Source organism: Moritella sp. 28, from assembly GCF_018219435.1.
Lineage (GTDB): Bacteria > Pseudomonadota > Gammaproteobacteria > Enterobacterales > Moritellaceae > Moritella.
The window spans coordinates 2,767,232-2,824,902 of the sequence record NZ_CP056121.1 but is presented as its reverse complement, the minus strand read 5'-3'; the positions used below and the strand labels follow the sequence as shown (position 1 = coordinate 2,824,902).

At 40.2% G+C, this 57,671-nt stretch carries 35 protein-coding genes (1 of these 35 cut by a window edge); 29 read left to right on the top strand and 6 right to left on the bottom strand.

Annotated features, from left to right (window positions below):
- Positions 1-37: 37 nt before the first annotated feature.
- From HWV02_RS12465 to asnB, 3 genes are all read right to left on the bottom strand, one after another.
- Positions 38-1,072: a M48 family metallopeptidase gene (locus tag HWV02_RS12465; protein WP_211688005.1), complete on the bottom strand. Its 1,035-nt coding sequence runs from the start codon at positions 1,070-1,072 to the stop codon at positions 38-40.
- Complete coding sequence (locus HWV02_RS12460) at positions 1,069-2,193, bottom strand: YjgN family protein (protein WP_211688003.1); 1,125 nt, start codon at positions 2,191-2,193, stop codon at positions 1,069-1,071. Before HWV02_RS12460 ends, HWV02_RS12465 begins: the two co-directional genes overlap by 4 nt.
- Before the next feature lie 250 nt (positions 2,194-2,443).
- Positions 2,444-4,111, bottom strand: a complete 1,668-nt coding sequence (gene asnB, locus HWV02_RS12455) for an asparagine synthase B (protein ID WP_211676132.1) — start codon at positions 4,109-4,111, stop codon at positions 2,444-2,446.
- A gap of 554 nt (positions 4,112-4,665) precedes the next feature.
- Here asnB and lpxM point away from each other — a divergent pair.
- The 10 genes from lpxM to HWV02_RS12405 all read left to right on the top strand — a co-directional run bounded on the left by lpxM (position 4,666) and on the right by HWV02_RS12405 (position 31,193).
- Positions 4,666-5,607 (top strand): lauroyl-Kdo(2)-lipid IV(A) myristoyltransferase, encoded by a 942-nt coding sequence (gene lpxM / locus HWV02_RS12450; RefSeq protein ID WP_211676131.1) that lies wholly within the window; start codon positions 4,666-4,668, stop codon positions 5,605-5,607.
- 404 nt (positions 5,608-6,011) lie between these two features.
- Positions 6,012-7,424 (top strand): pyruvate kinase PykF, encoded by a 1,413-nt coding sequence (gene pykF, locus HWV02_RS12445; RefSeq protein ID WP_211676130.1) that lies wholly within the window; start codon positions 6,012-6,014, stop codon positions 7,422-7,424.
- Positions 7,425-7,527: 103 nt separating this feature from the next.
- Positions 7,528-8,364, top strand: coding sequence for a patatin-like phospholipase family protein (locus HWV02_RS12440; RefSeq protein ID WP_211676129.1), 837 nt, complete (start codon positions 7,528-7,530; stop codon positions 8,362-8,364).
- 65 nt (positions 8,365-8,429) lie between these two features.
- The gene (locus HWV02_RS12435) at positions 8,430-8,648 is read left to right on the top strand and encodes a VF530 family DNA-binding protein (protein WP_211671773.1); all 219 of its coding nucleotides are present in this window, start codon (positions 8,430-8,432) and stop codon (positions 8,646-8,648) included.
- Positions 8,649-8,910: 262 nt separating this feature from the next.
- A complete protein-coding gene (locus tag HWV02_RS12430) occupies positions 8,911-9,312 on the top strand; it encodes a thioesterase family protein (protein ID WP_211676128.1) in 402 nt (133 codons plus the stop codon).
- A 781-nt stretch (positions 9,313-10,093) separates the two neighbouring features.
- Positions 10,094-18,319, top strand: coding sequence for a type I polyketide synthase (locus HWV02_RS12425; protein WP_211688001.1), 8,226 nt, complete (start codon positions 10,094-10,096; stop codon positions 18,317-18,319).
- A gap of 164 nt (positions 18,320-18,483) precedes the next feature.
- The gene (locus HWV02_RS12420; RefSeq protein ID WP_211687999.1) at positions 18,484-21,054 is read left to right on the top strand and encodes a PfaB family protein; all 2,571 of its coding nucleotides are present in this window, start codon (positions 18,484-18,486) and stop codon (positions 21,052-21,054) included.
- A 112-nt stretch (positions 21,055-21,166) separates the two neighbouring features.
- Positions 21,167-27,052, top strand: a complete 5,886-nt coding sequence (locus HWV02_RS12415; protein ID WP_211687998.1) for a beta-ketoacyl synthase N-terminal-like domain-containing protein — start codon at positions 21,167-21,169, stop codon at positions 27,050-27,052.
- A 185-nt stretch (positions 27,053-27,237) separates the two neighbouring features.
- Positions 27,238-28,878: a PfaD family polyunsaturated fatty acid/polyketide biosynthesis protein gene (locus HWV02_RS12410; protein WP_211676124.1), complete on the top strand. Its 1,641-nt coding sequence runs from the start codon at positions 27,238-27,240 to the stop codon at positions 28,876-28,878.
- Positions 28,879-29,123: 245 nt separating this feature from the next.
- Entirely contained in the window at positions 29,124-31,193 is a 2,070-nt protein-coding gene (locus HWV02_RS12405) for an alpha-amylase (RefSeq protein WP_211687997.1), read from the top strand.
- On the opposite strand, the gene HWV02_RS12400 is transcribed toward HWV02_RS12405, so the two are convergent.
- Positions 31,190-31,990 carry a PEP-CTERM sorting domain-containing protein gene (locus HWV02_RS12400; RefSeq protein WP_211687995.1) on the bottom strand — a complete coding sequence of 267 codons (801 nt, stop codon included), beginning with the start codon at positions 31,988-31,990 and terminating at the stop codon, positions 31,190-31,192. The genes HWV02_RS12405 and HWV02_RS12400 overlap by 4 nt on opposite strands.
- Before the next feature lie 368 nt (positions 31,991-32,358).
- Here HWV02_RS12400 and HWV02_RS12395 point away from each other — a divergent pair, with 368 nt between their 5' ends.
- The 5 genes from HWV02_RS12395 (at position 32,359) to HWV02_RS12375 (ending at position 36,704) form a co-directional block, all read left to right on the top strand.
- Positions 32,359-32,811 (top strand): hypothetical protein, encoded by a 453-nt coding sequence (locus tag HWV02_RS12395; protein ID WP_211687993.1) that lies wholly within the window; start codon positions 32,359-32,361, stop codon positions 32,809-32,811.
- A 226-nt stretch (positions 32,812-33,037) separates the two neighbouring features.
- The gene (locus HWV02_RS12390; protein WP_211687991.1) at positions 33,038-33,919 is read left to right on the top strand and encodes an MbnP family copper-binding protein; all 882 of its coding nucleotides are present in this window, start codon (positions 33,038-33,040) and stop codon (positions 33,917-33,919) included.
- Positions 33,920-33,924: 5 nt separating this feature from the next.
- Positions 33,925-35,088: a methanobactin export MATE transporter MbnM gene (locus HWV02_RS12385; RefSeq protein WP_255550310.1), complete on the top strand. Its 1,164-nt coding sequence runs from the start codon at positions 33,925-33,927 to the stop codon at positions 35,086-35,088.
- A complete protein-coding gene (locus HWV02_RS12380) occupies positions 35,085-36,230 on the top strand; it encodes a hypothetical protein (protein WP_211687989.1) in 1,146 nt (381 codons plus the stop codon). The genes HWV02_RS12385 and HWV02_RS12380 overlap by 4 nt, the downstream gene beginning before the upstream one ends.
- A gap of 36 nt (positions 36,231-36,266) precedes the next feature.
- The gene (locus HWV02_RS12375; protein WP_211676118.1) at positions 36,267-36,704 is read left to right on the top strand and encodes a copper chaperone PCu(A)C; all 438 of its coding nucleotides are present in this window, start codon (positions 36,267-36,269) and stop codon (positions 36,702-36,704) included.
- Positions 36,705-37,201: 497 nt separating this feature from the next.
- On the opposite strand, the gene HWV02_RS12370 is transcribed toward HWV02_RS12375, so the two are convergent.
- Positions 37,202-37,912, bottom strand: coding sequence for an SDR family oxidoreductase (locus HWV02_RS12370; RefSeq protein WP_211687987.1), 711 nt, complete (start codon positions 37,910-37,912; stop codon positions 37,202-37,204).
- A gap of 477 nt (positions 37,913-38,389) precedes the next feature.
- On the opposite strand from HWV02_RS12370, the gene HWV02_RS12365 reads away from it, so the two are divergent.
- A complete protein-coding gene (locus HWV02_RS12365) occupies positions 38,390-38,905 on the top strand; it encodes a hypothetical protein (protein WP_211676116.1) in 516 nt (171 codons plus the stop codon).
- Positions 38,906-39,053: 148 nt separating this feature from the next.
- Here the strand turns inward: HWV02_RS12365 and HWV02_RS12360 are convergent, their stop codons facing one another.
- The gene (locus HWV02_RS12360; protein WP_211676115.1) at positions 39,054-40,988 is read right to left on the bottom strand and encodes a serine/threonine-protein kinase; all 1,935 of its coding nucleotides are present in this window, start codon (positions 40,986-40,988) and stop codon (positions 39,054-39,056) included.
- A 619-nt stretch (positions 40,989-41,607) separates the two neighbouring features.
- Here HWV02_RS12360 and tagH point away from each other — a divergent pair.
- The 13 genes from tagH to tssE form a co-directional block, all read left to right on the top strand.
- Entirely contained in the window at positions 41,608-42,861 is a 1,254-nt protein-coding gene (gene tagH / locus HWV02_RS12355; RefSeq protein ID WP_211687985.1) for a type VI secretion system-associated FHA domain protein TagH, read from the top strand.
- A 56-nt stretch (positions 42,862-42,917) separates the two neighbouring features.
- Complete coding sequence (gene tssJ, locus HWV02_RS12350) at positions 42,918-43,409, top strand: type VI secretion system lipoprotein TssJ (protein ID WP_255550309.1); 492 nt, start codon at positions 42,918-42,920, stop codon at positions 43,407-43,409.
- Between the two features lie 89 nt (positions 43,410-43,498).
- Entirely contained in the window at positions 43,499-44,794 is a 1,296-nt protein-coding gene (gene tssK, locus HWV02_RS12345; protein WP_211676113.1) for a type VI secretion system baseplate subunit TssK, read from the top strand.
- Positions 44,795-44,862: 68 nt separating this feature from the next.
- Entirely contained in the window at positions 44,863-46,215 is a 1,353-nt protein-coding gene (tssL, locus tag HWV02_RS12340) for a type VI secretion system protein TssL, long form (protein ID WP_211676112.1), read from the top strand.
- Positions 46,216-46,221: 6 nt separating this feature from the next.
- Complete coding sequence (gene tssM, locus HWV02_RS12335) at positions 46,222-49,770, top strand: type VI secretion system membrane subunit TssM (protein ID WP_211687980.1); 3,549 nt, start codon at positions 46,222-46,224, stop codon at positions 49,768-49,770.
- Positions 49,752-50,507 (top strand): type VI secretion system-associated protein TagF, encoded by a 756-nt coding sequence (gene tagF / locus HWV02_RS12330; RefSeq protein ID WP_211676110.1) that lies wholly within the window; start codon positions 49,752-49,754, stop codon positions 50,505-50,507. Before tssM ends, tagF begins: the two co-directional genes overlap by 19 nt.
- Before the next feature lie 15 nt (positions 50,508-50,522).
- The gene (locus HWV02_RS12325) at positions 50,523-51,308 is read left to right on the top strand and encodes a Stp1/IreP family PP2C-type Ser/Thr phosphatase (protein ID WP_211676109.1); all 786 of its coding nucleotides are present in this window, start codon (positions 50,523-50,525) and stop codon (positions 51,306-51,308) included.
- Positions 51,309-51,344: 36 nt separating this feature from the next.
- Positions 51,345-52,535 (top strand): type VI secretion system protein TssA, encoded by a 1,191-nt coding sequence (gene tssA, locus HWV02_RS12320; protein ID WP_211676108.1) that lies wholly within the window; start codon positions 51,345-51,347, stop codon positions 52,533-52,535.
- Positions 52,536-52,607: 72 nt separating this feature from the next.
- Positions 52,608-53,114, top strand: a complete 507-nt coding sequence (gene tssB / locus HWV02_RS12315; protein WP_211676107.1) for a type VI secretion system contractile sheath small subunit — start codon at positions 52,608-52,610, stop codon at positions 53,112-53,114.
- Entirely contained in the window at positions 53,114-54,601 is a 1,488-nt protein-coding gene (gene tssC, locus HWV02_RS12310) for a type VI secretion system contractile sheath large subunit (RefSeq protein ID WP_211676106.1), read from the top strand. The genes tssB and tssC (HWV02_RS12310) overlap by 1 nt, the downstream gene beginning before the upstream one ends.
- Before the next feature lie 77 nt (positions 54,602-54,678).
- The gene (gene tssC, locus HWV02_RS12305) at positions 54,679-56,304 is read left to right on the top strand and encodes a type VI secretion system contractile sheath large subunit (RefSeq protein ID WP_211687978.1); all 1,626 of its coding nucleotides are present in this window, start codon (positions 54,679-54,681) and stop codon (positions 56,302-56,304) included.
- Positions 56,305-56,358: 54 nt separating this feature from the next.
- Positions 56,359-57,198, top strand: a complete 840-nt coding sequence (locus tag HWV02_RS12300; protein ID WP_211687976.1) for a type VI secretion system accessory protein TagJ — start codon at positions 56,359-56,361, stop codon at positions 57,196-57,198.
- Positions 57,198-57,671 carry the 5' portion of a type VI secretion system baseplate subunit TssE gene (gene tssE / locus HWV02_RS12295; RefSeq protein WP_211687974.1) on the top strand. Its footprint extends 18 nt past the window's final position, so only the first 474 of its 492 coding nucleotides appear in the window; it begins with the start codon at positions 57,198-57,200; the stop codon falls past the right edge of the window. Before HWV02_RS12300 ends, tssE begins: the two co-directional genes overlap by 1 nt.

Genomic DNA, 57,671 nt, shown 5'->3' with positions numbered 1-57,671 from the left:
GTGATCCAGCACTTATTAAGGGCCGGATCTTAGGGGGTTACAAAGGATCAATAAGGTTTATCGCATTAATACGTTCACCTATGCCTGGATGCGAACGTAACCAAGTTGGAGAGGTTAAGGCTTCACTTTCTAGCCGTATCAATATATCTTCTAGCGCCTGCACAGAACCATATTCGGACAGCAATACTTTTGCTGCGAATTTATCTGCTTCAAGTTCATCCTGCTGAGAATAGTCTAGTGATAGTAATAACACACTGGCACTAGCCAAAGTATCGCCGATACCCGTCGCATCACCCACAATATAATTTGCCAGTACAGATAGTATCGATAATTCAACAAGTCGTTTTAAAAGATGATTATGATACTGATGTCCTATCTCATGCAATAATACAGCGCTTAATTCTCGATCATCTTGTGCAAGCATAACGAGTTCATCCGTTAGAATAATCGTGCCATCAGTTAACGTAAACGCATTGGCGGTGTCAGCTAAGGAGCGAAATAATAACTTGGGTTTTTGGTTATCAGTTATCGTTGTTGAACTGATACTACTTAATAGGCTAGTCAGTTCATCTTGTCTTTTTATCGATAGCTTAGATGGAGTGAAGTCGTGTTCGTCTAAATATTCTAGACTATAGTCGGCTAGATGTTTTCCCACTACAGGAGGGATCGACTGTGCGATCACGCCACTGATAGCGGGGATCCCTGAGTTAATCACATACCAAGCAGATAAACTACTTAGTAATATACTGGTAATAATGGTGATGCTATTTTTTTCCAGTCTATGTAACCAGGACTGTTTATTCTGTTGACGTAGCCAGATGTCAATTTTCGCATTATCATCGGCAGTAAATGTCCAACCGTTAACGAATGTAAAGCTACGAGGAATAGCGCCTAAAGCACGAGATATAGTTATGTTACCTATATCAGTTTTTAATGCCGAATCTGCAGCGGTTAAAATGTTAGCCTCAACACTGCTGAGCACACACTCAATACCGCCATCGGAATTAAGTATTAGCTCAGCGGCTATCGTAATGGCTGATGCGGGTGCAACAGCCTTACCTTTAATTATCATATAGCGTTAATGTTTAGATCGAACGCTTGGGATAATTCATCTGCAATAGCACCTGATTCATTTGTAATTTGGTCTGTTGCACTAGTGAGGGAAAGGTCACCGTCAACCTGAGTCACGGATGCGATATAATTTGCATGTCGAATCATTGTAAATGGTCGAGCTAAACCAAGGGTACAAACGATCAGTAATAGGTTTGTTAATAGTAGTAAGCTATAAGACATAACCGTCATTGTCGATTTTGGTTGTAACTGATTATCAAGTTTAGTCGCAGACAGTATATAGTTACGAATTCGGACATGGAAATAGACCTGAGTAAATATCATACCGAGTATCATACCAATGTACGCAATCACAAAGACTGCCATTTTACTTGAGTCTCCGGTTAAATTACTGACGTCATTTGTGCTGACACCAGCAATAATTAGAAATGCTGCAAAGACCGCAATGATAAGTACCATCAGTAACATGAACTTAGCGAGTACCTTAAATATATAAGTAGTTTGTAACGTCGCAGCGAAAGTGAGATTACCATAACGTGTATTATTGATAATGAACTGATTCATGGCGGCTATAACCCAAGAGAATAACAAGGGTAGGATAAGTAAGCATGTTACGGCCATAATAATGATGCCAAGTATTTTCGATGCAGGCATAATATAAGTGAGGGTGATGGCTATGGATATACCAATTGCGATATAAGCGGCTAACGGTTTTACGAGCATGACTTTATATGCATTTTTGTAAGAGCCGATAAAGTTGAAACGTACATTTCTAAATTGTGTCATTTTCATATCGAAGCGGAGATTACGCACGACTAAAACTGGATAGATAAGTACGAATATTAACATAACAAGTACAGCTAATTGTGGTGAAAATGCATTTAAAGCAGCCCATATACTAACGGCAATAACGGCAATAATTCGACCAATCAAGATCTGTTTAGGTTGCGCTAGGTAATCAAATCGATTTCCGCTAAGCTCAGTATTACCATAGAAGTATTTGTTGGTACGAACTTTAGCCCATGCTGAGTAGATCCCTAGCGTTATAATACTTAATAGAATATTTACGATCCAAATACCAAAATATTCCTTTCCTTTACCATGAAATTTAAACTGGTGCATTTCTGTTCCTTTGAAATGATGTAAATGAGAATTATTGTCATTATAGTATCATGCTAAGTGTGTACTCAAAATGGGATATGTAATATTAAGAAGAAAATGAGGAACTAATCACGATATTTTTGTCGTAGTTTATACTGGCATCACTTAAGCGCAATATAATACAGTGGCATCGGTGAGCCTGCTTGTAAGGAAACAAAAAACAGCACCGAAGTGCTGTTTAAATAGAGGTTTAACGAAAAATCAAACTAGATTAATCTTCGTATGCTTCGTTATGTACGCCGGCTGCACGACCCGATGGATCTGCATTGTTTTGAAAACTTTCATCCCAAGCTAGCGCTTCTACTGTTGAACATGCCACAGATTTACCAAATGGTACGCATTTAGCCGCTGAGTCACCAGGGAAGTGATCTTCAAAGATGGCGCGATAGTAGTAACCTTCTTTGGTATCAGGTGTGTTAATCGGAAATTTAAATGCAGCGCTTGCTAACATTTGGTCCGATACAGCTTCTTCAACGTGAACTTTTAGCTGGTCAATCCAAGAATAACCTACACCATCAGAGAATTGCTCTTTTTGACGCCATACAATTTCTTCTGGCAATAAATCTTCAAATGCTTCACGAATGATGTTTTTCTCAATTCTGTCACCAGTGATCATTTTTAATTCAGGGTTTAGTCGCATTGACGCATCTACAAACTCTTTATCTAAGAATGGTACACGTGCTTCGATGCCCCAAGCTGCCATAGATTTATTGGCACGTAAACAATCGAACATGTGAAGTTTTGATACTTTACGTACTGTTTCTTCATGGAACTCTTTTGCATTTGGTGCTTTATGGAAATACAGGTAACCACCGAACAGCTCATCGGCGCCTTCACCAGAAAGTACCATTTTGATACCCATGGCTTTAATTTTACGCGCCATCAAATACATAGGTGTTGATGCTCGAATAGTCGTTACATCGTATGTTTCAATGTGATATATAACGTCACGTAATGCGTCGATACCTTCTTGTACGGTAAATTCAATCGAGTGATGGATAGTGCCTAAGTGATCAGCCACTTTTTGTGCCGCAGCTAAATCTGGAGAACCGTTTAAGCCTACAGAGAAAGAATGCAATTGTGGCCACCATGCTTCTGTTTTGCCATCGTCTTCGATACGACGTTTTGAATACTGTTGAGTGATCGCAGAGATAACAGAAGAATCTAAACCACCTGACAGTAATACACCATAAGGTACATCACACATTAGTTGACGTTTAACGGCGTTTTCTAAACCTTGCTTAACAACTTCTTTATCACCGCCATTTTGTGCTACCGCATCAAACTCTGTCCAGTCACGTTGATAATACGGTGTTACTTTACCGTCTTTACTCCACAAGTAATGACCGGCTGGGAATTCTTCAATTTGTGTACAAACAGGTACTAACGCTTTCATTTCAGATGCAACATAAAAGTTACCGTGTTCATCATAGCCTGTGTATAGCGGAATAATACCGATATGATCTCGACCGATAAGGTAAGCGTCTTCGTCTTCATCATATAAAGCAAAAGCAAAGATACCATTCAGGTCATCTAAAAACTGCGTTCCTTTCTCTTTGTATAGAGCAAGGATAACTTCACAATCAGACTCTGTTTGAAATTCAAAATCTACATTTAATGTTTTTTGTAAATCTTTATGGTTATAAATTTCACCATTAACAGCAAGTACGTGAGTCTTTTCTTCATTGTATAAAGGTTGTGCACCATTATTAACATCAACAATTGCAAGGCGTTCATGAACTAAAATAGCATTATCATTAGTATAGATACCTGACCAATCTGGGCCTCGGTGACGCAGTAACTTTGATAACTCTAATGCTTGTGCACGAAGAGGTTTAATGTCTGACTTGATGTCTAGAATTCCGAATATTGAGCACATAACTAATTCCTTCTAATGCTGCGTATGCAGCTAACTTTCTAAATAGTGAGTCTAATTTGCCACATTGTAGATTTAATGCAAATAAAAATGATAAAACAATTACAAAAAATGCATTTCAATGTGGAACCGATAATTTTAAGGTGTTAAAAGTAACAATTCAACAATATTGGTGGCGAGGTAATAGACTAATATGGATCTTAATGAATAAGTAAGCATGATTGAATCCATTCAACGCAACGTGGTACTAAGTAAATAATTTAAATACAATAATGATCTACTTGCGTTAAATTTATCATGATAATTAACTATAGCTCAATGGCAATTTGGCATAACTATAAAATATATTTTAAATTAATGGGTTAGTAGAGTATTTAAACTTTAAATGGGTACTTTCTGGCGTTATTGGTTTATTGGTATTGAGCCATAGCGCGTTAAAGCGATTAAAATAGTACCGTAAATATAAAAAATAGTTGGTTTTGGCGAGATAACTGAATAAACTGATTGACTTGTTATCTCGTAATATTTTGTAATTTAAACAGGTTCGATAAAATTATATGTCTGATAAATATAAACCGTATGACCTTTCTTTCAAAAAAACATTTTTGCTACCTAAGTTTTGGCCAGTGTGGTTCGGCGTCTTTGTATTATACTTATTAGCTTTTGTGCCAGTGAAACCGCGCGATAAGTTTGCGCGTTTCATCGCGACTAAATTATTTAATTTAAAAGCGATGAAAAAACGCAAGAAGGTTGCAAAAATTAACTTATCTATGTGTTTTCCTGAAATGGATGAGGCAGAAAAAGATCGAATTATCATGGGTAACTTAGTTACTTTTTGCCAAACGATTTTAAGTTATGCTGAACCAAGTGCACGAAGCCTAGCTTACAATCGAAATCGTATGATTGTTCATGGTGGTGAGAACCTTTTTCCATTATTAGAGGAAGGGAAGGCATGCATCTTACTAGTACCACATAGTTTTGCCGTTGATTTTTCAGGTTTACATGTTGCGTCTTACGGTGCACCATTTTGTACCATGTTTAATGATTCTGGAAACGAACTTTTTGATTGGTTGATGACTCGCCAGCGTGCTAAATTTGGAAATACGATTTATCACCGTAAAGCCGGATTAGGTGCACTTGTACATTCTCTTAAAAAAGGTGAAAGTTGTTACTATTTACCTGATGAGGATCATGGTCCTAAACGTAGTGTATTTGCGCCGTTATTTTCGACACAAAAAGCAACTTTACCTGTATTAGGGAAGTTAGCAGAAAAAACAGGCGCATCAGTTGTTCCTATCTATGCTGCATATAATGAAAAACGAGGTAAATTCGAAACATTTATCCGACCAGCGATGCAAAACTTTCCGTCCGAAAGTCCTGAGCAAGATGCGGTGATGATGAATCAAGAGATCGAAGCGTTGATTGAGTGTGGTATTGATCAGTATATGTGGACGTTAAGATTATTAAGAACACGTCCAGATGGTAAAAAAATCTATTAGTTGTCGCCATCCCTTTATTCAAGCGCTATATATTTAACTTAGATATAGCGCTTCCTTTAACGTAAAATCCCGCCTGACGAACCACTCTTAGATGCTCTTTCAATTATATTTAATGACAATTTGGCTTGTTCTTGCTTTGTTTTTAGCCTAATGAGTGAAACAAACTTGATCTAGGTATCTATTCTGTCTTTCTTTATGCTTATCACTCTATGCTTTTAAACTTATACTTGTTACAATTGGTTTCATATGAAAGGGATGTGGTTTCAATAAAAGCTATTTCGGTTTCAATAAAAATTTTGGTTTATAGTCGCATTCAGAGTAAATCGAACAACTTTCTCATCTAGACTATGAATAAGAAAACAAGATCTAAAAGAATATAAAATATCCCATACGGAGCTATAAGAATGAAAAAGACTAAAATTGTTTGTACAATTGGTCCAAAAACTGAATCAGTAGAGAAACTAACAGAGCTTGTTAATGCAGGCATGAATGTTATGCGTTTAAACTTCTCTCATGGTAACTTTGCTGAGCATTCAGGTCGAATTCAAAATATCCGTCAAGTAAGTGAAAACCTGAATAAAAAAATCGCAGTATTATTGGATACGAAAGGTCCAGAAATCCGTACCATTAAATTAGAGAATGGTGAAGATGTTACATTGACAGTAGGTCAGTCATTCACATTTACAACAGATATTAATGTTGTAGGCAACAAAGAGTGTGTTGCTGTCACGTATGCTGGTTTTGCTAAAGACCTAAGCCCTGGCGCAATCATTCTTGTTGATGATGGCTTGATTGAAATGGAAGTGACTGAAACAACAGATACTGAAGTTAAGTGTAAAGTATTAAACACCGGTGCACTTGGTGAAAATAAAGGCGTTAACTTACCAAATATCAGTGTCGGTTTACCTGCATTATCTGATAAAGATAAAGCTGACCTTGCGTTTGGCTGTGAACAAGAAGTTGATTTCGTTGCTGCATCCTTTATCCGTAAAGCTGATGATGTAAGAGAAATTCGCGAAGTGTTATTTAATAACGGTGGCGAAAACATTCAGATTATCTCTAAAATTGAAAACCAAGAGGGTGTTGATAATTTTGATGAGATCCTAGCTGAATCTGACGGTATCATGGTTGCTCGTGGTGATCTGGGTGTTGAAATCCCTGTTGAAGAAGTGATCATGGCTCAGAAAATGATGATCAAGAAGTGTAACAAAGCAGGTAAAGTTGTCATTACAGCAACACAAATGCTCGATTCTATGATCAGTAACCCTCGTCCAACTCGTGCTGAAGCGGGAGACGTAGCCAATGCTGTTCTTGACGGTACTGATGCGGTAATGTTATCTGGCGAAACTGCGAAAGGTAAATATCCAGTTGAAGCTGTTTCAATTATGGCGAATATTTGTGAGCGTACTGATAACTCTATGTCTTCGGACCTAGGTGCTAATATTGTAGCTAAAAGCATGCGTATTACAGAAGCGGTATGTAAAGGTGCGGTAGAAACAACTGAAAAATTATGTGCACCACTGATAGTTGTTGCTACTCGTGGCGGCAAATCGGCGAAGTCTGTACGTAAGTATTTTCCGAAAGCTAACATTCTTGCGATTACAACGAACGAGAAAACTGCGCAACAATTATGTCTGACTAAAGGTGTTAAATCTTGTATTGTTAAACAGATTGATAGCACTGATGAATTTTACCGTAAAGGTAAAGAGCTAGCGATTTCAAGTGGACTAGCTAAAGAAGGTGATATTATTGTTATGGTTTCAGGTGCGCTTGTACCATCAGGTACAACAAACACCGCATCAGTTCACCAACTTTAAGTTGTTAAATTGATATTGTAGAAAAGAGAGCGCATGCTCTCTTTTTTTATACCTATATTTAATATACAGTTAGTAAAAAGTTAATTGGGGATTAATCAAAGAGATGGGTAGCACTAAACACAATATTGGCTTGGTACTTTCTGGTGGCGGAGCGAAGGGGATTGCTCACCTTGGCGTATTAAAATACCTGTTAGAGCAGGGGGTAAGACCGAGTTTAATTGCGGGCACGAGTGCCGGTTCTATGGTTGGTGCACTTTACTGTTCTGGATTAGAGATCGATGAAATACTGCAGTTTTTTATAGATGTGAAACCATTTTCTTGGAAATTTACTCGAGCGACTGCGGGTTTTATTGATCCTGCTAAATTGTATCCTGAGTTTTTAAAGTATATCCCGGAAGATAATTTTAAACATCTTGATCCTGAGTTGCGTATTATTGCTACCAACATGCTACTTGGAAAAGAGCATATTTTTAAAGACGGTTCCGTTATCAATGCCTTGTTAGCATCGGCAAGTTATCCTTTAGTATTCTCGCCTATGATCATTGATGGCCAAGTTTACTCTGACGGTGGTATCGTTAATCACTTTCCACTGAGTGTTATCGAAGCTGATTGTGATAAAATAATCGGTGTGTATGTATCGCCAATACGTCAAGTTGAACCTGAGGAATTGTCGAGTATCAAAGACGTTGTATTACGCGCATTTACGTTGCAGGGAAGTGGCGCTGAATTAGAGAAACTATCTCAATGTGATGTGCGCATTTATCCCGAAGCATTAGTCAATTACAATACATTTACAACCGACGAAAAATCATTACGAGAAATCTTTAAGATTGGCTACGAAGCAGCAAAAGAGCAATGTGATAGTATTATTGAATTAAAGGAAAGTTTAGTTACCAGTAGCCCGAATAAGAATCCCTTTACAAGGTGGTTCGGTCATTAATACTGTTAGTAACTCTTGTGTTATACTCATCAGCAATTAATCTTAAATAATTTATCACGGTAAACATGACTCAAATAAATAACCCGCTTCACGGGATGACACTTGAAAAAGTAATTAACAGCCTTGTTGATAAATATGGTTGGGATGGCCTTGGTTACTACGTTAACATTCGCTGTTTTACCCATGATCCAAGTGTTAAGTCTAGTCTTAAGTTTTTACGAAAAACACCTTGGGCGCGTGATAAAGTTGAAGCGTTATACGTAAAAATGGTCACTGAAGACTAAATTTTATTACGGCACGTTGGTCCTTGTTTACTATTGATTATGCATCATTAACAATGATAAATAAGGACCTGTGAATTGAAAGACGGTATTAACTTTGATTATCGATCTCATTCCTCAGTTATAACGATAAGCAAACCCGTGCTTATTCTAAGTGTTACTACCTTTAATGCGTGACATCTTCTCCAATATTACACTGTCATTTCTCAAATTTATCTATATGCTATGTAATATAAATACGTGATCAAATAGGTTAATTTCAGTAATGACGAAGATATACCATCACCCAGTACAAATTTATTATGAAGATACCGACCACTCAGGTGTTGTTTACCATCCTAATTTTTTGAAGTATTTTGAACGTGCACGCGAACATGTTATCAATAGCGATTTATTAGCGACATTGTGGAACGAACGCGGGTTAGGTTTTGCGGTTTATAAAGCCAATTTAACGTTTCTGGATGGCGTCGAGTTTGCTGAAGTTTGTGATATCCGTACCTCTTTTACACTCGATGGTAAATATAAAACGATCTGGCGTCAGGAAGTGTGGCGTCCTAATGCGAGTAAGGCTGCCGTCATCGGCGATATTGAAATGGTGTGCTTAGATAAAGAAAAACGCTTACAGCCCTTTCCTGATGATGTATTAACCGCAATGGTAAATGCATAATATATGGTGTTAGCCAATTTGAGTACGAAAAAACCACAATGAAATAATGAGGTATCTAATGCCTCACTTTACGTTTATATGACTTCCCGTCACGATTAAAACATCGCTAATAGCGACGTTTTCACATGTACTTACTCGTTATATCAGGATTAAATATGGCCATTGGTGCATCAAAGATGCTGAGCATTTAGTCTATTAATCATTATTTATGATTGAATTCTGACTGCGTCGCAGCGGTTATGTAATTTAATGTAAGCTTCTGCTTATTTATTACGGCGTTTATTCTAAAAATACATGCTAATAATGAGAGGTTACGCAGATTTAAAATTAATTATTTGCCACCGGTGTATTTTAGAAAAATAGGTTTTTAGCTTAAAAGAGATGTTTATTACTGAATATCTAGTTAAAATTGGGTAAATGTGAATAAAGATGCATTATTTTATAATGCTAAATCTGCTATTTTCAGTTATCCCCTGATCTGATGAGTCTGACTTAAGTGAAATCGAGTATATTTGAGTTGGTTTTTAATCCTGTGTATATTATTGCAGATGTAAATAATACTATGCTGGCGTTGGACGATTAAGTTCAGTGCTGACTATTGGGATAAAATTTAAAACAATTAACTCTACCGAATTTATTTTATGTGAAATGAAATGACGGTAGATTTTTTTCGCACTTTAAGAGTACACTTGTACGCTCAAGTGGTTAGCTTAGTGTCCAAATGGACGTTTAATGAGCATTGTTTTTAGTGCAGGAAGATCCTTACAGGAGCAATAACACAATGGCTAAAAAGAACACCACATCGGTTAAGCACGGCAAGGATGTGTTAAATAGTGACGAGCAACAGTTAAATTCACGTTTGCAAGAATGCCCAATTGCAATCATCGGTATGGCATCGGTTTTTGCTGACGCTAAAAATCTGGACCAATTCTGGGATAATATCGTTGATTCCGTTGATGCCATTATCGATGTGCCTAGCGACCGCTGGAATATTGACGACCATTATTCGGCAGATAAAAAAGCAGCAGACAAGACATACTGCAAACGCGGTGGTTTTATTCCTGAATTAGATTTTGATCCGATGGAGTTTGGCCTGCCGCCAAATATCTTAGAGCTAACTGATATCGCTCAACTGCTGTCGTTAATCGTTGCACGCGATGTATTAAGTGATGCTGGCATTGGTAGTGATTATGACCATGATAAAATTGGTATCACTTTAGGTGTTGGTGGTGGTCAGAAACAAATTTCACCGTTAACCGCTCGCCTGCAAGGCCCAGTGTTAGAAAAAGTATTAAAAGCCTCAGGTATTGATAAAGATGATCGCGAAATGATCATCGAAAAATTCAAAAAAGCTTACATCGGTTGGGAAGAGAATTCATTCCCTGGTATGTTAGGTAACGTTATTGCTGGTCGAATTGCTAATCGCTTCGACTTTGGCGGTACTAACTGTGTGGTAGATGCGGCGTGTGCTGGCTCCCTCGCAGCAATTAAAATGGCGATTTCAGACCTACTGGAATACCGTTCAGAAGTGATGATCTCGGGTGGTGTATGTTGTGATAACTCACCATTCATGTATATGTCATTCTCAAAAACACCTGCGTTTACCACCAATGATGATATTCGTCCGTTTGATGACGATTCGAAAGGTATGCTGCTGGGTGAAGGTATTGGCATGCTGGCGTTTAAACGTCTGGAAGATGCTGAACGAGATGGCGATAGAATCTATTCTGTATTGAAAGGTATCGGTACGTCTTCTGATGGCCGTTTCAAATCGATTTACGCACCGCGCCCTGATGGTCAAGCTAAAGCGCTTAAACGTGCTTATGAAGATGCGGGTTTCGCACCTGAAACATGCGGTCTTATTGAAGGTCACGGTACGGGGACGAAAGCTGGCGATGTGGCGGAGTTTAGTGGTCTAACTAAACACTTTGGTGCAGCGAGTGATAAGAAACAGCACATTGCATTAGGTTCGGTTAAATCGCAAATTGGCCATACTAAATCTGCGGCTGGTTCTGCAGGTATGATCAAAGCAGCATTAGCACTGCATCATAAAATTTTACCCCCTACTATTCATATCGATAAACCAAGTGAAGCCTTGGATATCAAAAATAGCCCGATGTATTTAAACAGTGAGACGCGTCCTTGGATGCCACGTGAAGATGGTATCCCACGCCGTGCGGGTATTAGCTCATTCGGTTTTGGTGGTACTAATTTCCATATTATTTTAGAAGAGTATCGTCCGAGTCATGATAGCGCATATCGCTTAAACTCAGTCTCGCAAACAATACTTATCTCTGCGACTAACCAACAAGGTATTATCGCAGAATTAAATAATTGGCGTACTAAACTGGCGGTAGAGGCTGACCTTCAGGCATTTGCGTTTAACGATTTAGTGATTACCTGGCCGTTGAATACGCCATCAGTAGATCAAGCGCGTTTAGGTTTTGTTGCACGTAATGCAAACGAAGCCATTGCTATGATTAATGCGGCGTTGAAACAATTCAGCGAGAATGGAGATAAAGCAACATGGTCAGTACCAACGGGGATCTATTATCGCCAAGCGGGTATTGATGCCAATGGTAAAGTTGTCGCGTTATTCTCCGGACAAGGTTCGCAATATGTGAACATGGGCCGTGAGTTAACTTGTAACTTCCCAAGCATGATGCACAGTACAGCTGCAATGGATAAAGAATTCAGTACTGCTGGTTTAGGTCAGTTGTCTGCAATCACTTATCCGATACCAGTGTACACTGACGCTGAACGTAAGTTACAAGAAGCGCAATTGCGTTTAACTCAACATGCACAACCTGCGATTGGTTGTTTGAGCGTTGGTCTGTTTAAAACGTTCCAACAGGCAGGTTTTAAAGCTGACTTTACCGCTGGTCATAGTTTCGGTGAATTAACGGCATTATGGGCTGCTGACGTATTGAGCGATAGTGATTACTTGATGTTGGCACGCAGTCGTGGTCAAGCAATGGCGGCGCCAGAGCAACAAGATTTTGATGCTGGCAAGATGGCGGCTGTCGTGGGTGACCCACTGCAAGTTGCGGAGATCATCGACGCGATTGATGATGTGTCTATTGCTAACCACAACTCTAATAATCAAGTGGTCATTGCTGGGCCGAGTGAGCAGGTGGTTGTTGCTATTACAGCGCTCGGTAATACTGGTTTCAAGGTTGTTCCACTGCCTGTATCAGCTGCGTTTCATACTCCATTAGTCGGTCACGCTCAAAAGCCATTTGCCAACGCGGTTGATAGCACTAAGTTTAAAGCGCCGACAATTCCAGTTTTTGCTAACGGCACAGGTTTAGTTCATTCAAGTAAACCGAACGAAATTAAAAAAAGCCTGAAAAAACATATGTTGGAACCTGTCCATTTCAATCAAGAAATTGACAATATATATGCAGACGGTGGCCGTATATTTATCGAGTTTGGTCCGAAGAATGTGTTAACCAAATTGGTTGATAATATTCTTAATGATAAATCTGATGCTGTAGCTATCGCTGTAAATGCTAATCCAAAACAACCTGCCGATGTGCAAATGCGTCAAGCTGCCCTGCAGATGGCCGTTCTTGGTGTTGCGTTAGAAAATCTTGACCCGTACGATGCGGTTAAGCGTCCATCAACTGCGCCTAAAGTGTCACCTATGTTGATGAAACTGTCTGGTGCATCGTATGTGAGTCCGAAAACTAAAAAAGCATTTACTGATTCGTTAACTGATGGCTGGACGGTGAAACAAGCAAAGGCTACTCCTGTTGCTGTTCCACAGCCTAAAGTGATTGAAAAGATCGTTGAAGTCGAGAAAATAGTAGAAAGAATCGTTGAAGTCGAGAAGATTGTCTACGTTAATGCTGATGGTTCACTTGCATCTAAAAATAATAGCAACGGTGTTAACGATCATGTTAACAGCGCTGTTATTAACAATACTGATGCCGATCTTGTTGCTTCTATCGAGCGCAGTGTTGGCCAGTTTGTTGAACACCAGCAGCAATTATTAAATGTGCATGAGCAGTTTATGCAGGGACCACAGGACTATGCTAAAACAGTTCAATCGGTACTTGCAGCGCAAACTAGCAACGAATTACCGGAAAGTCTAGACCGTACACTGGCTATGTATAATGAGTTCCAATCTGAAACTCTGCGTGTGCATGAAACTTATCTGAACAATCAGACGAGCCATATGAATACCATGCTCACTGGTTCTGAATCTAGCGTTATAGCAACGTCTGTTACTCCTGCATTGAATACGCCACAACAGCCAGTACAAACTGCATCGCTAATAACTCCGGTTGTTCATGACAAAGTGGCAAGTCCTGTTGCTGTAAATACAGTGACAAATGTTGCATCTAATGTTGCATCGAATGCAGCAAATAGTGCAGCCGTTGCAGTGCAAACTGTGGCATTAACGCCTGATCCTGTGAGTTCTCCTGCGGTTGCTGCTACACCTGCACCTGTATTGGTTGCTGTCGTGGCTGAATCAGTTCTTATACCTGAGGTTGTCGTTCAATCGAGTATCGATGTAGCAACGATTAACAAGGTGATGTTAGACGTTGTGGCTGATAAGACTGGTTATCCAACAGACATGCTTGAACTAAGCATGGATATGGAAGCTGACTTAGGTATTGATTCAATCAAACGTGTAGAAATCTTAGGTGCAGTACAGGAAATTATCACTGATTTACCTGAGCTAAATCCTGAAGACCTAGCTGAATTACGCACCTTAGGTGAAATCGTTATTTATATGCAGAGCAAGGCTCCTGTAGCTGAAAGTGTAGCTGCGGCAACGATAGAATCTATAGACGCTGTAGCTCCAAGTTCAACATCAGCTATCGATTTAAACCACATCCAAACAGTAATGCTGGATGTTGTGGCTGATAAGACTGGTTATCCAACAGACATGCTTGAACTAAGCATGGATATGGAAGCTGACTTAGGTATTGATTCAATCAAACGTGTAGAAATCTTAGGTGCAGTACAGGAAATTATCACTGATTTACCTGAGCTAAACCCTGAAGATCTAGCTGAATTACGCACCTTAGGTGAAATCGTTACTTATATGCAGAGCAAGGCTCCTGTAGCAGAAAGTGTAGCTGCGGCAACGATAGAATCTATAGACGCTGTAGCTCCAAGTTCAACGTCAGCTATCGATTTAAACCACATCCAAACAGTAATGCTGGATGTTGTGGCTGATAAGACTGGTTATCCAACAGACATGCTTGAACTAAGCATGGATATGGAAGCTGACTTAGGTATTGATTCAATCAAACGTGTAGAAATCTTAGGTGCAGTACAGGAAATTATCACTGATTTACCTGAGCTAAACCCTGAAGATCTAGCTGAATTACGCACCTTAGGTGAAATCGTTACTTATATGCAGAGCAAGGCTCCTGTAGCAGAAAGTGTAGCTGCGGCAACGATAGAATCTATAGACGCTGTAGCTCCAAGTTCAACGTCAGCTATCGATTTAAACCACATCCAAACAGTAATGCTGGATGTTGTGGCTGATAAGACTGGTTATCCAACAGACATGCTTGAACTAAGCATGGATATGGAAGCTGACTTAGGTATTGATTCAATCAAACGTGTAGAAATCTTAGGTGCAGTACAGGAAATTATCACTGATTTACCTGAGCTAAACCCTGAAGATCTAGCTGAATTACGCACCTTAGGTGAAATCGTTACTTATATGCAGAGCAAGGCTCCTGTAGCAGAAAGTGTACCTGCAGTAACGACAGAACCTGCAGACGCTGTCGTGACAAGTGCTACACCAACTATCGACTTAAATCATATCCAAACGGTAATGATGGAAGTGGTTGCAGACAAGACAGGTTATCCGGTAGACATGCTTGAATTAGGTATGGACATGGAAGCGGACCTTGGCATTGACTCAATTAAACGCGTTGAAATTTTAGGTGCAGTACAGGAGATCATTACTGATTTACCTGAGCTAAACCCTGAAGACCTAGCTGAATTACGCACCTTAGGTGAAATCGTTACCTATATGCAGAGTAAAGTGGAGTCCCCGGTTGTCGCTGACATTACTAATACAACGGCTAATACTGTAATGACTGCCGAGATTGATTTAGACCGTATTCAAAACGTGATGATGGACGTTGTTGCGGATAAGACGGGTTACCCTGCCAACATGCTAGAGCTTGCAATGGACATGGAAGCGGACCTTGGCATTGACTCAATTAAACGCGTTGAAATTTTAGGTGCAGTACAAGAAATCATTACTGATTTACCTGAACTAAATCCAGAAGATTTAGCAGAGCTGCGCACACTAGAAGAAATTGTTCTTTATATGCAGAGTAAAGCCATGCAAAGCAAGGTGACTGGCAGTATCGATTCTGAAAATGCTGTTTCGGATGCATTTATGCATGACAGTGTTGCAACGATTACTGCAGCGTTAGAGCCGAAAGCTGAATTTCAACCAGCACCGAGTGCTACGGTTGCGATTACACGATTAAGCTCAGTCACTAAAATCAGTCATGATACTAAAGGTGCTAACGCCCTAATCGTCGCTGACGGTAGTGATAATGCGGTGCAATTAGCGGATGAATTAATTAAATCTGGCTGGAATGTAACTGCATTGCAACCGAGTTGGATCACAACTGACAGCACAAAAACGTTTGCTAAGTCAGTGAGTGTGGTTACGTTAAACGCCGTTGATGAAACTGAAATTGACAATATCATTACTGAAAATGCGCAACTTGATGCGGTTATCTACCTGCATGCAAGCACTGAGATAAGCCACATCGAATACCCGCAAGCATCTAAGCAAGGCTTAATGTTAGCGTTCTTATTAGCTAAATTGAGCAAAGTAACTCAAGCAGCTAAAGTACGCGGCGCTTTCATGGTTGTTACTCAGCAAGGTGGTTCATTAGGCTTTAGTGATAAACCTGAGCGAATAAAAAGTGACTTAGTGCAAAGTGGTTTAAACGGCTTAGTTAAAACACTATCACACGAATGGGATCACGTATTCTGTCGTGCGGTAGATATGCCTACGTCATTAACTGCAAAGCAAGTGGCAAAAATTGTTAGTGATGAACTGCTTGATGCTGACACCACTTTAATTGAAGTTGGTTATCAGCCTGCAGAGAAAAATGGCGTTGAACGTGTCACTTTAACTGACGTTGTTACTGATAGTTACGGATTAACCGCAGGTAATAACATTGATGCTAATTCGGTATTCTTGGTTAGTGGTGGTGCTAAAGGTGTGACTGCACATTGTGTTGTTCGTATTGCTAAAGAATATCAAGCTAAGTTCATCTTATTGGGACGTTCGAAGTTCTCAACTGATGAGCCTAATTGGGCACAGGGTATTAGCGATGAAGCTGCGTTAAAGAAAGCCGCGATGCAGTCTTTGATTGCTGCTGGTGATAAACCAACACCGGTGAAGATCGTGCAACTGATCAAACCTATCCAAGCTAATCGTGAAATAGCACAAACTTTAACAGCCATTACCGCAGCAGGTGGTCAAGTTGAGTATGTTTCTGCTGACGTAACCAATGCAGTAAACGTACAGACCGCTGTGAAACCAGTTATTGCTAAATTTGGTGATGTTACAGGTATTATTCATGGCGCAGGCGTTTTAGCCGACCAATTTATTGAGCAAAAAACACTGAGCGATTTTGAGTCTGTTTACAGCACCAAAATTGACGGTTTGTTATCACTGTTATCTGTGACTGAAGCAAGTAACATCAAGCAATTGGTATTGTTCTCGTCAGCCGCGGGTTTCTACGGTAACCCAGGTCAGTCTGATTACGCAATGGCCAATGAGATCTTAAATAAAACTGCCTATCGTTTTAAATCATTGCACCCACAAGCGCAGGTTCTGAGCTTTAACTGGGGACCTTGGGATGGCGGCATGGTCACGCCAGAGGTGAAACGTATGTTTGATCAACGTGGTGTATATATTATTCCACTTGATGCAGGCGCGCAGTTGTTACTGAGTGAGTTAGCAGCGAATGATAATCGTTGTCCACAAATTCTAGTGGGTAATGATTTATCAAAAAATGTTGATAATGATGTTGAGAGTAATGCTGTAAAAAAGCCACGAGTTAGTTGTTTATCAGATGCTTTCGTCATTAAAAGCATCAAAGCAACTAACAGTGATTTTCAGGTAAATAGCTATAATTTTGAGGTGAACGATAATCACTTTTTAGCTGACCACATGATCAAAGGAAATCAGGTATTACCTACGGTTTGCGCGATTGCCTGGATGAGTGATGCGGCACTGGCGACTTATAGTAAACGAGACTGTACATTAAAATATGTCGGTTTCGAAGACTATAAATTGTTTAAAGGGGTGGTTTTTGATGGCTGTGAGGCGGCGGAACACCACATCCAATTGTCGCCTGTGACGACTGGTTCCGAGCTGGAAGGTGTAGTCCGTATTGCGGCAAAAACCTTTAGCCTGAAAAGCGATGGTAAACCTGTTTTTCACTATGCTGCGACGATATTATTAGCGACTCAACCGCTAGAAGCAGTGAGGGTTAATCTGCTGTCATTAGCGACGGATGTTGATAACAATGCTGTTAGTAACAAGTCGGTTGATGAAGCACACGCATTATATAGCAATGGCACTTTGTTTCATGGCGACAGTCTGCAGGGTATTAAGCAGATATTACGTTGTGATGAGCAAGGACTATTACTGGCGTGTCAGGTCACGGACGTTGCAGCTGCGAAGCAGGGGGCATTCCCCTTGGCAGCTAACAACATTTTTGCTAATGACTTGGTTTATCAGGCTATGTTGGTATGGGTGCGTAAGCAATTTAACTTAGGTAGCTTACCTTCTGTAACCGCAGCTTGGACAGTGTATCGTGAAGTGGCTGTTGATGAGCTGTTTTATTTGCAACTTAAGGTTGTCGAGCATGATCTGTTGACATCTCGAGGCAGTAAAGCCTGTTGTGATATTCAATTAATCAGTGCCGATATGCAATTACTTGCAGAAATTAAATCTGCACAAGTCAGTGTGAGTGACATTTTGAATGATATGTCTTGAGCCTGTAAATAAATAATCATAATTGTAGGCGTCATAGTCATCATGGCGTCTACTTTTATTAATTAGTTTCATTATTAAATATTAATAGCTAAAAGCGGTTGGCTTAAATTCCAGTTTCCAGCGTTTTTAGCTATTACTATTCGAAATAGGGTATTACAAAGAATATGACGGAATTAGCTGTTATTGGTATGGATGCTAAATTTAGCGGACAAGATAATATTGATCGTGTTGAACGTGCTTTCTATTTAGGCGCTAGTATCGGCAATAACGCCAGTATTAGCACCAGCGGCATTAGCGATGCTGATAAGAAAAATAGCACTTCGGCGACAGTGTTAACGTCTGTGGCGTTATTAGCAGAAACTAATCAGTTGCAGATGGCTAATATAGCGGTATTGCTTATTGCGGATACCAACAGTTGTGTTCACGAGCTGATTGTTGAACAAGTCGCGCAGCAGTGCGCGAGCTGTGTTGTTATTACCGAACTAGGCCAAGCACTGAAGCAAGCAACTGATTTAGTCAATAACCAAGACTGCGCCGTCGCTGTGATCGGTATTAATAATGCCACTGCTGTTGGTCATGGCTGTGTCAGAATTGATACTGCAGAAGCTCCCGTGGCGACAATCAGTTTTGATGAAACATTTAGTGGTTATGCCAGTGTTACAGGGGTCGCCAGTTTACTTATCTCCTCAACAGATTTCGCTCGTGTTAATCAATGTTATGTTTATACCAACATTAAAGGCTTCGCTCAGTTGGCTGTAAACAGTGAAGTAAATGTTCCAAACATTGCTAATACCGCACGCCTCGCATTACAGAAAGCTCAAATCAAAGCAGAGCAGGTTGGCCTATTAGAAGTCACAGCAGACTCTAAATCTGAATTGGCGTTATTTGAAAGCCAGGGCTTAATGTCTGCTTATAGTAATACGCAAAGTTTACATACTGCATTAAGCTGTGCGCGCAGTGTGACTGGTGAAAACAGCTATTTCTCACAGGTTGCGGGTTTATTAAAAGCAGTTATTAGTTTACATCAGCGTTATATACCAGCTATTAAAGACTGGCAACAACCTATCCAAACACAAATGTCACAGTGGCAGCGTTCGCCATTCTATATACCAGTTGATGCTAGACCTTGGTTTCCACATGAGGATGGTAGCGCTCATGTCGCCGCTTATAGTTGCGTTGCTCACTCCTTATCAAAACAGGGCTACTGTCACGTAATTCTACAAGAAAACAAGGTCAAGATTGCAGGCCAAGACCATCCGGTTAGCGATGTGCGCAGTAATGGTTTTTTTGCCGCCAGTGACTTAGCTTTGGTTATTATTCAAGGTGATGACGAAGCGCAATTACACAGTGAATTAGAGCGTGTTGCCGGTCAATCAATGACGACCGGTATTAAGAAAATAGCGACGGATTGTTATGTTCGTAGTGATAGCAACAAAGTTTATAGCGCAGTGCTCATTGCTGAGACAGCCGAAGAGTTGAGTAAAGAGATCACGCTTGCGTTCGCTGGCATTAGCAGTGTATTTAATGATGCGAATGTCAGTGAATGGAAAACCCCTAAGGGCAGTTATTTTACTGGGCAGCCAGCTAACCGCGGAACAGACCACTGTACACAAGGTGGTATTGCATTTTTATACCCTGGGATTGGCGCTACTTATGTTGGTTTAGGCCGTGATCTATTTCATTTATTCCCACAAATTTTTCAGCCCGTTGCGGCCTTAGCGGATGACATAGGTTCGAGTCTTAAAGATACCTTACTTAATCCACGTAGCATTAGTCGCCATAATTTCAAACAGCTTAAACAGCTGGATCTAGATCTACGCGGCAACCTAGCCAATATTGCCGAAGCAGGTGTTGGTTTTGCTTGTGTGTTTACCAAGGTGTTTGAAGAAGTATTTGCGGTTAAAGCAGATTTTGCCACGGGTTACAGCATGGGTGAAGTGAGTATGTATGCAGCATTAGGATGCTGGCAACAACCGGGGCTGATGAGCGCACGTCTTGCACAGTCAAATACCTTTAATCATCAGCTTTGTGGTGAATTAAGAACCCTACGCCAGCATTGGTGTATGGATGATGTTCCAGACGGTACTTTTGAACAGATCTGGGAAACGTATACCATCAAGGCGACTATTGAACAGGTAGAGATTGCAGCTGCAGATGAAGATCGTGTGTACTGTACCATAATCAATACGCCAGATAGTTTATTACTGGCTGGTTATCCAGAAGCTTGCCAGCGGGTGATCAAAAAATTAGGCAAACGGGCGATGGCATTAAATATGGCCAACGCGATCCACTGTGCCCCAGCTTATGCCGAATATGACCATATGGTTGAGTTATATCATATGGATGTCACTGAACGTATTAAAACCAAAATGTATTCAAGCTCATGTTATTTACCTATTCCACAACGCAGCAAAGCGATCTCACACAGTATTGCTAAATGCTTGTGTGATGTGGTGGATTTTCCGCGCTTAGTGAATACCTTACATGATAAAGGCGCGCGGGTATTTATTGAGATGGGGCCTGGACGCTCGTTATGCTGCTGGGTAGATAAGATCCTAACCCATGAGAAAGATGATAGTCGCCATGTATCCGTCCCTGTGAATGCTAAGGGCACCAGTGATGAACTGACTTATATTCGCGCGATTGCTAAATTAGTTAGCCATGGCGTGAATTTGGATTTAGATAGTTTGTTTAACGGGTCAATCCTTGTTAAAGCTGGCCGCCTCGATTGTTAATACATGACGCTTTGCTAGTGCGGGCAGATAATTAAAAAATCAGTAAAACAAGGTAGACAGTCCAGGCGGGGTGTTCTCCGTCAGTTGAAATATGGATTTAAAGAGAGTAATTATGGAAAATATTGCAGTAGTAGGTATTGCTAATTTGTTTCCGGGCTCACAAGCTCCGGATCAATTTTGGCAGCAATTGCTTGAACAACAAGATTGCCGCAGTAAAGCGACAGCTGTTCAGATGGGCGTTGACCCTGCTAAATACACCGCTAACAAAGGTGATACAGATAAGTTCTACTGTGTTCACGGTGGTTATATCAGTGATTTTAATTTTGATGCATCTGGTTATCAACTCGATAGCCGCTATTTAACGGCATTAGATGATCTAAATCAGTGGGGGCTTTATGTTACTAAACAGGCGCTTGCAGATGCAGGTTACTGGGGTAGTGATGCGTTGGCAAATTGCGGGGTTATTTTAGGCAATCTGTCATTCCCAACCAAGTCATCGAATCAGCTGTTCATGCCGTTATATCATCAAGTTGTTGATAATGCGTTAAAGTCAGTATTACATCCAGATTTTCAATTAACCCATTATACGGCACCGAAACAAACACATGCAGATAATGCCTTAGTCGCTGGTTATCCAGCGGCTTTGATCGCCCAAGCTGCGGGTTTAGGTGGTTCACACTTTGCACTGGATGCGGCTTGTGCGTCATCTTGTTATAGCGTTAAATTAGCTTGTGATTACCTGCATACCGGTAAAGCTGACATGATGCTAGCTGGTGCGGTATCAGCAGCAGATCCTATGTTTGTGAATATGGGATTCTCGATTTTCCAAGCTTATCCAGGCAATAACGTTCACGCCCCGTTTGATAAAAATTCACAAGGTTTATTTGCCGGTGAAGGCGCGGGCATGATGGTATTAAAACGCCACAGTGATGCAGTACGCGATGGTGATAATATTTACGCCATTATTAAAGGCGGCGCATTATCGAATGATGGTAAAGGTGAATTTGTATTAAGCCCAAACACCAAGGGTCAGGTATTAGTTTATGAACGCGCTTATGCGGATGCCGGTGTTGACCCAGCGGCTGTTGATTATATCGAGTGCCACGCTACCGGTACCCCGAAAGGTGATAATGTTGAATTACGCTCGATGGAAACCTTCTTTAGTCGGGTAAATAACAAACCGCTGTTGGGCTCGGTTAAATCAAACCTTGGTCATTTGTTAACGGCAGCTGGTATGCCGGGCATGACCAAAGCTATGTTAGCACTGGGTAAAGGCCTTATTCCAGCCACGATTAATCTGAAAGAACCACTGCAGTCTAAAAATGGTTACTTTACTGGCGAGCAGATGCCGACGAGTACTGTGCCTTGGCCTACTTCTCACGGGTCAAAAACGACTGGCCCACGAACAGCTGGTGTCAGTGTCTTTGGTTTTGGTGGCAGTAACGCCCATTTGGTATTACAACAACCAACACAAGCGCTTGAATCTGACTTTGGGGTTGCTAAGCCCCGTGAGCCACTGGCTATTATTGGTATGGACAGCCATTTTGGCAGTGCGAGTAACTTAGCGAAGTTCAAAACCTTATTAGATAATAACCAAAGCACCTTCCGTGAGTTACCTGAGCAACGCTGGAAAGGGATGGAAAGTAACGCTAACGTTATGCAGTCGTTACAGTTAACCAAAGCGCCTAAAGGTGGCTATGTTGAACAGCTAGATATTGATTTCTTGCGCTTCAAAGTGCCACCAAATGAAAAAGACTGCTTGATCCCACAACAATTAATGATGATGCAAGTTGCTGACAATGCTGCGAAAGATGCAGGACTCGTTGAAAGTAGTAACGTTGCCGTGTTAGTTGCTATGGGTATGGAACTGGAATTACACCAGTATCGTGGTCGTGTTAATTTAACAACACAAATTGAAGACAGTTTATTACAACAAGGCATTAACTTAACGGTTGAGCAACGTGAAGAACTGACTAATATTGCCAAAGATGGTCTCGCCTCTGCCGCGCAGCTAAATCAGTACACCAGTTTTATTGGCAATATCATGGCGTCACGTATTTCGGCGTTATGGGATTTCTCTGGCCCTGCTATTACTGTATCGGCTGAAGAAAACTCGGTATATCGTTGCGTCGAATTAGCTGAAAACCTATTTCAAACCAGTGATGTTGACGCGGTTATTATTGCTGCCGTTGATTTGGCCGGGTCAATTGAAAACATTACTTTACGTCAGCACTATGGACCTGTAAGTGAAAATGGGCCTAATAGTAAAGATGTAACCAGCAACAACATACTTGATGAGCAGCAATGGCTGGTGGGTGAGGGTGCTGCTGCTATTGTAGTGAAACCTGTATCTCAAGTTGCATCACAACAAGTTTATGCCAGCATTGATGCGGTTAGTTTTGCATCAGGCTGCGATGCTCAAGCCATTGCGAGTGCAGCGGATAAGGCCTTAACGTTAGCAGGTATCAGTGCTGCGGATGTGGTGTGTGTAGAAGCACACGCCAGTGGTTTCAGTGCCGAAAACAGTGCTGAGAAAGCCGCGTTTTCTCAATTATATCCAAATGTTAATATTAGTTCGGTAAAATCTAATATTGGGCATACGTTTAATGCATCCGGTATTGCTAGTATTATTAAAAGTGCTTTACTGTTAGACCAACAAAGTAGTCAAGAGCAAGCAAGTACCAAACAACAGCAAGCGGTACAACATATTGCGATTAACGGTCTTGGTCGTGATTACAGCTGTGCACATCTTATTTTGTCGACTTCGGAGCACGTTCATCAAGCTGCGCCAGCGCCAATCGGTAAACGACGCCCGCAACTGGTTAAAACTATCAAGCTTGGTGGTCAGTTAATTGCCGAAGCAATCGTGAATAGTGCCAGTTCATCGTTGAATGTGATCAAGGCGCAGTTTGCGGGCAAAGTCTTAACTAAGGTTAACCAGCCTGTAATTATGGATAATGTGATACCACAAGGTATTCGTCCTAATTCAATCAGATCCTCAATCCTTTCCCAACATCAACATACAGCGCAGCCAGTATTGGCTCAGAGCGTTGTTGGAGTGACAGTGAAAAGTAAAGCCAGTACAGAAATTTATCAGCAAGCGTCTACGCATCAGGCATTCTTACAAAGCCGCTTAGCTGCACAGAAAAATCTTTCTCAACTTATCGAACTACAAGCGAAAATATCAGCTGGTTTGCCAGTGCAAGATAGCGTTGAAAGCGCAGCCTCAGAAATAGTGACGCCATTAACGGTAGTACCAACTGTTGTTTCTGAGAAGCCTGTAGTCGCTGCTAATCTGACAAGTGTGGAAGCACAGGTTCAAGCCGAAGCGATACAAGCTGGTTTCCAGATCAAAGGGCCAGTTGGTTACAACTATCCACCATTGCAATTAATTGAACGTTATAATCAACCAGAAAATGTTATTTATGATCAAGCTGATCTGGTTGAGTTCGCTGAAGGTGACATTGGTAAAGTATTTGGTGCAGAGTACAACATCATTGATGGTTATTCACGTCGTGTACGTTTGCCAACCTCGGATTATTTGTTAGTAACACGCGTTACCGAGCTTGATGCTAAGATTAACGAATATAAAAAATCATACATGTGTACGGAATATGATATCCCGGTCGATGCACCGTTTCTTATTGATGGTCAGATCCCTTGGTCAGTAGCGGTGGAATCTGGTCAGTGTGACTTGATGCTGATTTCCTACATAGGTATCGATTTCCAAGCTAAAGGAGAGCGTGTTTACCGATTACTTGATTGTGAATTAACTTTCCTTGAAGAGATGGCTTTCGGCGGCGATACATTGCGCTACGAGATCCACATTGATTCTTATGCACGTAATGGTGAACAGCTATTATTCTTCTTCCATTATGATTGTTATGTGGGTGATAAGAAAGTACTTATCATGCGTAATGGTTGTGCTGGTTTCTTTACTGATGAGGAACTTTCTGATGGTAAAGGTGTGATTCAAAACGATAAAGATAAAGCTGAATTTTCAAATGCAGTTAAATCATCATTTACACCGTTATTGCAGCATGGCCGTTGTCAATATGACTACAGTGATATGATGAAGTTGGTTAATGGTGATGTGGCTGGTTGTTTTGGTCCGCAATATGATCTTGATGGACGTAATCCATCGTTGAAATTCTCATCAGAGAAGTTCTTGATGATTGAGCGTATTACCAAGATCGACCCAACAGGTGGTCATTGGGGATTAGGGCTATTAGAAGGCCAAAAAGACTTAGATCCTGAGCATTGGTATTTCCCTTGTCACTTTAAAGGTGATCAAGTGATGGCGGGTTCTTTGATGTCGGAAGGTTGTGGTCAGATGGCTATGTTCTTTATGTTGTCACTCGGCATGCATACTAACGTTAATAATGCTCGTTTCCAGCCCCTGCCAGGTGAATCGCAAACGGTTCGTTGTCGTGGTCAGGTATTACCACAGCACAACACGCTGACTTATCGCATGGAAGTGACTGCTATGGGTATGGAACCGTACCCATATATGAAAGCCAATATTGATATTATTCTTGATGGCAAAGTGGTTGTTGATTTTAAAAACCTTTGCGTGATTATCAGTGATCAAGATGAAAACTCAGACTATCCAGTAACGCTGCCTAATAATGTGAAGCTGAAAACTCGCACGTCTCCGGCCGTTGTAACTGCTTTAGCGCCAGTGGCTGTAACAGCTAACAGTGCGGTTCTGGACGAACGTGGTATTGAACCATTTAAGTTCCCTGAACGTCCATTAATGCACGTAGAGTCAGATTTGTCAGCACCCAAAATGAAAGGTGTAACGCCGATCAAACATTTCGAAGCGCCAGCGGTTGCAGGACACCATAGAGTGCCTAATCAAGCACCATTCACGCCTTGGCATATGTTTGAATTCGCAACTGGAAACATTTCTAACTGTTTTGGTCCTGACTTTGATGTCTATGAAGGTCGTATTCCACCACGTACGCCTTGTGGTGATCTACAAGTCGTTACTCAGGTTGTTGAAGTGCAGGGGGATCGTCTTGACCTGAAGAATCCGTCAAGCTGTGTAGCCGAATATTATGTACCGGAAGATGCTTGGTACTTCACGAAAAACAGCCATGAAAACTGGATGCCATATTCATTGATTATGGAAATTGCGCTGCAACCGAATGGCTTTATTTCTGGTTACATGGGGACTACCTTGAAATACCCAGAAAAAGACCTGTTTTTCCGAAACCTTGATGGCAGTGGAACATTACTGAAACAGATAGATTTACGCGGTAAAACTATCGTTAACAAATCGGTATTAGTCAGCACGGCAATTGCTGGTGGCGCGATCATTCAAAGTTTTACATTTGATATGTCGGTTGATGGCGAGCTGTTTTATACTGGTAAAGCGGTATTTGGTTACTTTAGTAGCGAGTCTCTGACTAACCAATTGGGTATTGATAATGGTAAAACCACCAATGCTTGGTTTGTTGATAACAATACACCGACAGATAATATTGATGTGTTTGATTTAACTAATCAGTCATTGGCTCTGTATAAAGCACCTGCGGATAAACCCCATTATAAATTGGCGGGCGGTCAGATGAACTTTATCGATACCGTGTCAGTAGTTGAAGGTGGTGGTAAGGCCAGTGTTGCTTATGTTTATGGTGAACGTACGATTGATGCTGATGATTGGTTCTTCCGTTATCACTTCCACCAAGATCCGGTTATGCCTGGTTCATTAGGTGTTGAAGCTATCATCGAGTTAATGCAAACTTATGCGCTGAAAAATGATTTAGGCGCACAGTTCAGTAATCCACGTTTCATTGCGCCAATGACGAAAGTTGATTGGAAATACCGTGGTCAAATTACGCCGCTGAATAAGAAAATGTCTCTGGATGTACATATTACCGAGATCATTACTGAAGCAGGTGAAATACGTATCGTCGGTGATGCTAATCTATCTAAGGATGGTCTGCGCATTTATGAAGTGAAGAATATTGTATTAAGTATTGTTGAGGCGTAGCGTCTGCTCAATGTCGCATTGGTTAAAGACGCTTAGTAGGCTTACTTTAATCAATATGACCGAGGTGATCCAATTAGGAACACTGTGAACTTATTAGATAATAAACGGAATAGTTCGGCTGTTGAATTCACTATTATTTAAAATGTGAATAAAGTGTTCAGCAGCTGCAAAAATAGGAATGAAGTATGTCGAGTTTAGGTTTTAACAATAGCAACACGATCAATTGGGCTTGGAAAGTCGATCCGGCGTCAGTGCATACGCAAGATGTAGAAATTAAGGCCGCCTTGATGGATCTGGCTAAGCCGCTTTATGTGGCGAATAGTGTTGCAAGTAGTGTCGCTAATAATTCGGGTGTTATGGGTATTACTAACCATACTTCAGTACCTGGTGCAATCAGCAACAATGTTGACGTTGATGTACTGGCATTTGCACAAAAACTTACCCCAGAAGATCTGGGCGATGCAGCTTATAAAAATCAACACGGGGTTAAATATGCCTACCATGGCGGCGCGATGGCTAACGGTATTGCGTCTGTTGAGCTTGTTGTCGCGTTAGGTAAAGCGGGACTGTTATGTTCTTTCGGTGCCGCGGGTTTAGTTCCTGATGCCGTTGAAGATGCAATTCGTCGTATCCAAGCGGAATTACCAAATGGTCCATACGCGGTCAACTTGATCCATGCACCAGCAGAAGAAGCACTAGAGCGTGGCGCGGTTGAACGTTTCCTTAAACTGGGTGTTAAAACAGTAGAGGCTTCAGCTTACTTAGGGTTAACAGAGCATATTGTTTGGTACCGTGCTGCAGGCTTATCTAAAAATAGTGATGGCACTGTTAATATTGGTAACAAGGTTATTGCTAAAGTATCGCGTACTGAAGTTGGCCGTCGCTTTATGGAACCTGCACCGCAAAAGTTACTGGATAAATTATTAGCACAAGGCAAGATCACACCACAGCAAGCGGCATTAGCACTGTTAGTGCCAATGGCTGATGATATTACTGCGGAAGCGGATTCTGGTGGTCATACTGACAACAGACCATTTTTAACGTTGTTACCGACTATTATTGGCCTGCGTGACGAAGTGCAAGCTAAGTATAACTTTTCTCCTGCATTACGTGTGGGTGCTGGTGGTGGTATCGGAACACCGGAAGCTGCACTCGCTGCATTTAACATGGGCGCAGCTTACATAGTGTTGGGCTCTGTTAATCAGGCTTGTGTCGAAGCTGGTGCATCTGAATATACCCGTAAACTATTATCTACCGTTGAAATGGCCGATGTGACAATGGCACCTGCGGCTGATATGTTTGAAATGGGCGTTAAACTACAAGTATTAAAACGTGGTTCTATGTTCGCTATGCGTGCGAAGAAACTCTATGACTTGTATGTCGCTTATGACTCGATTGAAGATATTCCTGCAGCGGAACGTGAGAAGATTGAAAAACAGATTTTCCGTTCAAACCTTGACGAGATCTGGGCTGGCACGATAGCGTTCTTTGCTGAGCGTGATCCTGAAATGTTAGCGCGTGCGAAAAGTAGCCCTAAGCGTAAAATGGCATTAATTTTCCGTTGGTATTTAGGTCTGTCTTCACGCTGGTCAAATACAGGTGAGAAGGGCCGTGAAATGGATTACCAGATCTGGGCAGGTCCAAGTCTAGGTGCATTTAACAGTTGGGTGAAAGGATCTTATCTTGAAGATTATACCCGCCGTGGTGCTGTTGACGTAGCCTTGCATATGCTAAAAGGTGCCGCGTATTTACAACGTGTAAACCAGTTAAAATTACAAGGTGTGAGCTTAAGCACTGAATTGGCGAGCTATCGCACTAGCGATTAATATCGGTTACTGAAATTAAAATATAAAAAGCCCCCTTTCTTTAGGGGCTTTAATAGAGCCGGACTTTTTGAATTTAGTTTGGCGTTAACTTACAGAATGAACTTTGTTCTTTCGCAGATTCTACTCCCTGTTTAACTAAAACTGTGAGTTGACTAACTATTTGGGGCGTAGTTTAGCAGGATGATGTCTGACCAATGGTTCCGTTTTATTATTATATTAATTAATGGAATAACTTAGGTTTGAAGATGAAATTAAATAAAATAAGTCTTGTACTCATGCTTGTCAGCCCAAGCTTGTTTGCCTCACCCAATCTAACCATCTCAACCAGTACCACTAGTCGAGACTTCTTGCTCACTAGTGAATCTCCGCTGGTGGTGCCACTTACTAAAGCAAGCTATACCTTAAATGTTACTGGAATTGAAGGAAGCTGCATTAAGCCAAAAGAGCAAAAGGTAAGGTTTAGTCAACCACTGGCTTTGAATTGTAATTCACCGACTGAACTGCTTATTAAAATCAGGTTTAATGGTGATTATGCATTCATATTTGATGCCGAGAATAAAACACTATTGATAAAACGTCAGCCCAAAAAATCCACTGACAAAGCATTCAAACGTCCTCTACCACAAGTGCAATGTGACATCTATAAAGGTGGGGAGGTTACTATTAACCTTGCCGATACCTATAAAAATGGCACTCAGTTAAAAGATAAACTAAGCGGGCAAGTTGTCACTGTTATTCAACAGCAAGTAACCATTACACCTGCAATTAATAGTGGGGGATTAATATTATTAGAGCCACTAAAAGGTCAACTCAAAGAAGCTAAATTTAACTGGCGCAACGCAAATATTTATTTTGTTATGATTGATCGTTTTAATAATCAAGATACAAGCAATGATAATAGTTATGGTCGCCGTAAAGATGGAAAAGATGAGGTTGGAACCTTTCATGGTGGCGATTTAAAAGGGGTTATTGAGAAACTTGATTATATTAAGAGCTTAGGAACAAGTGCTATTTGGCTTTCACCTATTGTAGAACAAGTTCGGGGATTTGTCGGTGGTGGTAACGCTGGTTCGTTTCCGTTTTATAGTTATCACGGCTATTGGGCTCGTGATTTTACTAAAATAGATGCGAATTTTGGCAATGAAAATGATCTCAAGCGTTTGGTTGAAGAAGCGCATAAGCGGGGCATGAAAGTTTTACTCGATGTTGTCATAAATCATCCTGGATATGCCACTTTAACAGATTTACAGCGTGATCAAATTCCTGTTGTAAACCCTGCTCAAAGCTGGCCTGTACAATGGCGTGATTGGCAACCAAATACGGGCCAAAATTGGCATAGTTTCAATGACAATATTGATTATGATAATGTTGCATGGAGTCAGTGGTGGGGAGGTGATTGGGTCCGTGCCAGTTTACCTAACTATCCAAAACCAGGCTCGAATGACCTAACACTTTCACTTGCAGGCCTGCCAGACTTTATAACAGAATCCACCAAGTCTGTTACCCCCCCACAATGGCTATTAAATAACCCCGGAACACGAGTCATTAGCCGTGATAACTATACTGTAGCGGATTACTTGATCGAGTGGCAAACAGACTGGGTGAAGCGTTTTGGTATTGATGGTTATCGTATCGATACTGTAAAACATGTGTCTGGCGATGTATGGATGCGCTTAAAAGAAGCTGCAACAAAAAGTTTAAATGATTGGCGCGAAGCGAATGATGAAACAGGACAACCATTTTGGATGATGGGAGAGGTATGGGGGCATAGCGCTTACCGTAGCCCTTACTATGATGACGGTTTTGATGCTCTGCTCAATTTTGATATGCAGAAAAAAATGGATGAAGGGGCTCTCTGTTTTAGCAAGATGGCCGATACTTACCAACATTACGCAGATACACTCAAAGAAAAACCCGACTTTAATCCTGTTAGTTATATGTCATCTCATGATACAGAGCTTTTCTTTGGGCGATTTAAATCATTTGAAATGCAGCGGAATGCAGCCAGTGCACTGTTGCTAAGTCCTGGTGCTATTCAAGTTTATTACGGTGATGAAGTAGCAAGAGATATAGGCGCTTATGCAGATGATTTCCATCAAGGAACTCGTTCTGATATGAATTGGTTATTGGATGCTAACCGCCAGAAATTACTCAAACACTGGCAAACACTCGGGCAATTTAGGCAGGCTCATCCAGCTATTGGTGCTGGGACCCATAAGGAGATTAAGCAACAAAATGGCTATGCATTTTCTCGTACGTTAGGTGGTGATAAGGTCGTTGTTGCATTTGTAGGTAAATCAACTGAGCCTTATTAATTTCGATAGTGTTTGTTATATTTTCGTGAGAATAACCCCATTATAGCGAACGCGAAAATGACAAGTGTTGATGGTTCTGGGACTTGTTCCACAGAGAAATTTGGATTAATAACATAACCTAAATCTGCGAACGAATTTATAGTTGTTAAACTAATCGTGGTATTAGGATCTAACCAACCAGTCATTAATTCACTGAGCCCGCCTCCATAAGGCTCATTCCAATGGTAGCCCGCAGTTCCTGGGCCGCCATCTTGTTCTACAGGGACAAATGTCGCTTCTGGATTACTAAGTTGATATGCTTCTAATCCATATTGGCCTATATAATTACCAGCGCTATCTAATAAATCATTTAATGTCGGTCCCCATAAAATACCAAAACCAATGGCATGTGCCATTTCATGCATGACAACATGAAATAGATTTCCAGCTGTTTCTATAGAAAGCAGATCTGCACTATCAATTTGTATCGTCCCCTCTGTGGCATAAACATAGCTAGGAATAAATAAACCATAAGTAATTCCTGTTTTTCCAAGAGTGCCTCCAACACCATCTATATTCTGGCCAGAAGCACTAATATCTAAACCTGAGCCTGGGAACTCATCTCGGTATCCTACGATGAATAACTCCCAAAGATTTTCTGCATCAGAAAAAACAGTTTGTTGTGAGTTAGTTAGGCCACTGTCAAAATTGACTCTTATATCAAAGTCATAGATGGTTCCCGCATTAGCTAAGTTAATAAAGTAGCTAGCAGACAAAGTAATCCCGGCTAGAGCAGCATATATAGACTTTAAATACATTTATATTCCTTTTGAAGCCCCTATGGAAAATAAGGCTGTGATTAGGAAATATTGTTTTGGTATTAATTAAAGATATGCAACAAACGGCAACAAATCAATTTATCATTCACCACGTTAAAGTGCTTGGCTTAACGAGCACTGGATTACCGTGAACAGAAATAATATATGCTAGGAAATTATTTATACTACAATGTTTATTGGTACCTGTAATGTGTAATAAGTTACTGTAAATAACGGAGTTAGAGCGAAAAAACAACAATTCCTTACTTTATTATTAACATTGCTACCAAAGTGTGAATTAATTACTACAATTATAAATCTTGTTTGTTATTGTTCTGACCGACTAATTTTTACGGTATATTAATTTTATGCATAGAATAAGAAATAATAATGTATCTCAACAGATAATGGCATTTTTTGTTATTATCTCTTTGCTATTTCAAATTTATATCGCCGCTACAATCGCTTTAAATCCAAGTGAAGTACTGAACAAAAATTGGTTGAGCAAATTACAAGGTGAAAAAATCTTGTTGTGTACGCCGTTAGGCTTTAGGTGGGCTAATGTAAACGAACTTATTACTCAAAATAGTGAAGGTTCTCATTCTGCCGAGGAAGAGCACCAATCGTTACAATTCAGCTGCCCACTTCTTAAAGCATTTCAACATTCTATTTTTTTTGCCGTTCTATTAATATGTTTACTGTCTGTATGGCTTAATCGCTCGACTCCTCGTGCCCCGCAATATAACTATACGAGTTGCCAACAAAAAGTATATTTATCACTCGCGCCTAAACAATCACCGCCTTTTACCTTTTATGCATGATTTATGGCTACAGGGTTAAGTTAACGTTCAAGTGTAACTCGGTCTAGTTATTCCATTATCACGCATTTCCATCACTAAACATTTATTTTCACTTGCTCCAACCTTGTGATGATTTTACGCACCTTATATAAACGGTATTTTGCGTCTCATCACCATTGGCCTTGTGATCTTTTGGCTGCCTGTTAGCAGTCTATATTTTGGAAAAAGAGTTAAAAGGAAGTTAAATATGTGGATGAATAAATTATTGGCAGTGGCAATTGTTGGCGCTTTATCTGGTTGTGGTAGTAGCAGTTCTGAAGATACGACGCAACAATCTCCAACGCCAAGTGTGACTACCACACAGAACGTCGAAATAAAATTTGCTGCTCGTGTCGGCAACGAAGATATATCATGCGATCCAATGTTGAGCCTTGTCGGCCTTAGCAACCTGAACCCTGAATTTAAAGATGCACGTATCTATATCTCGGAAGTTGCGTTGGTAAATGATGCTGATGAGCTGGTTAGCGTAATGCTAGATCAAGATAAGAAGTGGCAGTACAAAAATGTCGCTCTTCTCGATTTCGAAACCGGAACAGGTAGTTGCAGCAACGGTAATACCGCGCTTAATCATGTGATTAAAGGTACTGTCCCAAGTGGTAACTATGATGGTATTCAATTTACTTTAGGTGTTCCCACAGAGTTGAATAACTATGGCATTGACGGTGATGACGCTGTATCTCCGTTAGATGTTATGGGGATGAATTGGAGTTGGCAGATGGGTCATAAACATCTGAGAATGGATATTAAAGGCTTGATGATTCACCTTGGTACTACCGGGTGTGAAGTTGTAGATGCGGATACCGAGACCGTGGATTGCAGCAGTTCTAGACCAAATCGCCCGAAATATCAATTTGATAGTTTCAATCCAGCGAGCAACAGTATTGTCTTTGACTACCAAAAGTTGGTGGCTGGGAATGACATAGATGATATGGCGCCGTCAATGTGTATGTCATCGAGTTCAGATAGTGTTTGCCAGCATATTTTTGGTCGCTTAGGTCTAGATCTAACGTCAGGGCAATGCATAGACGGTGACTGTAGTGCTGTACAAACCTGGATAGCAGTGGAGTAATAATCATGTCAGCAAACTATATGCTTTGTTTGCTGACATTACTCGCCATGGTAATCATGGCGGGTTGTGACAGTGAATCCAGCTACGAAGTTGTGCCACCGAGTACGCATAATACCAATCAGTTTGATTTTCAAACTGGTTCATTACCTTTGCCTAAAGAACCTGCAGATAACTTGGCGACCGAAGCTAAGTTTCAGCTAGGTCGGCACTTGTTTTATGATAAACGCTTATCGGGTAACCAAACATTCTCATGTGAGTCTTGTCATCACCAAGAACTCGCATTTAGTGATGGCTTAAAAACGCCCAAAGGTTCAACCGGAGAGGTGCTGCACAGGAACTCTCAAACACTGACCAATATAGGTTATAACGCCAGTTATACTTGGGCAAATCCCTTACTTAAAGGGATTGAAGACCAATTGATTATTCCTATGTTTGGAGAATTCCCCGTTGAAATGGGGATCCACGATGCAAACCGTGATGATATTAAGGCGCGTTTTAATCACGAGACAAAATACCAGAATATGTTTGATATGGCGTTTCCAGACGAACAACAGTCAATTTCCTTTCCAAATATAATTAAAGCGCTAGCGGTGTTTAACCGAGCCCTTATTTCCAAGGACTCTGATTTTGATAAAGGCAGGCTAAGCTCCTCTGCGCAGCGCGGTCAAAATTTATTTAATAGCGAAAAGATGGAATGTTTCCATTGTCATAATGGTTTTAATTTTAGTGACTCGACACTCCACGATGAAACGGTATTTGTAAGTCGACCTTTCTTCAATACTGGGCTTTATAACCTGGATGAGGAGGGCAGTTATCCTGCAATTGATAATGGTTTGTTTGCAGTAACTCAAAAAGTCGAGGATAAAGGTAAATTTAGACCGCCGACATTACGAAATATTGCTTATACCGCACCTTATATGCATGACGGTAGTATAGGCACACTAGAAGAAGTATTAGGATTTTATGCAGCTGGTGGCCGCCACATCATCAGTGGAGAATATGCTGGTGATGGGCGACAGAATCCTAATAAAAGTGAGTTTGTAACGGGCTTCTCGATGAGCAAGCAAGAGCGCGATGACTTGTTGGCTTTTTTGAATGCTCTCAGTGATCCCGTTTTTATTAGTAATCCCCGTTATTCCAATCCATTTAAGGCGGAGCTGGCACAATGAAAAAGAAATATATTTTAGGTTTGTTCTATACCCTGTTTAGTGCGTCCTTATTGGCACATGGGGATGAATCAGGTCTCCTTGAACGGAGTGATTTTGGTGGTAGCCTGTTTGCCCAACTTGGCTATTATCAAGACAGTCGACAGGCTGAGACTTGGTCTATTCCTGGGGTTATCACAGGTGATGATGCTGTACACAATGAGCAAGGGTTGCAGCTGATACATGGTGAAGTCGCTTTCACAGTTAGCATCGAATCAGTACTGGCCGGACACCTTATACTTGGTAGTCATAATGCTGAATCAACAACTGTTGAAGAGCTCTGGTTACAACCTGATATTGGGGAAAAGTGGCAACTTCGGGTTGGCCGACAACTGACTGATATCGGTCTGTATAACGCTACTCATGACCATGATTGGCTGTTTATCGATGCTAATTTGTCACAACAGGCGTTTTTAGCCAGTCAATATAGTGATGATAGTATTCAATTACGTTGGTCCAATGATACCCAGCAGTTTACCACTTGGATTGGCCGTGGAAACGGCTACCCGGCATCAGTTGATGAGAACAGCGCCACGCCACATGCTTATGGGCTAGCATATGAGTTGCAGTGGTTTGGAGAGCAAAATAGTGTGTTGCTTAAAAGCTCGTTGACGCACTTTAATGCATATCAACGCGGTGACGATGAGAAAACTGGGCATACGCACGGAAATGCGAACAATATTACTTTTACGGGTGATACAAACTTAGTCAGCCTAGGATTGCAGTGGCAGTGGATAGCGTTAGGCTGGGATATTGAATGGATGGCACAACAAATTGATGCAGACCTAACTGATAGCCAGCAATTTCAGACTAAACTCGATGCTACAAACCAGGGTATAAGTTCACAGTTATATTGGCAATGGCAGGATGTCCAAGTGGCATTTCGTTACGACACCTTACTCACTGATAATAAAGTGACTCAAAATAGTACAGAGTTTGCGAACACCTTAGACAGTAAAGGCCATAATCCTGAGCGACTCAGCCTTATTATGAACTGGTTTGTTGGCGATAATCAAATTTTGCGACTCCAAGGTAACTTTGACCAAACCCAAGAACAAAAAGAACAAGCTTTCTGGTTGATTTACCAAGGTAATCTATATTGGTAAATCGAGATTTATAAGAATAAATAAAATAGGTTTAATATGATGAAAAAAATAATTATTGCATTCCTTATTACGATAAGTTTTGCTTTTTCTACATTTGCGGTAGCCCATGATTATACTCAGGCGCATATGCGAATTGACCATCCTTGGAGTAGATTAGCGGCCCCAAACAGCGAGGTGATTACGGGGTATTTCCAGCTTAAGAATAACTCAACGAAAGATGATTACTTGGTTTCGGTATCCACGCCTATTGCTGACAAGTCTGAGATCCATATGCATGCTATGCAAGATGGCGTGATGATAATGAAAAAGGTTAACAAGGTAAAAATTGGCTCGATGAAAACAAAAAAATTTGAACCAGGTGGGTTGCATTTAATGATCTTCAACCCGAAATATATACCGAAAAAAGGAGAGAGATTTCCATTAGATTTGAATTTTAAATATGCAGGGAAAATCACCGTTCAGGTCGCGATTTAAATGCAAGGCCACGTGCATAACCATTAGAAATTATTATAATTAATAAAAATTAAGTTCTGTCAGGGGTATTTAACCCCCTGACTCTAATAAGTAGATCATGATCAAATAAGCGCTAGTGCTTCACTGTGCAATGCGATTGTGTGAGTTCATAAGAATCATACGCAGAATTATCAGACATAATCCGAATAATGCCACCCATAAGCCTGCAGTCGAATTTCTAGACGCCAAAATGAACCTCTCTTAACAAAACAGGGAAGGTGATGGATAATGATGCCGTAAGTTCGAATGTCATTAGTTCAATCATATTTTCACTTTAGTGGTGGGGGGATGCACTAAAGCTAGCCTTAGATGTATCATTGGCAAAAGTATTGAATACTTTGGTTTTAAGTTGTGAGTTAGTTTACTGTAATTAAAATTTGGACGTGATGCTAGTCTAAATCTTGAAGGTTAACGCCTAAAAATAGGCGTTGGCATGACTCCCACCTGATTCTAAGTCACTACTTCTCTAAATCAATGGTTTTACAACGTATAGATAATGTCGACATAGTGGCGCTAGGAGATAAACTGCGTATAAAATCGATAGCTTTGGTTAAATCTTGAGTCTCTATTTTGAGGTTGTTCATAATACGCCCATCATTGGTCATGTCAGTATCGACAACACTTGGGCATAGGCAGCAAACCTTAATGCCAAAAGGAAGAAGTTCCTGATAAAGAGATTGACTATAACTAACGATAGCGGCTTTTGTTGCTGAATAAGCGGCTATTTTAGGAACAGGCTCTAAGCCAGCGGTTGATCCGATATTATAAATTTCACCGTAACCTTGTCGTTTCATTTTTTCGATAACCAAATTACATGCTGTAATGGTCGAAAGTAGGTTTACATTTATTAATTCAGAAAGTTGATTCAGTGTTAGATCTACGTGCCCTGCCATGAGGACTCCGGCGCTATTAACCATAACATCGATAGAATCGTGGTTAGTAATAATCGATTTTATTGTAGATTCAACGTCTGCTGGCTTATTAAAATCGACTGTCATTGTTTCGATATTAGTCGACGGATATTGTGATTCTATCTCTAACTTAGCTAACTCTAAATTTGCCTTATTTAATGAAACTAAAATAAGCGAATATCCTTGCTGGGCAAAGTAATGAGAAATAGCCTTTCCTATACCACGACTCGCTCCAGTAATTAGCGCAAATTTAGTCATGATGAGTTTCCTTGTTGATTCGTTTTTGGCACCATAGCACCTTTCAGTACTTTCGAAAAGTGCCAATATTGTTAGTGTTTTCATGGCTCTGTTGCGTTTTGGTTGGGATTTTTAAACTACCAATTGATCAGTTATAAACTTTCATAAAATACTTTGTGACCCACATCAAACTTATGTCGCTAATGTTTAGCGATTGTCTTGTATGTTAAATTTGTATCCTATTGTAATTATGATGGTATATCAGTATATAGGCTCGAAGTAGGGTAGGGCGTAGAAATAGAGCAGTGAGCTATAAATGTATTTATATTTATGGTGATTTATTTTCAATTAACAGAATAATTTAATAATCAATACTAAAAGCAATGTAATTCATTGTTATTTAACAATAATGAAGTGTTTAGTTATTTTATGCTCGTGATTTTTAGGCATCATACGGAATACCTGGGAAATCACTAATTAACTCATTAGGTATATTAAATGAAGTTTCTATTAAGTCTTATGGTTATCACGCTCTCTTTTGCTTCTTTGGCAAAGAAAATTAGCGTTTCTAACACTGATATTTCATTCGTGTCACCTTATGAATTTCGGCCATTACCTCAAGAGATTATAGATACAAAGTGGCCACACAAGAGGGCCCCTAAATGGGTTCTTGGCAATGCTTCGGCTTCGACTACTATTACATATGACCTTAAGCCAAATGATATTTCGGCAGCTCCGTTGCCAGTTATAATGGATTCCTTTAAGAAAATTTTTGATCGTATGATCCCCGGTGTTGAATGGAAAAAGAAAGAAATTATAGAGCTTTCTGGAAAAAAATGGGTGTATCTTGAGATGTTCTCAAACGCGATTGATACAGACATACACAACATCATGCTTATTACTAGCTATGGTAAAGAAATGCTTATTTTCAACTTCAATTCAGCGAAAGGAGAATTTCCAAAGTATGAAGATAAACTTCGAGCAAGCATTCAATCCATACAGCTGTCTAAGTGAGCTAACCATAATAAACTGTGCCTTTTGAAATCTAAACTTTAGCTCACTCGTATTGATTGATGATGACAGTCTGCTCTTTGTTGTAGACTGTCAGACAGGAGGGCGAGTTACTGCCCTAATGTCTCAACCCCGCGTTTTATTTCAATATTTAAATCAAATCTTCTTGCCCTTTATCTGCTTTTGTTAACAGACTCTCCGCTTTTTTAATTACTTTTGACTCTGATTTAATTTTACCTGTCACAATTAGTTTCAAATAACGATTGGCTAAATCTCGGCGTAACTTGATTAACGGTTTAAAATTGACGGGTAGTGATTTGTTATACGTGTTTTGTTGATTATAAATTCGGTCTAATGTCCGTTGACTTGTCGCCATTTTTACAGCAGCAATCCATGCATCAAATCGATCTCGATAAAATAGCTCTGCAGCATCGAAAGGAAATGATCGTGATTTATCTGAAGCTTGATAATCAGTGAGCGTTTTAATCGCAGTGATTAGTTCTGGCTGATCTAATAATGTTTGTAGTTCCGAAGCTGAATTTTTAAATAGTAATTCGCCGGGTGCCAGTAGTGTATTAATGACGTTATAATTGTACTCACTGACCGCAGTACGGAGTTGTTTACGATATAGGTTTACCGCTTGCTTTGAAGGGATGATCTTGTAATCTGTATCAACTTGTTTCATATCTTGACGTAGTGTGAATATATCGGTTCCATCGCTGTCAGGTAGGTAGTTTGCATCTAGTAGGCGTTGTTCAATATTCGCGAGCAGTATCGCTCTTGCTGACTCTCTTTGGTCTTCAACATACAGTTCCATATCGGTAAGTTTAATCGAGTCTGGATATAAGGTTGTCGTTTCTTCAATCAATGCTGCCATCTGGTCGAAATCAGGATAGCGTGATTTTGGATCCTGCATAATTCGGTTTATTTTTGCAATATGGAAGTTGATCACTTCCCCACGTTTCAGTCGCAAGATACCGGCTTTAATCGTCGCTGTTTCACCATCTAGCTCAGATAATGAATTCATGAATACTTCAACGCTTGAGTTAGCTAAGTTATCAACATTCGATGTATGAACCCGTTCAGTCAATTGCTGTGTAGTGATTACATTTTCCATATAATAAAAATAACCGACAGAACCTAAGATAGTAAGTAAAGGTAATATGGTTGAAAAAACAGGAAGTGGTTTGCGGGTTAGTTTAGATTGCCACGCTTGAATGCTTTGTGGTCGATCTGCATTCGATAGTTGCAATGCTGAATAAATAACTTTCCATTTATTATTACTGAGTTTAGTTAATTTTTTTACAGTGATCTTATCCGTAATTGCTTGATCTGCCGGTTTACGTAAATAAGGATGTTTACTTGATAGTAATTCGTAAAAAATACAGCCTAATGAAAAGATGTCATCGCTTTCTGATGGTTGCTGACCTTGCAACAACTCCGCACTTGCATAAGCAGGTGTATAACCACTCAGTGAGTTATGCTGTTCAATATTATCGTTGGCAAATTCATCTGCCTTATTCTGGATTAATCTGGCAACACCAAAGTCGAAAATCTTAATATCACCATTACGTGTGAGCATGATATTAGAGGGTTTTAAATCTGTATGTACAATGCCATTTTTATGGGCGAATTTGAGTGCATCAGCGACCTGTGAAATAACTTTCTCAGCACCTTTATATGTTAATCCCTTAGGTTTAGATCGTGAAATCACTTGATCAAGTGTTTCGCCATTTAACCATTCCATAATGATAAAGCAAAGATTATCTTCCTTATCTACATCATAAACACGGATAATATTGGGATGAGAAAGAGACATCGTTTTATGTGCTTCCCGAAACAGCAGTTGTTGTGCCTCTTTATTTCGTGTGTATTGTGGTTGCAAGACTTTTATCGCCACGTAAGGTTCTTCGACACCTGCTTTATCTAATAACAAATCTTTTGCTTTATATATATCACTCATGCCGCCAGAGCCAATGTGCGCTTCTAATTCATATCTATTTTTTAGTACCTGTCCTGTAAGTGTCGCTGTATCAATGTCATGTTTTGAGTTTTTATTACCTAATAGCATTTTATCTTTTCCCACACTAGACTCCTTGTGTTTTTTTGAAAACTTAATGTATTAAAAGTACTAGTTCCATCTAGTCCTTTTGTATTGATTTATGCTTTTTATTAAAATTAATACTTTAGTTAACTTTAATATTAGCAAATGAAAGTAAGTTGTAATTACGATTTTTATTATGCTTTTTGTCAATAGTGAATAAAGCGTTTTATCATTTTCCTATTTATTTACCATGATCTTAAAAAATGAATCGCACCATGGTAAGTTATTGTTTTTAAAGTGCTTTTGTGCGATCCTGTCGTTCTGTCAACTGACGTGTCTAAATACGGTTGAAATTATGCTCAGCAATAAATGAAAAATTTACTTTTCTTAGCGAATAATAAATCCTTGTATTTCATTAACGACAATCAGCATACACATTTATTTACCGGAAATAGTATTAAATGTAGTATTAGATATCTGTTTAAATTGTAAATGTAGCGGATTAGCTTGTTTGACTTGGTTGTACTTATTTGGTTTTATGATTATATCAATTCGTATTAAATACAAAACTTCATGAACTTAGAAGTTAATAACATTGATAAATGTATAGGGCCAGCTGGATATTTATTTAGCGTTAACAAGATAAGTCAAGGAATGACAAATGGGACTGCTTTTATCTGTAATAAGTTATCAACAATTATCACCAAATTTACAAGCAACCTTTAAATTAGAAGGTGCATCTGCGGTAATTGGTCGTTCTGATTCAAATGATTGGGTACTACCTGACTGCGATAAAATTTTATCCAGTCGACATGCCGAATTAACGTTAGTGATGGGTAAATATTATATTACAGATGTATCGACAAATGGTGTGTTCGTTAATCAGTCTACTAAGCCCCTTGGTAAAGGCAATCGCCATACATTGGCATCTGGGGAGCAAATTATTCTTGGCGAATACGTCATTGAAGTGAACATTGAGGTCGAATTATCAGATGATCATTTACTGGCTTCAAACTCAACATCATCTCCTTTTTCTTCTTATGATTCTTCTGCATATATAGAAGAAGATCGTGTCAATCATGATAAGCCGGTTAATCTGACGAGTGTAAGCGACCCTCATTTAATCGGCAGTGAATTACAGGATAGTTTAGTACTAGATAGCAACATTATTCCTGACGATTGGAATTGGGCGAATGATGGGAAAAGTGCCTGCGCACCTAAAATTGCACCAAAACCAGTTGTCGATATACAGGAAGCAGCATCGACAAAAAAAGATGAGGAAGTCGCGTTAGTAAGCAAAAAAATCGTTAGCGATTCTCCGCAGTCTAAAGTTAAAAACACAGATAAAATGGCTGCGTTTCTTAAAGGTCTAGGCATTGAATCGTCACCTGTTATTGATGATGAGGAATGGTGGTTTGACCTTGGAACATCAATCCGAACTATAAATGATGAGCTTATGGCTTCATTACGAGACCGAGCTTTATTTAAAAATCAGTTCCGCGTTAATCACACCATGTTTCAGATTAAAGAAAATAACCCATTCAAATTTTCAGCTTCTGTTGATGACTTATTTCGTAATTTATATTTGCGCACCAATGGGAGTTTTATGTCGACAAACAAGGCCATTACAGAAGCATTTGGTGATTTACGTCAGCATGAACAGAGCATGCGGGCTGGTCTAGAGGGCGCGGTTGTCGGTGTTTTAGAACAACTCTCACCAGATAATATGGTCCCGGATAAAGACGAAAAAGGATTTTTTGATAAGTTTAAACGTAGTAGTAAAGAGCTGAAAATGTGGCGTAATTTTATTGAAATGCATGAAGATATCCGCAACGAAATCACTGTTAACCGTGAAAGTATCCTTTCTGACGCGTTTGTTCGAGCTTATGAAGAAAGGCAGAAACAGGGTAAATGATATTTTGTAATAAACCGAATTTACTTAAAAACCATAATATTAAAACAGGCAGAGACATGAAATTATTAAACTTAAAAAGTAATCGCTTTAATCGCATCGTTTTTATGTGCATGGCAATACTAGCGGTAAGTAGTCTGGCAGGGTGTTCGATGATGAACTTTGTAATAACGCCATCTACAACATTAAATTTTGTTGCATCTAGGAATTTAAACCCCGACATTGAAACGCGCCCATCACCAGTCGTTGTTAAAATATTTCAGCTAGCAAGTCGTGGGCCGATTGAAACAGCCGATTTCTTTAGCTTGTATTCAGACTACGAAGAGATACTTGGACCAGAGTTGCTTGAAAAGGAAGAGTTAGTATTCAACCCAGGCCAACAGCTAAAATATGAACGTGAATTAAACAAAAACACACGATTTATAGCAGTACTAGTTGCTTATCAAGATATTGAAAACTCACGTTGGAGAGATGTAATAGCCGTTGATCCTAAAGCGTACGATGATTTCAATGTGTATTTAGAAAAACTAAGTGTGTTTATTCGTGATTAATAAGCAATTTTATTACGCGGTGATGATAGATATCAGCATGGGGGATTACAGTAATGAGTGACTTCAGTAAAGTTGCATGGAGTGAGGGAATGTTTCTTCGCCCCCAGCATTTTCAGCAGCAAGACCGACATCATGGTTATGTACAAAGGCGCTTATTGCAAGCTTTAGGATCTCACCAGTGGGGGGTTGTTGAACTTTGTACTGACGATGATTTATTAACGCTAGGGCGTTTTTCGTTAACGGATTTTGAAGGTGTTTTTAATGATGGTACACACATTAAGATGCCATCACAGGCAAGATTACCACCGCCGTTGCTTATACCGCCAGGGACGATTGATTGTAATATCGTGTTGGCATTACCTATAGAGAAAAGTATCGGTCTTAATATTACAAACAGTGAAAATGATGACGTTATAGTACGCTATTTAAATGTTTATAAAGATGTAATTGATACATCACTCGAGAGTTTACCCGTTGAATCAATTGCGATGGCTAAACTAAGTGCTGAATTTAAACTCGCAACTCAAGATCTCACGGGTTATGTAACGATTCCGATTGCGCGTGTGATTAATGTCAGTGATACAGGTGATATCAAGCTTGATAAAAAGTTTATCCCACCTTGTATGAGTATTAAATCTGTTGCCCATCTCGTTGACTATATCAATGAAGTTACCGGTATGGTCGTGCAGCGCGCAGAAGCCATTGCCGCTCGTTTAACAAAAGGCCAGGGTCAAGCATCTACAGTTGCAGACTATATGATGCTGCAACTTTTAAATCGAATCGAGCCCTTATTGATGCACAATTTACAGCAGCGTACATTACATCCTGAGCGATTATTTGAACTGTTTATTTCGATTTCGGGAGAGTTATCGACCTTTTACGGTGAAACAAAAAGAGCAGCGAAAATGCCTTTATATAAGCATGATAACTTAGCTGCAACCTTCGGTAGTTGTATGTCGTTATTGACTCAAACCTTGAGTGTTGTGGTCGATCATACGGCGGTAGGATTAGCGCTTATTGAGAAGCAATTTGGAATTTATGTCGCACAACTTGCAGACAAAAGTGTGCTGGAAAATAGTATTTTAGTCTTGGCTGTAAAAGCAAATATGTCGGTACAAGAGGTAACAAAAAACTTACCGGGTCAAATAAAAATTGGCCCGGTCGAACTGATTCGGGATCTGGTTAATGTACAACTTCCAGGAATTAGCGTTACATCCTTACCTGTTGCCCCAAGGCAAATTCCTTATCATGCAGGGAGTGTTTATTTCCAATTAGATAGTAGTAGTGAATATTGGCATAAATTAAAAAGTAGTGGTGGTGTTGCTATCCATTTATCTGGACAGTTTCCAGGGCTCGCAATGGAATTGTGGTCAATAAAGCAATAAGTATCAGCAGGAAATTTTACATTGAACGTTAACATGGACCGTTTAGCAGTAAGCAGGGATAGATTAGTATGAGTGAAAAAACAATATTTAAACCTAGACCTGGAGGTCGGAGTCAACCCGAACCAACACCGTCTAGTACTGTCGCCAACGCTGTACCCAAACCAGGTCTTGCAGCAGATGACAATAATACCTTATTTGTACAGCCACAGCATAAAGCATTTAATCAGACAATTTTAACCATTGGGGCGAATCCTCTGATCGAACACGCAGGGATAATCCTATCCTTGATTAACCAGCTTAGGGTTAATAATGAATACGAAAAAGTAGATGTATTGCATGGCCAGTGCATCGATATAGTGGATAAATATGAACGTCAATTACACGCATTAAAATATGAAAACAAGTTAAGTGGAAAAACAGAAACAACGGATAATAAACTCATTGATGCCGCTAAATTTTGTGTTTGTGCATTTATTGATGAAACTGTAATGACAATGCCTTGGGGGCGTAACAGTGCATGGGCGCAAAACTCACTGCAAAGTCATTTTTATCATGAAACATTTGGTGGCGAGCATTTCTATCAATTATTGGACGAGTCAGTCGCGAATATGGTCGAAATGGTATTTGTTGTTGAATTACAATATTTATGTTTGTCACTGGGCTATCAAGGTAAATACCGTGTTACTAAAAACGCAGAACAATTAATTGAATCGTTACGCGATAACTTAGGGCTTGCTTTAAAAAATCATTATGGACGCAGAGAAAAGCGTTTATCTGAAAACTTACAAGTAGCTCAAGTAGGTAGTGTCAAAGCCAAGTTCGAATTACCTATCTGGGTTACAGCATCAATTGCAGCTGCATTGCTTGCTGCGAGCTTTATAGGATTACGTTTGAATGTTAACGAAAACGCCGATTTAGTTTACCAACAAGTATTGAATCTTGTTGACCGTAAGCCGGAAGCCACCTCAGCGGTCAGAGCCAGTTCATTAGCATTAAAATTAGAACAATTATTACAAACAGAAATTGGTCGGAACATTGTCGTTGTTCAAGAACTGTCTGACCGTATAAGCATCCGCTTAATTAGCGCTGATTTATTTGCCAGTGGTAGTGATAAAATTAGTCCTGCATACCAACCTATCATCCGTAAAATTGCGCGTGCACTTGAATCAACGCAAGGGCAAATCTTAATTACTGGGCATACGGATAAACAACAAATTATTTCGAGCCGATACCCTTCAAACTGGCATTTATCACTTGCTCGTGCGACAAGCATTGCAGATGTACTAGCCAAAGACACTCGTTTAAGTGGCAGGTTATTACCTGAAGGTCGGGGGTCATCAGAACCATTAGTTGCAGATTCTACGATCAGTCATGAGCAGCACGCGTTAAATCGTCGTGTCGAAATCGATATTTTGAGGTAATAAAAGATGTCATTTAAACAAGGTATATCGAAACTATTCGCGTTATTAACGTTAAAAACCCTTTTTATTGTTATAGGCATCATTGCCATTGTCGTCTGTGTTTGGTTGGCTGGTCCTCTCATTGCTATTGATGGCGTCACACCATTAGCAAGTGTGATGAATCGGTTGGTTTTTTTAGCGTTATTATTTTTATGTTGGGTCGCAAGCTTACTCGTCAAAAAGGTTTTAGTAAAACGCCAAAATAATAAGTTAGCTCGCGAGATGATCAAAGGGCAAGACAATGAAATAGATGATATTGCAGCAGAGCAAGATATTTCAGCGATTGAAGACAAACTTAAGCAAGCGATTAATATTTTGCGCACCGCTAAATTGAGCAAAGGTAAAAGTATTTATCAGCTACCTTGGTATGTGCTTATCGGCCCTCCGGGTTCGGGTAAAACGACAGCATTACAGCAATCTGGACTGCAGTTTCCTTTGCAGAAAGAAATGGGTGTAAACGCACTGGCCGGTATTGCTGGTACTCGGCATTGTGATTGGTGGTTTACTGATAAAGCTGTATTAATTGACACCGCAGGACGTTATACGACTCAAGACAGTCGGAGTGCGACTGATTCAAGAGCATGGTTTGGCTTTTTAGGGCTGTTAAGACGTTATCGTGCAGAACAACCTATCAATGGTGTCCTCATTTCGATGAGTTTGTCAGATTTATTAACCTGTACGCAAACAGAACGTAATCTCCATGCGCGTGCAATTAAGCAACGAATTCAAGAATTACAAAATCAATTGAGCATGACTTTTCCGATATATGTCATTTTCACCAAAGCCGATCTCGTTGCTGGTTTTAATGAATATTTTGCAGAGTTGAGTGAGGAAGAGCGTGAACAAGCGTGGGGCTTTACGCTACCGATGGAAAGCAGTGAAGATACACAAGGTGTCGTGTCACTCTTTAATAAAGAATTTTATCAACTTATCGTTAAAGTTAATGAAGGCATGTTACAGCGCTTAAATGGTGAGCGAGACCCAAAAGTCCGTGCGCTAATTTATGAATTTCCAAAACAGTTACGCATGTTGCAAGGGGCCGCAGATGATTTTTTAAAAGAGATATTTGCACCCAATGCATTTGAAAAATTACCACTATTACGTGGTGCTTTCATCGCGAGTGGTCATCAAGCGGGTAACCCGATCGATCGCGTGAGTAGCCAAATGGCGAGTGGTTTTGGTTTGAAACCAAGTGCCCCTCTGTCTATTAATCATAACGAACCGAAAGGTTTTTTCCTTAAGTCTGTACTTAACGATGTCATTTTTGCAGAGCAAAATATTGCAACTGTTAATACTGAGCACGCGCGTCATAATCGTTGGTTACGTCGTACTGCAATTACATCGATTTGTGTATCTTCGGCTGTATTGGGAGCAAGCTGGTGGGCAAGTGCAAATTGGAATCAAGCCTTATCTGCACAGGTTAGCGACGGTGTCGAGGCATTTAAACAGAATGCAAATGGTGGTTTAACTGAGTCAAGTGATCTCATTACGTTAGCAAACGGATTAACGATTCTACGTAATCTTCCAACGGGCTATGAAGGTAATTTGCCTGACGGTTGGCCGAATCATTTAGGCTTGTATCAAGGTGACCGATTAGGGCAGGCAACGAACGAAGTGTATCAACGGGCATTGCAGCAATATTTATTGGCATATGTATCGAAATCGTTAGTCAGCGATATGGCAAACAATAAAACACATATTGATTATTTATATGAAACCTTAAAGACTTACTTAATGTTGTTTGAGCGTGAATACTATAACGCAGAGCAAATTAAATCATGGTTTTCATTCCACTTAGAAAATAATATCCCTGGTGATGTTAACAAAGTAATGCGTTTAGCGCTTAATGAACATTTAGAAGTGTTATTAAGTAGTAGCGCGATAGAACCTGCATATAACGAGCTGGCTGTAAGTGAAGCGAGAGAAATTCTACTCTCAGTGCCTTTAGCTGAACGCGCGTTTGCTCGAATTCAACAAAAGTCAAAGCAACATCAGCTCGGTGAATTTAAGCTCACCAATGTCTTACCAAATGAAAGCATAGGGCTGTTTTATCGCCACAGTGGTGAGTCGATGAGTAAACCGATACCTGCGCTTTTTACTTACGAAGGTTTTTATAAAGTATTCCTCGCGGAACACAAAAAAATCATTCAAGTATTAACAAAAGATAGTTGGGTTTATGGTGATGAAGTTAAAGGTATGGGGGATGATGTTGAAGAGCAAATTATTAATCAGGTCAAGGAACGTTACTTCAAAGAGTACAGTTATTATTGGCGTGATTTAATTGATGATGTTGCACTTAAACCATTTGACACCGCATCACAAGGTGCTTACACCACTAAGGTGTTGACGGGACCGGATCAAGCAATACAAAAACTATTAACAGCGATTCAAGATAATATTGAGCTAACTAAGCTACCAGCATCAGAAGCAGCGGGCAAAGCGGGTGAGGTAGCAGGAGCGATAGCCGCGCACAAAATGCCAAGTACGACCAACCGCTTCCAGCAGTACATGCCACAAGATGTCAGCATTAATATCGCATTACCTGGTGAATCGGTTGAAAACGTATTTCCAGGGATATTGGGACTGGAAGATACCGATGTATTACAAGTTCAAACACAGATGAAGAAGGTGCATGCACTTTTAGCGAAACTGAGTCGAGGTCAAACGAGTGGAGACAAAATAGTTCGACAGCATGTAAACCTAAGACAAGCCGGAGAACCTCTTGCTGAGTTGGATAAGCTTGTTGAAGATCTACCATCGCCTTTTGCTGCAATGGTTAAAGGTGTTGTCGAAAGTACAACACAAATATCATTGCAAAGCTCACGTTATCATCTGAATGATGTATGGCAAGGTACGGTATATAACGAATATAAAAAACGTATACGTGGGCGTTATCCGTTTAAGCGTAATGCGCAGGATGAAGTTAGGATCAGAGATTTCTCTCGCTTCTTTAGCCCCGAAGGCACCATGTCTAAGTATTTTGAGACTTACATTAAACCTCATGTACGAATGGGTGCTAGACGTTGGACCTTTAAGAATAATATTGGTTTAAGTAATAAGTCTTTAGCCGTGTTCCGAAAGTGGTACAAGATCAAAAATGAATTTTTTGAATCAGGTAGTACGCCAGAGATAGAATTTGCATTGAAAGCAAACTACTTAGATCGCGATATGCAGCAAATTAAGCTGCAAATTGATGACCAAAATTTTGTTTATCGTCATGACCCAATAAGAGTGACTGAATATCATTGGCCAAGTTCGGCAAACTTCGCACAAACCCGAGTGATATTTACACCTGCAAACTACATGCGCACGGTCGAAAAGTCATATGAAGGTGATTGGGCTTGGTTCCGGTTCTTAGATGACATCGTGGCTAAGCGACCAAAAACCCTAAGAGATAACATGTTAGAAATTGAAATTCAGGGTCATGTAGCGAAGATTCAGCTGATCGCTGGTAGCGCTTCGACCCCATTTAAAACACGTGAATTGGAGGCGTTTTCATGTCCGGCCAAGCTGTAATAGACGAACAATTAATGAATAGTGCCAATATGAATACTAAAACGGTTGATATCATCACGGGATATTGCGGGAAAATTCCGAGTTTAGGGGATTTTGTTAGCCTAGGTCTTGATTCAAGCTTAGAGCAATCTTGGAACGAATGGGTGCAAGCAGCACTTGCAGTCAGCCGAGAAAAATTGCAAGGCAAGTGGCTAGATAATTATTTAACGTCACCTATTTGGCATTTTGCAGTGAGTGGCGGCGTGTGTGCAGATCGAAGTTTCGCTGGCACCTTGATCCCAAGTGTGGATAACGTCGGGCGATATTATCCGTTTACCTTGTTCTATCAAGCGGATCTAGACCCACTACAGTTCTGGCAGAAACAGGCATTTTTTCAGCAAAACGAACAGCAATTGTTAACGATATTAGATGACAACTGTGTCTTGCTGAATTGGTATAAAAAGCTAGCACCGCTAAGCCTTGATGTCACACCTATTACATCCTACAAGCAAACTTTGCTATCTCCGAATAGCCACCAGCAAAATTGGCTGCTAACGGCGGTAGGAGAGCAAACGGGAGATATTGGGAGTGATCAACTTGGTTTATTACAACAGACATTAAATCAGCAGTTTAATCGTTATAGCATATGGTGGACAGCGGGTTCAGACAAGATTGATCCTTGTACATTAGTTTTTTCTGGGATGCCAAGTGCAGCCACTTATGCTGGCATGCTAGATGGTAATTGGACTCGGTATTAAGAAGGGTAAATCGAGATGTTAACAGAAATAGTTTTACAATCTTTTGGTCAAACTCATGTTGGCGCTGTGAGAAAAATAAATGAAGACAGTTTATTGGAATACCCAGAGCAAAATATTTGGGTGGTTGCTGATGGCATGGGTGGACATGAGGCAGGAGATGTGGCGAGCCAAATCCTTGTCGAAACAATCAATACTTATATTAATGAGAACGCCTATCGTGGCATTACCGTTGACGTATTAAAGCAAGCGATACTGACAGCAAACGAAAAAATCATTGCTTATAGTCATAGCCAACTTGCAGGGAAAACCGCAGGTTCAACCGTTGTTTTACTCTGGATTGATCGTAATACCGCACATTGGTTGTGGGCTGGTGATAGCCGAGGTTATTGCTTTTACCATCAAGATTTAAAGCAAATTACACGAGATCATTCCCATGTGAACGAATTAATCGACCAGGGAGTGTTGAGTGCTGAGGATGCTGAAAAACACCCGATGGGTAATGTCATCACTCGTGCGATAGGCGTGGTTGAAGATATCGAAATTGATCATGTGACACATCCGATTATCGAAGGTGAAATGCTATTACTCTGCAGTGACGGCTTAACTGGTGAGTTATCCGACGCAAGTATTGCGCAGCAGTTACAGCAGCATAGCGTAATAAACGCCGGTTCATCGCTCATGCACGCAGCACTGGGTAAAGGAGCAAAGGATAATGTCACCTTAATCTTAGTGTCGGTAGCGCGACAGAATCAGCTTAACAGCGCTGAAAATGATGATCTTACCGTACCGTTATTTAGCTAAATTGTAGTGCTTATCGACCTTACATGGATGTAGTAGATGTCAGTATTAAACCAAGAAATTATCGAAGATGTAGTAAAGCCCATTAATGGCGAATTGTTGTGTGGTATTGATCCTCGCACTGACACGTCACCTTTGTCTCAATACTATCGCTTGAAAGAAATTCGTACACGCACTCGTGCAAATGAACGAAATGCATTAATTGGCATAGATGGTGATGAAACGACGGCTGACTTTGTACGAGAGTGGCATCCGATCAAAGATGAAATACCACAAATACTCGTTAGTGAGACGAAAGATCTTGAGTATTGTGCTTGGTTAATTGAAGCGCTATGCCGTACCGATGGTTTTGCCGGATTAGCGATTGGTTTCAAGTTGGCACACCAACTGATTTGTCACTTCTGGGATGGATTGTATCCAAGTCCCGACGAAGATGGATTAGAAACTCGTATTGCACCGTTGCTTGGACTTAATGGTTTTGAAGGGGAAGGGGTATTGTTAATGCCAATCTTATCCATCCCTTTAGTTGAAACTTTATCTGGTGAACGGTATGCAACATGGCAGATTGAACAAGCAAGCCAACTAAACAGCTTAAGCGCAGATAAACAAAAAGGTAAAATTGAAAGCGGTGCTATTTCATTGAAACAGATTAAGGAAGCGTTAACCGAAATCGGCGATGAAGAATTAATTAAACTAAAGCACGATATTGAAGACGCCATTTCGGCCTTTAGTGAATTGTCAGAAAAAATGGATGAAGTGATGTCAGGTAATGCGCAACCGACGTCAAAAATATCTGAAAAATTACAAAATTGTCAGAATATTTTTACCTTTATTATGACAGAACGTTTTAACGTGATTAATGCGCAGTCTCAAATCGAGATTGATAAATCTGAGTCAATTAATGATTTAGATAGTGATGATACGGCTGATGTATCAGACTTAAATACCGAGTCCGAGCCCACTGCGCGTGTTAATCCGACGAATGGTTATGACTTTGTGCAAATGGAACAGTCGTTGAATAATAGGCAAGAAGCGATTAAAGCATTGCATAAAATTGAACAATATTTTCGTACAACAGAGCCTCACTCTCCAATTTCATACGCGATAGCACAAGCGATACGTTGGAGTGAACTTAGTTTGCCTGAGCTACTCGCAGAATTAGTCAGTGACCCCAGTGCGAGAACAGATTATTTCAAACTTACTGGCATAGCCCAGAGTGAAGAAACATAAAAGATTAAACTCAGCAGTAAATACCAATACATAAGTAATGATAATCATTACCTCATAATTTAAGGAACAGCTATGGAAAGCGTACAGTCAAAATTATCACGAGTTCGTACCCCACGGGTACATATTACCTATGATGTTGAAACCGGAGGTGCAATTGCTAAAAAGGAATTACCTTTTGTGGTTGGCATTATGGGTGACTTTGCGGGAGAAAACAAAAGCTCGTTAAAACCATTAAAAGATCGTCGTTTTGTTCAGATCGATAGAGATAACTTTGATGATGTATTAAAGCGAATGAATCCGAAATTAGAATTTAAAGTAGACAACACCTTGATCGATGAAGATGGCCAAGAAATGAGTGTTAGTCTTGAGTTTAATTCGCTAGCCGATTTTGAACCCGCTGCAATTGTTAACCAAATTGAACCATTACGTAAATTAATGGAAACACGTAATAAGTTACGAGATTTAATGACAAAAGTAGATCGTTCTGAAGAGTTAGAAGATATTTTAGAAAAAGTATTAAGCAACAGTGCTGATTTAGACAAATTAGCAAATGAGTTAGACCTTGGGGAGAAAGCATAATGTCAGATTTTGCAGCAGCACAAGAACTCGAGTCAGCAGAAGAGCAAGTATCAATACTTGACCAAGTCATCGGAGCAACAAAGCAAACCGAAGTATCGCGTTCGGAAGAGTTGATCAAAACCTTAACGGAAGAAGCGTTGAAGGGGACGGTGAGTTGGAATAAAAACTTAACGGTTACATTCAATGAATCGATAGCAGCACTGGATGAGAAAATTTCAAAGCAATTAGCGAAGATTATGCACAATGATAAATTTCAAAAGTTGGAAGGATCATGGCGCGGCGTTCATAATTTGGTTACAAGTACAGATACAGGCGGTACGTTAAAACTGCGTTTAATCACGATAACTAAAAAAGAGCTGCATAAAGATTTGAGTAAAGCGGTTGAGTTTGATCAAAGTCAGATCTTCAAAAAGGTGTATGAAGGGGAATTTGGTATCGCTGGTGGTGAACCATTTGGTGCTATTGTCGGTGACTATGAATTTAGTAATCACCCAGAAGATATTGAATGCCTTTCACTTATGTCTAATGTCTCTGCGTCTGGTTTCTGCCCATTCTTATCCGCATCTGCGCCTGAATTATTTGGTTTTGATTCATGGAATGAAATGGATAAACCTCGAGATTTAAGTAAAGTATTTGAGTCATTGGAATACACCAAATGGAATTCATTCCGTGACAGTGCAGATTCGCGTTTTGTTACGCTTACTATGCCACGTGTTTTAGCGCGTCTACCCTATGGTGAAGCAACGTCGCCAGTTGAGGAATTCCGTTACGAAGAATTTGCGCTGTCAGAAGATGGTCATATGTCTCAGTCTGCTGACAATGATAACTATTGCTGGTCAAATGCAGCCTATGCGTTAGCATCTCGCCTTACCGAAGCATTTTCAAAATATGGATTTTGTACTGCGATCCGTGGTGCAGAAGGCGGTGGTAAAGTAACTGGTTTGCCTACGCATACTTACATGAGTAGCGATGGTGATCCAACGCTAAAATGCCCAACTGAAATTGGTATCACCGACCGTCGTGAAGCTGAATTGAGTAAACTTGGCTTCTTGCCAATCTGCCATTATAAAGACAAAGATTACGCGGTCTTTTTTGGTGCACAGTCTTGTCAAAAAGCCGCTCAGTTTTCTGATCCTAATGCGCAAGCAAATGCGTCAATTTCCACTCGTTTACCTTATATTATGGCAACCTCTCGCTTTGCGCATTACCTTAAGGTGATGGGCCGGGATAAAGTCGGTAGTTTTGCAGAAGCGAAGGATCTTGAGAATTGGTTGAATCGTTGGATCTTAGGTTTTGTTAATGCCTCTGAAGGTGGTGGTCAAGAAATTCGAGCGAAATACCCACTGGCGGATGCGAAAGTTAAAGTCACAGAAATTCCGGGTAAACCTGGTAGCTATAACGCTATTGCATGGATGCGACCTTGGCTACAAATGGAAGAGTTAAGTTCGTCACTACGTCTTGTAGCCAAAATCCCAGAAGGTAATTAATCGTTATAATAACAAATAGTAAGCAGGTGTGTTTAACCTGCTTACTTTCAATATATGCATATTGTTAAAGGAGTAACATGATGCAGCAAACAGTTATCAAACAACCCGAAACAATCAATATACAAACGTCGACTACTAGAAAGAAGAATACTAAGGGTCAAACGAATAGTGCTTTTATACTGAATCCAGCTGATTTATTACAGCAAGAATTTTTGCAACAAATGGATGTTGAAGACGATATCATTATTGAAGAATTATTGGTTTGGCTCGTAGACAATGGATTAAAATCAAATGGAAATATCAGACTCGAACTTAACGCAACGCTAACTCAATTATTAACAGATTTAGATAAAGCGTTGAACATGATGATGAACAATATTATTCATCATCATAAATTTCAACGACTTGAGGCGAGCTGGCGAGGCGTCCATTATCTTGTTCAGCAAGAGCAAGCGATTGATCGGGAAGAGATAATTAAAGTCAGTATGCTCAGTATTTCATGGCAGGAAATATCACGAGACTTTAGCCGTGCCATCGAATTTGATCAGAGTAACCTTTATCGCCTTATTTACAGTAACGAATTTGGACAAGCAGGAGGTCAACCGTTCGGATTACTGCTTGGTGACTATCAAATTACTAATCGAATTCAACCGGGAAATGCGTTATCAGATATTGATATCCTACGTAATATGACGCAAGTTTCAGCCGCGGCATTTGCCCCCTTTGTTGCTTCTGCAAGTCCACAACTGTTCGGCGTTAATACCTTCTCAGAATTAGGCTTAGGTATTGATCTCAACGCTCATTTTGAACAAGTTGAATATATACAATGGCGACGGTTACGTGAAACAGAAGACGCTCGATATCTTGGGTTAACAGCGCCGTATATGTTAATGCGGCGTCCTTATTTGGATGACGGTCGTTTTCATCATCAATTTCGTTTCCGTGAACGGATTAAGGATGCTGAAAAAGATAACCTATGGGGCAATATAGGTTACGCGTTTGCCGTCATATTAATGCGATCTTTTGCAAGTTCAAAATGGTTTGCTCAGATCAGAGGGGTAAATCAAGGTGAGATAAATCGTGGCGTGGTTGATCAATTTCCTCATCATTATCTTGGCGCAGAGTCATCACTGAATATGAATAATGATGTGTATAAACGCCGCAACGAAATTCCATTGAATATGTTTGTGAGTGATAGATTAGAAAAGCAATTTTCAGAAGCTGGTTTTATTCCGTTGTCAATTTTACAACACACAGATAAGCTTGCTTTTTTCAGTAACTCATCAGTACAGAAAGCGGTAAATTATATCCATAACGGTATACAAGTGACTGCCGATACTAAAGTGGCACAAGTTAACGCTCGACTCGCGACTATGTTGCAATACATTCTCTGCGTATCACGGTTTGCACATGCAATTAAGGTGATTGGCCGTGAAAAGGTGGGCAGTTATTTGACTGCACAAGAGATACAAAGCGATATTCAAAAATGGTTGCAGGGATACACAGCTGCAGCGGGAAGTGCTTCAGATGAAGTCAGGGCAAAACGTCCTCTGTGCGAAGCACGGGTAGAAGTACATGAAGTGAAAGGGAAAACAGGGAGTTTTTATTCTGTCATTCACTTAAAACCACATTTTCAATTAGATCAAATGGTGTCATCTATCCGTTTAATTACGGAACTGGCAGCAAGTGACGTCACGGTTTAGCTGTTACGTTAAGCTAAAATTTGAAAAAAATGAGACATGCATAAGGATATGAACATGCAAGAAATAAAACAGTTAGTTGAAACCGGTAAGTTACAAGACGCAATCGCGTATTGTCAGGCAAGGTTAAAAAAACAACCACTTGATACTGATATTCGCAGTGCTTATATCGAGCTGCTATGTATTAATGGTGAGCTAGATAAAGCCGATAAACAAATTAACTTGTTAACCAATCAAGCCCCCGAAACGGCGATTGGTGGTAAAAATGTCCAACAACTTATTCGAGCGCAGCAATCTCGCGTTGACTTTTCGCAAGGTGGGGCAACGGCAGAAGTATTTAGTGATGCAGACGCAGAGTTAGAAGCCATTGTGACACTGCAAGTCGCCATTAAAGATAACAACCTAGAAGACATCATGACTCAATGCACGGCTTTAGAATCTGCGCGTTATCAGCATAGTCCTACTAAACCACGGGATCTTGATGACAGTTTGGCTGGCTATTTAGAAGTGCTTGGAACAAATGGTAAATTTTACTTAGTTAAGTTCTCACAAATCACCATTCTGGAATGGCAACCTGCAAGTTCGATCCTAGAGCAAGTATGGCGTCGCGTTCATATTGATATCGAAAACGGACCAAGTGGTGATGCATTCATACCTCTCACTTACCTAAGTAGTCAATCAGACGCTGAAAAGCTTGGGCGTGAAACGGATTGGCAATCAATGAATCAAGCAGCAGGTGAAGGCCAGGCTATGTATCAAGGTGTTGGTCATAAAATGCTATTAATTGGTGAATCAGCTGTTCAGCTGACAGATTTTTACTATGACCAAGAGAATAAAGACAACCATGATAGCCAAGACGTAAATATAGGCGTGTCATCACAAGCTGAGTTAGCTTAATGGCCGTTCATAATAAGCAGCTTATTGAAGCGTCGTTATTAGATAAGCTTATCGATCTAGAACCGAATATCAGTAATGCACAAGAGAAACGCACAGGCATAACAGTGCGGTCATTACGTCGTTCAATGAAGCGCGACCTCGAAAATCTATTAAATTCGAAGGTGAAATGGATGAGCTGGCCTCATTATTATCGTGAGCTTGACGATTCGTTATTTAACTATGGACTTCCGGATTTTTCGGGGCTTCCAGTAGGAACCCTTGATGGAAGACTTGCATTATGCGCTCAAGTTAAACAAACCATTATGCGTTTTGAACCACGTATTATCGAAGTGAATGTAGAACCTGTCGATATCAATGATGACATCGACCGATCATTAAAGCTAAGAATTGAAGCTTTAATGCACGCAGATCCGCATCCGGAATTAATCAGCTTAGAGTCTGAAGTTGAACCTGTTTATCTGGGTATTTCGGTA

Bases quoted from the DNA above. Each gene is read 5' to 3' on its own strand.
- tssJ (WP_255550309.1), top strand. From the start codon at position 42,918: ATGAAATTATTAAACTTAAAAAGTAATCGCTTTAATCGCATCGTTTTT.
- HWV02_RS12380 (WP_211687989.1), top strand. From the start codon at position 35,085: ATGAAAAAGAAATATATTTTAGGTTTGTTCTATACCCTGTTTAGTGCG.
- HWV02_RS12370 (WP_211687987.1), bottom strand. From the start codon at position 37,912: ATGACTAAATTTGCGCTAATTACTGGAGCGAGTCGTGGTATAGGAAAG.
- HWV02_RS12435 (WP_211671773.1), top strand. From the start codon at position 8,430: ATGACTCAAATAAATAACCCGCTTCACGGGATGACACTTGAAAAAGTA.
- tssC (WP_211687978.1), top strand. From the start codon at position 54,679: ATGATGCAGCAAACAGTTATCAAACAACCCGAAACAATCAATATACAA.
- tagH (WP_211687985.1), top strand. From the start codon at position 41,608: ATGGGACTGCTTTTATCTGTAATAAGTTATCAACAATTATCACCAAAT.
- pykF (WP_211676130.1), top strand. From the start codon at position 6,012: ATGAAAAAGACTAAAATTGTTTGTACAATTGGTCCAAAAACTGAATCA.
- HWV02_RS12430 (WP_211676128.1), top strand. From the start codon at position 8,911: ATGACGAAGATATACCATCACCCAGTACAAATTTATTATGAAGATACC.
- HWV02_RS12325 (WP_211676109.1), top strand. From the start codon at position 50,523: ATGTTAACAGAAATAGTTTTACAATCTTTTGGTCAAACTCATGTTGGC.
- HWV02_RS12440 (WP_211676129.1), top strand. From the start codon at position 7,528: ATGGGTAGCACTAAACACAATATTGGCTTGGTACTTTCTGGTGGCGGA.
- tssM (WP_211687980.1), top strand. From the start codon at position 46,222: ATGTCATTTAAACAAGGTATATCGAAACTATTCGCGTTATTAACGTTA.
- HWV02_RS12465 (WP_211688005.1), bottom strand. From the start codon at position 1,072: ATGATAATTAAAGGTAAGGCTGTTGCACCCGCATCAGCCATTACGATA.
- HWV02_RS12395 (WP_211687993.1), top strand. From the start codon at position 32,359: ATGCATAGAATAAGAAATAATAATGTATCTCAACAGATAATGGCATTT.
- asnB (WP_211676132.1), bottom strand. From the start codon at position 4,111: ATGTGCTCAATATTCGGAATTCTAGACATCAAGTCAGACATTAAACCT.
- HWV02_RS12420 (WP_211687999.1), top strand. From the start codon at position 18,484: ATGACGGAATTAGCTGTTATTGGTATGGATGCTAAATTTAGCGGACAA.
- tssB (WP_211676107.1), top strand. From the start codon at position 52,608: ATGGAAAGCGTACAGTCAAAATTATCACGAGTTCGTACCCCACGGGTA.
- tagF (WP_211676110.1), top strand. From the start codon at position 49,752: ATGTCCGGCCAAGCTGTAATAGACGAACAATTAATGAATAGTGCCAAT.
- HWV02_RS12375 (WP_211676118.1), top strand. From the start codon at position 36,267: ATGATGAAAAAAATAATTATTGCATTCCTTATTACGATAAGTTTTGCT.
- tssA (WP_211676108.1), top strand. From the start codon at position 51,345: ATGTCAGTATTAAACCAAGAAATTATCGAAGATGTAGTAAAGCCCATT.
- HWV02_RS12425 (WP_211688001.1), top strand. From the start codon at position 10,094: ATGGCTAAAAAGAACACCACATCGGTTAAGCACGGCAAGGATGTGTTA.
- HWV02_RS12405 (WP_211687997.1), top strand. From the start codon at position 29,124: ATGAAATTAAATAAAATAAGTCTTGTACTCATGCTTGTCAGCCCAAGC.
- lpxM (WP_211676131.1), top strand. From the start codon at position 4,666: ATGTCTGATAAATATAAACCGTATGACCTTTCTTTCAAAAAAACATTT.
- HWV02_RS12410 (WP_211676124.1), top strand. From the start codon at position 27,238: ATGTCGAGTTTAGGTTTTAACAATAGCAACACGATCAATTGGGCTTGG.
- HWV02_RS12300 (WP_211687976.1), top strand. From the start codon at position 56,359: ATGCAAGAAATAAAACAGTTAGTTGAAACCGGTAAGTTACAAGACGCA.
- HWV02_RS12390 (WP_211687991.1), top strand. From the start codon at position 33,038: ATGTGGATGAATAAATTATTGGCAGTGGCAATTGTTGGCGCTTTATCT.
- HWV02_RS12385 (WP_255550310.1), top strand. From the start codon at position 33,925: ATGTCAGCAAACTATATGCTTTGTTTGCTGACATTACTCGCCATGGTA.
- tssC (WP_211676106.1), top strand. From the start codon at position 53,114: ATGTCAGATTTTGCAGCAGCACAAGAACTCGAGTCAGCAGAAGAGCAA.
- HWV02_RS12460 (WP_211688003.1), bottom strand. From the start codon at position 2,193: ATGCACCAGTTTAAATTTCATGGTAAAGGAAAGGAATATTTTGGTATT.
- HWV02_RS12415 (WP_211687998.1), top strand. From the start codon at position 21,167: ATGGAAAATATTGCAGTAGTAGGTATTGCTAATTTGTTTCCGGGCTCA.
- tssK (WP_211676113.1), top strand. From the start codon at position 43,499: ATGTTTCTTCGCCCCCAGCATTTTCAGCAGCAAGACCGACATCATGGT.
- tssL (WP_211676112.1), top strand. From the start codon at position 44,863: ATGAGTGAAAAAACAATATTTAAACCTAGACCTGGAGGTCGGAGTCAA.
- HWV02_RS12365 (WP_211676116.1), top strand. From the start codon at position 38,390: ATGAAGTTTCTATTAAGTCTTATGGTTATCACGCTCTCTTTTGCTTCT.
- HWV02_RS12400 (WP_211687995.1), bottom strand. From the start codon at position 31,990: ATGTATTTAAAGTCTATATATGCTGCTCTAGCCGGGATTACTTTGTCT.